The organism is Streptomyces sp. NPDC055140, assembly GCF_053607285.1.
The window spans coordinates 164,044-221,714 of the sequence record NZ_JBSGTG010000016.1; the positions used below are offsets into that span (position 1 = coordinate 164,044).

46 protein-coding genes and 1 riboswitch (1 of these 47 running past the window's edge) are annotated in these 57,671 nt (G+C 70.8%); of the genes, 17 read left to right on the forward strand and 29 right to left on the reverse strand.

What is annotated here, in order from left to right:
* The first annotated feature begins 116 nt into the window (after positions 1-116).
* Positions 117-1,718 carry a M23 family metallopeptidase gene (locus ACWFR4_RS28000; RefSeq protein ID WP_453655108.1) on the forward strand — a complete coding sequence of 534 codons (1,602 nt, stop codon included), beginning with the start codon at positions 117-119 and terminating at the stop codon, positions 1,716-1,718.
* Between the two features lie 27 nt (positions 1,719-1,745).
* Here the strand turns inward: ACWFR4_RS28000 and pcrA are convergent, their stop codons facing one another.
* Complete coding sequence (gene pcrA, locus ACWFR4_RS28005) at positions 1,746-4,256, reverse strand: DNA helicase PcrA (RefSeq protein ID WP_453655110.1); 2,511 nt, start codon at positions 4,254-4,256, stop codon at positions 1,746-1,748.
* 268 nt (positions 4,257-4,524) lie between these two features.
* A riboswitch (cyclic di-AMP (ydaO/yuaA leader) is annotated at positions 4,525-4,674 on the forward strand.
* Positions 4,675-4,682: 8 nt separating this feature from the next.
* On the opposite strand from pcrA, the gene ACWFR4_RS28010 reads away from it, so the two are divergent.
* Both ACWFR4_RS28010 and ACWFR4_RS28015 read left to right on the forward strand, forming a co-directional pair.
* Positions 4,683-5,846, forward strand: coding sequence for an NlpC/P60 family protein (locus tag ACWFR4_RS28010; RefSeq protein ID WP_453463391.1), 1,164 nt, complete (start codon positions 4,683-4,685; stop codon positions 5,844-5,846).
* Positions 5,847-5,873: 27 nt separating this feature from the next.
* A complete protein-coding gene (locus tag ACWFR4_RS28015; RefSeq protein WP_453463388.1) occupies positions 5,874-6,821 on the forward strand; it encodes a tellurite resistance/C4-dicarboxylate transporter family protein in 948 nt (315 codons plus the stop codon).
* Between the two features lies 1 nt (position 6,822).
* Here ACWFR4_RS28015 and ACWFR4_RS28020 read toward each other — a convergent pair whose 3' ends face one another.
* Positions 6,823-7,176 carry a hypothetical protein gene (locus ACWFR4_RS28020; RefSeq protein ID WP_116510905.1) on the reverse strand — a complete coding sequence of 118 codons (354 nt, stop codon included), beginning with the start codon at positions 7,174-7,176 and terminating at the stop codon, positions 6,823-6,825.
* A gap of 293 nt (positions 7,177-7,469) precedes the next feature.
* On the opposite strand from ACWFR4_RS28020, the gene ACWFR4_RS28025 reads away from it, so the two are divergent.
* Entirely contained in the window at positions 7,470-8,540 is a 1,071-nt protein-coding gene (locus ACWFR4_RS28025) for an NlpC/P60 family protein (RefSeq protein ID WP_453468339.1), read from the forward strand.
* On the opposite strand, the gene ACWFR4_RS28030 is transcribed toward ACWFR4_RS28025, so the two are convergent.
* The 3 genes from ACWFR4_RS28030 to ACWFR4_RS28040 are packed head-to-tail and all read right to left on the reverse strand — an operon-like array spanning position 8,524 to position 11,207.
* Positions 8,524-9,189, reverse strand: coding sequence for a hypothetical protein (locus ACWFR4_RS28030; RefSeq protein ID WP_453655112.1), 666 nt, complete (start codon positions 9,187-9,189; stop codon positions 8,524-8,526). The genes ACWFR4_RS28025 and ACWFR4_RS28030 overlap by 17 nt on opposite strands.
* 6 nt (positions 9,190-9,195) lie before the next feature.
* The gene (locus ACWFR4_RS28035) at positions 9,196-9,921 is read right to left on the reverse strand and encodes a LuxR C-terminal-related transcriptional regulator (protein WP_266561056.1); all 726 of its coding nucleotides are present in this window, start codon (positions 9,919-9,921) and stop codon (positions 9,196-9,198) included.
* Entirely contained in the window at positions 9,918-11,207 is a 1,290-nt protein-coding gene (locus tag ACWFR4_RS28040) for an ATP-binding protein (RefSeq protein WP_453468336.1), read from the reverse strand. The genes ACWFR4_RS28035 and ACWFR4_RS28040 overlap by 4 nt, the downstream gene beginning before the upstream one ends.
* A 162-nt stretch (positions 11,208-11,369) precedes the next feature.
* On the opposite strand from ACWFR4_RS28040, the gene ACWFR4_RS28045 reads away from it, so the two are divergent.
* Positions 11,370-12,761 (forward strand): PspC domain-containing protein, encoded by a 1,392-nt coding sequence (locus tag ACWFR4_RS28045; protein ID WP_453655114.1) that lies wholly within the window; start codon positions 11,370-11,372, stop codon positions 12,759-12,761.
* The gene (locus tag ACWFR4_RS28050; protein WP_453468334.1) at positions 12,748-12,972 is read left to right on the forward strand and encodes a hypothetical protein; all 225 of its coding nucleotides are present in this window, start codon (positions 12,748-12,750) and stop codon (positions 12,970-12,972) included. The genes ACWFR4_RS28045 and ACWFR4_RS28050 overlap by 14 nt, the downstream gene beginning before the upstream one ends.
* A 121-nt stretch (positions 12,973-13,093) precedes the next feature.
* Here ACWFR4_RS28050 and ACWFR4_RS28055 read toward each other — a convergent pair whose 3' ends face one another.
* The 3 genes from ACWFR4_RS28055 to ACWFR4_RS28065 all read right to left on the reverse strand — a co-directional run bounded on the left by ACWFR4_RS28055 (position 13,094) and on the right by ACWFR4_RS28065 (position 15,977).
* A complete protein-coding gene (locus ACWFR4_RS28055; RefSeq protein ID WP_453468333.1) occupies positions 13,094-13,621 on the reverse strand; it encodes a DoxX family protein in 528 nt (175 codons plus the stop codon).
* 125 nt (positions 13,622-13,746) lie between these two features.
* Entirely contained in the window at positions 13,747-15,012 is a 1,266-nt protein-coding gene (locus ACWFR4_RS28060; protein WP_453468332.1) for a hypothetical protein, read from the reverse strand.
* A gap of 173 nt (positions 15,013-15,185) precedes the next feature.
* Complete coding sequence (locus ACWFR4_RS28065; RefSeq protein WP_453468331.1) at positions 15,186-15,977, reverse strand: class II aldolase/adducin family protein; 792 nt, start codon at positions 15,975-15,977, stop codon at positions 15,186-15,188.
* 117 nt (positions 15,978-16,094) lie between these two features.
* On the opposite strand from ACWFR4_RS28065, the gene ACWFR4_RS28070 reads away from it, so the two are divergent.
* The gene (locus ACWFR4_RS28070; protein ID WP_453468330.1) at positions 16,095-16,574 is read left to right on the forward strand and encodes a pyridoxamine 5'-phosphate oxidase family protein; all 480 of its coding nucleotides are present in this window, start codon (positions 16,095-16,097) and stop codon (positions 16,572-16,574) included.
* Positions 16,575-16,663: 89 nt separating this feature from the next.
* Here the strand turns inward: ACWFR4_RS28070 and guaA are convergent, their stop codons facing one another.
* Positions 16,664-18,250 (reverse strand): glutamine-hydrolyzing GMP synthase, encoded by a 1,587-nt coding sequence (gene guaA / locus ACWFR4_RS28075; RefSeq protein WP_453469665.1) that lies wholly within the window; start codon positions 18,248-18,250, stop codon positions 16,664-16,666.
* Between the two features lie 321 nt (positions 18,251-18,571).
* Here guaA and ACWFR4_RS28080 point away from each other — a divergent pair, with 321 nt between their 5' ends.
* Positions 18,572-18,865 carry a chorismate mutase gene (locus ACWFR4_RS28080; protein WP_453655115.1) on the forward strand — a complete coding sequence of 98 codons (294 nt, stop codon included), beginning with the start codon at positions 18,572-18,574 and terminating at the stop codon, positions 18,863-18,865.
* A 600-nt stretch (positions 18,866-19,465) separates the two neighbouring features.
* Here ACWFR4_RS28080 and ACWFR4_RS28085 read toward each other — a convergent pair.
* Positions 19,466-20,194: a hypothetical protein gene (locus ACWFR4_RS28085; protein WP_453460542.1), complete on the reverse strand. Its 729-nt coding sequence runs from the start codon at positions 20,192-20,194 to the stop codon at positions 19,466-19,468.
* A 296-nt stretch (positions 20,195-20,490) separates the two neighbouring features.
* Between ACWFR4_RS28085 and ACWFR4_RS28090 the strand changes: the two genes are divergently transcribed.
* On the forward strand, positions 20,491-21,519 hold the full coding sequence (locus tag ACWFR4_RS28090) for an LAETG motif-containing sortase-dependent surface protein (RefSeq protein WP_453460544.1): 1,029 nt from the start codon (positions 20,491-20,493) through the stop codon (positions 21,517-21,519).
* 82 nt (positions 21,520-21,601) lie between these two features.
* Here ACWFR4_RS28090 and ACWFR4_RS28095 read toward each other — a convergent pair whose 3' ends face one another.
* The 7 genes from ACWFR4_RS28095 to ACWFR4_RS28125 form a co-directional block, all read right to left on the reverse strand.
* Entirely contained in the window at positions 21,602-23,419 is a 1,818-nt protein-coding gene (locus tag ACWFR4_RS28095) for a GMC oxidoreductase (RefSeq protein ID WP_453460547.1), read from the reverse strand.
* Positions 23,420-23,449: 30 nt separating this feature from the next.
* Positions 23,450-25,078: a succinic semialdehyde dehydrogenase gene (locus tag ACWFR4_RS28100; RefSeq protein ID WP_453460550.1), complete on the reverse strand. Its 1,629-nt coding sequence runs from the start codon at positions 25,076-25,078 to the stop codon at positions 23,450-23,452.
* Positions 25,079-25,239: 161 nt separating this feature from the next.
* Positions 25,240-26,946 carry a serine/threonine-protein kinase gene (locus tag ACWFR4_RS28105; protein WP_453655117.1) on the reverse strand — a complete coding sequence of 569 codons (1,707 nt, stop codon included), beginning with the start codon at positions 26,944-26,946 and terminating at the stop codon, positions 25,240-25,242.
* A 70-nt stretch (positions 26,947-27,016) separates the two neighbouring features.
* The gene (locus tag ACWFR4_RS28110; protein ID WP_453460555.1) at positions 27,017-28,609 is read right to left on the reverse strand and encodes a protein kinase domain-containing protein; all 1,593 of its coding nucleotides are present in this window, start codon (positions 28,607-28,609) and stop codon (positions 27,017-27,019) included.
* A gap of 100 nt (positions 28,610-28,709) precedes the next feature.
* On the reverse strand, positions 28,710-30,284 hold the full coding sequence (locus tag ACWFR4_RS28115; RefSeq protein ID WP_453655174.1) for a protein kinase domain-containing protein: 1,575 nt from the start codon (positions 30,282-30,284) through the stop codon (positions 28,710-28,712).
* Positions 30,285-30,522: 238 nt separating this feature from the next.
* On the reverse strand, positions 30,523-33,030 hold the full coding sequence (locus tag ACWFR4_RS28120; RefSeq protein WP_453655119.1) for a protein kinase: 2,508 nt from the start codon (positions 33,028-33,030) through the stop codon (positions 30,523-30,525).
* A gap of 129 nt (positions 33,031-33,159) precedes the next feature.
* On the reverse strand, positions 33,160-35,244 hold the full coding sequence (locus ACWFR4_RS28125; RefSeq protein ID WP_453655121.1) for a serine/threonine-protein kinase: 2,085 nt from the start codon (positions 35,242-35,244) through the stop codon (positions 33,160-33,162).
* Positions 35,245-35,358: 114 nt separating this feature from the next.
* Here ACWFR4_RS28125 and ACWFR4_RS28130 point away from each other — a divergent pair, with 114 nt between their 5' ends.
* Complete coding sequence (locus ACWFR4_RS28130) at positions 35,359-36,408, forward strand: serine hydrolase domain-containing protein (RefSeq protein ID WP_453655123.1); 1,050 nt, start codon at positions 35,359-35,361, stop codon at positions 36,406-36,408.
* 138 nt (positions 36,409-36,546) lie between these two features.
* Here the strand turns inward: ACWFR4_RS28130 and ACWFR4_RS28135 are convergent, their stop codons facing one another.
* Positions 36,547-38,253: a glycerol-3-phosphate dehydrogenase/oxidase gene (locus ACWFR4_RS28135; RefSeq protein WP_453460567.1), complete on the reverse strand. Its 1,707-nt coding sequence runs from the start codon at positions 38,251-38,253 to the stop codon at positions 36,547-36,549.
* Between the two features lie 284 nt (positions 38,254-38,537).
* Between ACWFR4_RS28135 and ACWFR4_RS28140 the strand changes: the two genes are divergently transcribed.
* Positions 38,538-39,791: a nucleotide sugar dehydrogenase gene (locus ACWFR4_RS28140; RefSeq protein WP_453655125.1), complete on the forward strand. Its 1,254-nt coding sequence runs from the start codon at positions 38,538-38,540 to the stop codon at positions 39,789-39,791.
* Positions 39,792-39,887: 96 nt separating this feature from the next.
* Here ACWFR4_RS28140 and ACWFR4_RS28145 read toward each other — a convergent pair whose 3' ends face one another.
* The 4 genes from ACWFR4_RS28145 to ACWFR4_RS28160 form a co-directional block, all read right to left on the reverse strand.
* Positions 39,888-41,012, reverse strand: coding sequence for a GuaB3 family IMP dehydrogenase-related protein (locus ACWFR4_RS28145; protein WP_453655127.1), 1,125 nt, complete (start codon positions 41,010-41,012; stop codon positions 39,888-39,890).
* Between the two features lie 114 nt (positions 41,013-41,126).
* A complete protein-coding gene (gene guaB / locus ACWFR4_RS28150; RefSeq protein ID WP_453460576.1) occupies positions 41,127-42,632 on the reverse strand; it encodes an IMP dehydrogenase in 1,506 nt (501 codons plus the stop codon).
* Positions 42,633-42,977: 345 nt separating this feature from the next.
* Complete coding sequence (locus tag ACWFR4_RS28155; RefSeq protein ID WP_384678322.1) at positions 42,978-43,562, reverse strand: sigma-70 family RNA polymerase sigma factor; 585 nt, start codon at positions 43,560-43,562, stop codon at positions 42,978-42,980.
* Between the two features lie 253 nt (positions 43,563-43,815).
* Positions 43,816-44,427 (reverse strand): response regulator transcription factor, encoded by a 612-nt coding sequence (locus ACWFR4_RS28160; RefSeq protein WP_003948568.1) that lies wholly within the window; start codon positions 44,425-44,427, stop codon positions 43,816-43,818.
* A gap of 381 nt (positions 44,428-44,808) precedes the next feature.
* On the opposite strand from ACWFR4_RS28160, the gene ACWFR4_RS28165 reads away from it, so the two are divergent.
* On the forward strand, positions 44,809-45,147 hold the full coding sequence (locus ACWFR4_RS28165) for a WhiB family transcriptional regulator (protein WP_266561100.1): 339 nt from the start codon (positions 44,809-44,811) through the stop codon (positions 45,145-45,147).
* A gap of 59 nt (positions 45,148-45,206) precedes the next feature.
* Here the strand turns inward: ACWFR4_RS28165 and ACWFR4_RS28170 are convergent, their stop codons facing one another.
* Positions 45,207-46,103, reverse strand: a complete 897-nt coding sequence (locus tag ACWFR4_RS28170) for a LysR family transcriptional regulator (RefSeq protein WP_453655131.1) — start codon at positions 46,101-46,103, stop codon at positions 45,207-45,209.
* An 80-nt stretch (positions 46,104-46,183) separates the two neighbouring features.
* Here ACWFR4_RS28170 and ACWFR4_RS28175 point away from each other — a divergent pair, with 80 nt between their 5' ends.
* From ACWFR4_RS28175 to ACWFR4_RS28190, 4 genes are all read left to right on the forward strand, one after another.
* Complete coding sequence (locus tag ACWFR4_RS28175) at positions 46,184-46,876, forward strand: MOSC domain-containing protein (RefSeq protein WP_453460582.1); 693 nt, start codon at positions 46,184-46,186, stop codon at positions 46,874-46,876.
* A 268-nt stretch (positions 46,877-47,144) separates the two neighbouring features.
* On the forward strand, positions 47,145-47,291 hold the full coding sequence (locus tag ACWFR4_RS28180; RefSeq protein ID WP_453655133.1) for a hypothetical protein: 147 nt from the start codon (positions 47,145-47,147) through the stop codon (positions 47,289-47,291).
* A 9-nt stretch (positions 47,292-47,300) separates the two neighbouring features.
* The gene (locus tag ACWFR4_RS28185; protein ID WP_266561105.1) at positions 47,301-48,074 is read left to right on the forward strand and encodes an SDR family NAD(P)-dependent oxidoreductase; all 774 of its coding nucleotides are present in this window, start codon (positions 47,301-47,303) and stop codon (positions 48,072-48,074) included.
* Between the two features lie 153 nt (positions 48,075-48,227).
* Positions 48,228-48,935 carry an ester cyclase gene (locus ACWFR4_RS28190; protein ID WP_453460584.1) on the forward strand — a complete coding sequence of 236 codons (708 nt, stop codon included), beginning with the start codon at positions 48,228-48,230 and terminating at the stop codon, positions 48,933-48,935.
* A 119-nt stretch (positions 48,936-49,054) separates the two neighbouring features.
* Here the strand turns inward: ACWFR4_RS28190 and groL are convergent, their stop codons facing one another.
* The 4 genes from groL to ACWFR4_RS28210 form a co-directional block, all read right to left on the reverse strand.
* Positions 49,055-50,680 (reverse strand): chaperonin GroEL, encoded by a 1,626-nt coding sequence (gene groL / locus ACWFR4_RS28195; protein ID WP_453655135.1) that lies wholly within the window; start codon positions 50,678-50,680, stop codon positions 49,055-49,057.
* A 110-nt stretch (positions 50,681-50,790) separates the two neighbouring features.
* Positions 50,791-51,099, reverse strand: coding sequence for a co-chaperone GroES (gene groES / locus ACWFR4_RS28200; RefSeq protein WP_073810087.1), 309 nt, complete (start codon positions 51,097-51,099; stop codon positions 50,791-50,793).
* Positions 51,100-51,312: 213 nt separating this feature from the next.
* On the reverse strand, positions 51,313-52,314 hold the full coding sequence (locus ACWFR4_RS28205; protein WP_453655137.1) for a polysaccharide deacetylase family protein: 1,002 nt from the start codon (positions 52,312-52,314) through the stop codon (positions 51,313-51,315).
* Positions 52,314-53,261, reverse strand: a complete 948-nt coding sequence (locus ACWFR4_RS28210) for a polysaccharide deacetylase family protein (protein WP_453655139.1) — start codon at positions 53,259-53,261, stop codon at positions 52,314-52,316. The genes ACWFR4_RS28205 and ACWFR4_RS28210 overlap by 1 nt, the downstream gene beginning before the upstream one ends.
* A gap of 91 nt (positions 53,262-53,352) precedes the next feature.
* Here ACWFR4_RS28210 and ACWFR4_RS28215 point away from each other — a divergent pair, with 91 nt between their 5' ends.
* Positions 53,353-54,564: a class I SAM-dependent methyltransferase gene (locus ACWFR4_RS28215; RefSeq protein ID WP_453655141.1), complete on the forward strand. Its 1,212-nt coding sequence runs from the start codon at positions 53,353-53,355 to the stop codon at positions 54,562-54,564.
* Here the strand turns inward: ACWFR4_RS28215 and ACWFR4_RS28220 are convergent.
* Both ACWFR4_RS28220 and ACWFR4_RS28225 read right to left on the reverse strand, forming a co-directional pair.
* Complete coding sequence (locus ACWFR4_RS28220; RefSeq protein WP_453655143.1) at positions 54,542-56,590, reverse strand: cell wall-binding repeat-containing protein; 2,049 nt, start codon at positions 56,588-56,590, stop codon at positions 54,542-54,544. The two genes, ACWFR4_RS28215 and ACWFR4_RS28220, sit on opposite strands and share 23 nt — an antisense overlap.
* A gap of 99 nt (positions 56,591-56,689) precedes the next feature.
* A protein-coding gene (locus tag ACWFR4_RS28225; RefSeq protein WP_453655145.1) for an RNA polymerase sigma factor crosses the window boundary here: on the reverse strand, positions 56,690-57,671 show its 3' portion. Its footprint extends 332 nt past the window's final position; only the last 982 of its 1,314 coding nucleotides appear in the window; its start codon lies off the right edge, out of view — the gene reads right to left on this strand; the stop codon is at positions 56,690-56,692.

Consider the following 57,671-nt stretch of genomic DNA (forward strand, 5'->3'; position numbering starts at 1 on the left):
GAATGCCCGTTTCCTGCGAGCGGGAAACCTGCTGAAGATTGTCGTGCCCGCATACCGCCGGGTACAGTCACCGCACTGCTCTGGCAGCCCCTGTTGTCGAGGCGAAAGAGAAGTTGGTGAACGACCGTCACCCGTCGGGGACTCAGACCACCCCGGCCCCTGCTCAGGACGCCGACTACGCGCCCTACGCTGCATATGACCAGCAGAGCGCCCAGTACGGCGGCCACACCGGCTACGACGGCTACGCCACCGGCGGTTTCGCGACCGACCCCCTCTTCGGCGACCTGCCCGGCGCGCAGAACACCGGCGCGTACGACAACAGTCAGTGGTCGACCGGCGCGCACCAGACGCTGACGACGCAGGAACCCCAGCAGCACGACCCGTACACGGCGCAGCAGCACGCCGCCGCGTACGGCACCGGCAGCTACGACACCACCGCTGTCTGGGGGACCGCCGCTCACGAGCAACTCGGCGGTATTCCGGCCCAGTCCGGACCGGAGCATTCCGGCCAGTGGGACAACAGCGCGTGGGCGGACCAGACCGGGCAGTGGGACGCGAACACCTTCGGGGCGCAGGCGCAGGGATTCACCACGCAGGACGCGTTCGCCACGCAGACCTTCCAGGCACCGGCGGCCTTCGAGACCCAGGCGTTCGACGCGCAGGCCTATGAGACACAGGCCTTTGAGACACAGGCCTTTGAGACACAGGCCTTTGAGGCCCAGTCCTTCGCGACGCAGACCTTCGAAGCGCCGGTCTTCGACACCGGCGCGTACGACGCCACCGCGTGGAACTCCGCGGGCGCCGAAGGTGACGACAGCGCCCCCGACGCCCGGCACGACTACGGCCAACACGATGTCCCCGAGCCGGAGTTGAGCCACGACGACAGTCGCCACGACAGCTACAGCGACGGGCTCGACGACGTCGAGGAAATCGTCGCCCGCGACGAGCGGCCCGCCCCGGTCACGCCGGCCCAGCGCGCACGCTCCCGCCGCCGCTCCCCCGCCAAGCGCTCCGCGCTGCTCACGGTCGCGGTGCCCTCGGTGTGCGTGATGGGCGTCGCGGGAGTCGCCGCGGCCTCCGTCGGCGGGCTCGGCGGCGACGACAGCAAGGACACGACGGTGGCCTCCGCGCCCGACGCGACCGCCGTGAAGCCCTCCGTCGCCAACAACAAGCTCGACACCCAGCTCGCGGACCTGTCCGCGGACGCGGGCGACTTCGCCGACCGGGCGAGCCGCACCCAGGAACGTATCGACCTCAGGACCAAGCAGCAGGCCGAGCGGAAGCAGGCGGCGGAGGAAGCGGCGCGCAAGGAGCGCCTGCGGCCCAAGTTCGTCCTCCCGGTCACGCAGCGCGGACTGAGCGCGTACTACGGGCAGGCCGGCATTAACTGGATGTCCGTGCACACCGGCATCGACTTCCCCGTCTCGTACGGCACCCCGGTGATGGCCGCGACCGACGGCACCGTCCGTACGCAGTGGAACAGCGCGTACGGGAACATGACGATCCTGACGGCGAAGGACGGCACGGAGACCTGGTACTGCCACCTCTCCAGCCACACCGTGATGAGCGGACCGGTCAAGGCCGGTGACCTCATCGCGCACTCCGGGAACTCCGGCAACTCCACCGGTCCGCACCTGCACTTCGAGGTGCGTCCCGGCGGCGGCTCGGCCGTCGACCCGCTCCCGTGGCTCCGCAGCCACGGACTCGACCCGACGTAGGGCCGAGCCTCCCGGCAGCGGCCTTCCCTACAGCTTCTCCACCGGCGCGTACCGCAGCAGCAGGCGCTTCGGCTTGGGCTCGCCGAAGTCGACCGTCGCCTCCGCGTTCGACCCCGTGCCCTGGACGCCGACGACCGTGCCGAGGCCGAACTGGTCGTGCGTGACCCGGTCTCCCACCGAGAGCGCGACGACGGGCTTCTCCGTCGCCCGGCGTGTGGCGAACGCCGGTGTCGAGCGCGAGCGCGACGACGAGAGGGACGCGGCGATGCCGCTCGTCGGTCCCGCCGACTTGACGGGCGCCATGGCCCCGGTCCGCTTCCACTCCAGATGCGCGTCCGGGATCTCCTCCAGGAAGCGCGACGGCGGGTTGTACGAGGGCTGACCCCAGGCGCTGCGCAGCGTGGAGCGCGTCAGATACAGGCGCTCACGCGCGCGCGTGATGCCGACGTAGGCGAGCCGGCGCTCCTCCTCCAGCTCCTTGACCTGACCGAGGGAGCGCATGTGCGGGAAGACGCCGTCCTCCATGCCGGTCAGGAAGACGACCGGGAACTCAAGGCCCTTGGCGGTGTGCAGCGTCATCAGCGTGATGACGCCGGAGCCGTCGTCCTCCTCGTCCGGGATCTGGTCGGAGTCGGCGACGAGCGCGACCCGCTCCAGGAACCCGGAGAGCGTACCGACGCTCGCCTCGCCCTCACCCTCGGTCGCGCCGTCCGCCGTCGCGCTCTCCTGCTCGAACTCCAGTGCCACGGCCGCGAGTTCCTGAAGGTTCTCGATGCGGGTCTCGTCCTGCGGGTCCGTCGACGACTGCAACTCGGCGAGATAGCCGGTCCGTTCGAGCACGGCCTCCAGGACCGTCGCCGGGCCCGCGCCCGACTCGACGATCGTGCGGAGGTCCTCCATCAGCGTGTTGAACCGCTTCACCGCGTTCGTCGAGCGGGCCGCCATGCCGTACGCCTCGTCGACGCGGCGCAGCGCCTGCGGGAAGGAGATCTTCTCGCGCTGGGAGAGCGCGTCGATCATCGCCTCGGCTCGGTCGCCGATACCTCGCTTCGGCACGTTGAGAATGCGGCGCAGGGGGACGGAGTCCTCGGGGTTGGCGAGCACTCGCAGATAGGCCAGGACGTCCCTGACCTCCTTGCGCTCGTAGAAGCGGACTCCGCCGACGACCTTGTAGGGCAGGCCGACGCGGATGAAGATCTCTTCGAAGACACGGGACTGCGCGTTCGTCCGGTAGAAGACGGCGACGTCGCCGGCCTTCGCGTCGCGCGCGTCCGTGAGCCGGTCGATCTCGTCGGCGACGAACTGCGCCTCGTCGTGCTCGGTGTCCGCGACGTAGCCGGCGATCTGCGCGCCCGCGCCCGCGTTCGTCCACAGATTCTTGGGGCGGCGGGATTCGTTGCGCTCGATGACCGCGTTGGCCGCGGAGAGGATGGTCTGCGTCGAGCGGTAGTTCTGCTCGAGCAGGATCGTGGTCGCGTCGGTGTAGTCCTCCTCGAACTGGAGGATGTTGCGGATGGTGGCTCCGCGGAACGCGTAGATCGACTGGTCGGCGTCACCCACGACGCACAGCTCGGCCGGCGGCAGGTCGCCTTCACGCGGCGGCTCGTCCTCCGCGCGGCCACTGTCGGTCGACCCCACCAGCTCCCTGACCAGCGCGTACTGCGCGTGGTTCGTGTCCTGGTACTCGTCGACCAGGACGTGGCGGAAGCGGCGGTGGTAGTGCTCGGCGACGTCCGGGAAGGCGCGCAGGAGGTTTACCGTCGTCATGATCAGGTCGTCGAAGTCCAGCGCGTTCGCCTCGCGGAGGCGGGACTGGTACATCGCGTAGGCCTGGGCGAGGGTCTTCTCGAAGCCGTCGGCGGCCTGAGCTGCGAAGTCCTCCTCGTCGATGAGCTCGTTCTTCAGGTTCGAGATCTTGGCGCTGAAGGACTTCGGCGGGAACTTCTTCGGGTCCAGGTCGAGGTCGCGGCAGACCAGGGCCATGAGGCGCTTGGAGTCGGCGGCGTCGTAGATCGAGAACGACGACGTGAAGCCGAGCCTCTTCGACTCCCGGCGCAGGATACGGACGCAGGCGCTGTGGAACGTCGACACCCACATCGCGTTCGCCCGCGGGCCCACGAGGGACTCGACGCGCTCCTTCATCTCGCCCGCGGCCTTGTTCGTGAACGTGATCGCGAGGATCTGGCCGGGGTGCACACCGCGCTCGGCGAGGAGGTACGCGATGCGGTGCGTGAGCACGCGGGTCTTGCCGGAACCCGCGCCCGCCACGATGAGCAGCGGGGAGCCGCCGTGGACGACGGCCGCCTTCTGGTTCTCGTTCAGCCCGTCGAGGAGCGCCGCCGGGTCGAGCGCCGGGCGTGGGGCGCCGTCCCGGTAGTACGCGTCCCTGGCCGGGGGCGCGTCGAACTTCCCGTCGAACAGGTCGTCCGGAACGTGCTCCGGAGCCGTGTCGTCCTCGGGCGGCGGCGGGGCATGCTCCTCACTGGCCTTCGAAGCCGTGAGGTCCGCCAGGAAGCTGTCGTCAAAGAGGCTGCTCATCGCTATACGAGTCTAGGCCGCCCCACTGACACCCACGGCCGCCCCGGAAACTTCCCCCCGACTTCGCGGGCCCGGCCACCTCTCGTAGTGCGGTAATCACCCTCCGTGCTGATTACCGGAGGTCGCGAACAAGATTGCCGAAGGTCACGAAAATGTATCGGGCATATCGAACATCAACCTTCACAGCAGCCACACGAGTTGGCTAGCGTGCTCCGCGGGCCGCCCGTCCCCCCGCCGGCAACCGCGCCGCGAACGGGTCGCCCCCGCTGAGTTCAGTACGCCGAGAGGCATGGAACCGGGGACCCACGACCTTTGGGGTGAATCGGCCGACGACCCGTCAGGGCGCGGCCGTAGGGCAGCCTTCCGCATCTCCGCCCGAACCCGACAGCTAACCCGGTAGGCGGTCATGGGAAGGAGACGCGCCCCTTGGCGTCGCACCGCAAGCCGCGCAGCAGGACAGCCGGTCCCCGCACGGCCCCCGTCGTCGGAATCACCACGGCGGCCCTCACCTCCATAGCCCTGCTCTCGCAGAGCGCGACCGCCGCCCCCTCCGCGCCGCCGAAGCCGAGCATGGAAGAGGTCCAGAAGAAGGTCGACACCCTCTACCACCAGGCGGGCGTCGCCACGGAGAAGTACAACGCGGCCAAGGAGCGCACCACCAAGCAGCAGAAGCGCGTCGGGGACCTGCTCGACGACGTCGCGCAGCGCACCGAAAAGCTCAACAAGGCCCGCCAGGAGCTCGGCACTTTCGCCGCCGCCCAGTACCGCACGGGCGCCGTCTCCGACACCGCGACGCTGCTCCTCGCCGACGACGCGCAGGACTACTTCGACCAGGACCAGCTGATGAGCCGGCTCACGAGCCGCCAGAAGAAGGCCGTCGACGACTACCAGACCGAGCAGGCCACCACCACGAAGAAGCGCACCGAGGCGGCCAAGAGCCTGGAGACGCTGACCACTTCGCAGGCCACGCTCAGGAGCACGAAGAGGGACGTCCAGCAGAAGCTCGGCGACGCCCGCGAACTCCTGTCGAAGCTGACCGCCGAGGAGAAGGCGCGCCTCGCGGCGATCGAGAAGAAGAAGCAGGAGACCGCCAGGAAGAAGGCGGAGGAGCTGGCGCGTCAGCAGGCCGAGGCGGAGGCCAAGCGCAAGGCGGCGGAGGAGGCACGCCAGAAGGAGAACCCGGGCACGGGCAGCGGTTCCGGCACGGGTACGGGCTCCGGCAGCACCGGCAGTGGCTACGCCGCCAAGGCCGCGAAGGTCATCGCCTTCGCCGAGTCCCAGATGGGCAAGCCGTACGTGTGGGGCGCCACCGGCCCGGACTCGTACGACTGCTCGGGCCTCACGCAGGCCGCGTGGAAGGCGGCCGGCATCTCGCTGCCGCGCACGACCTGGGACCAGGTCAAGGTCGGCACGACCGTCACCACGGCCAACGCCCAGCCCGGTGACCTGGTCTTCTTCTACGACGACATCAGCCACGTCGGCATCTACATCGGCGACGGCAAGATGATCCACGCCCCGAAGCCGGGTGCGAACGTCCGCGTCGAGTCGATCTACTACATGCCGATCCACAGCGTGGTGCGCCCGGCCTGACCGCCGTCGTGGGGTTACGTTCGGGCGGTGCGCGGCCCGAACACAACCCCAGGTACCGGACCCACGTGGTCCCAGCTCCCGCCGGCCGCCGGCGCCGCCGTCATGGCCACCGGCATCATCTCGGTCGGCCTGAACCTGACCGGTCACTCGGTGCTGTCCGGCATCATGCTGGTGCTCGCCGCCGCCCTCTGGCTGGTCCTCGCGGCGGACTTCGCGAACCGGCTGGTGCGGGAGCGCGACCGCTGGCAGTCCGAGGCCGACACCCCGCCCGCGCTCACCGCGGTCGCGGCGACGACCGTCCTCGGCACCCGGATCTCCATGTTCGGCTGGCAGACCCTGGCCGAGGCGCTCCTCGCCCTGGCCGCGCTCGTCTGGCCGGTGCTCCTCATCAACGTCGTACGGCGCTGGAAGCCGCGGATGCCGGGGGGCGTGTTCCTCGGCTGTGTCGCGACGCAGGGCCTCGTCGTCCTGGCGGCGACGCTCGCGCCCGCGGTCGGCGCGCACTGGCTCGCGTACACCGGGATGGTGCTCTTCTGGGGCGGGGTCGTCCTGTACTGCCTCGCGCTGCTCCACTTCGACCTGCGCGAGGTGGCCTCCGGCGCCGGGGACCAGTGGGTCGCGGGCGGCGCGCTCGCCATCTCCGCCCTCGCCGCGTCGAAGCTCGTCGCGACGGGCCTGTGGAACCAGGACGACACGGACGTCCTGCGCACCATGAGCTTCCTGCTGCTCGCGCTCGATGGGGCCTGGTACGTGGTGCTGGCGCTGGCGGAGGTGCGGTGGCCTCGGCCGCGCTACGACGTGCGGCGCTGGTCGACGGTCTTCCCGATGGGAATGACAGCGGCGGCGGCACTGTCCGTGGGCGCCGCCGCCGATGTGCCCTGGCTCAGGGGGCCGGGGCAGGTACTGGTGTGGATCGCGGTGGCCGCGTGGCTCGCCGCCCTGTTCGGGACGTTCAGGTCCCGAACACCCGCCTGACTCAGGTCCAGAGGACCGCAATGAAGATGTTCGCGGTGGTCAGCAGGCCGACGAGGCCGAACAGGCCCTTGTCCACCTTCTCGTCGTCCCGCTTCACGTACACGAGGCCGAGGATCACGATCAGCAGCGCGAGCTTCACGCCGATCTTGATGTTGTTGACGGTGTTGTCGTCCGCCTGATTCAGGCCCACCAGGACGACACCCGTGACCAGCATGGTCAGCGCACCGTGCAGCATCGCCGGGACGAACCGGGCCGTTCCCTTGCCCATCGCCTTCATCTGGGTGAGGAACCCGCCGAGGAGCGAGGCGATGCCGATGATGTGCAGGCCGACGAAGAGGTGGATGAGTACGTCCATGACCGGCGAGCCTAGCCGGGGCCTCACTGCCTCCATGAACCGGCCCGCACCGATCCCCCGCCGGTCACATACGGTCACACGCGGAACACAAGGGCCAGTTGCGGACAATCCGTCACCAACCCGTGACGGTCAGGTTTAGCGTCCTTCCTCAGGTGACCGGCTCCCCACCGCCGCCCCGCTCAGGGGCGGTAGTCGGGCACCTACCGCCGAGAAAGGTCCGGCGGCGGCCCGCTCCCCCCGTGCGGGCCGCCGCCGGACGCGTAAGCAGTACGTACCGGAAGGACGTGCCCCTCGTGTCGGCAGCGCACCGCAAGCCCCGACAGCGCTCGCTCACCGGCCCCACGGCCCGCACCGCGGCGACCCTCGCTCTCGCCTCCGCGGCGACCGCCACCGCCCTGGACGGCGCGGCGCACGCGGACCCCCGGCTCACCCCGAGTCAGGTGAAGGCGAAGGTCGACCAGCTCTACCAGGAGGCCGAGAAGGCCACCGAGAAGTACAACGGCGCCAAGGAGAAGGCGGACAAGGCCGAGAAGAAGCTCGGCTCCCTGCGTGACGAGGCGGCCCGCAGGACGGACCGGCTCAACACCCAGCGTGAGGCGCTCGGGTCGGCCGCCGCCGCGCAGTACCGCACCGGCGCCCTCGACCCGGCGGTCCAGCTCGTCCTGTCCTCCGACCCCGCCCGGTACCTCGACAACGCGGCGCTCGCCGACCGGCTCGGCACCCGGCAGGCCTCCGCGGTGGGGCGCGTGCAGCGGGAGCTGCGACAGATCGACCAGCTGCGCGCCGAGGCGGACGGCCGGCTCACCGAGCTGCGGAAGCGGCAGGGAGAACTGAAGAAGCAGAAGAAGGCGGTCACCGGGAAGCTGGCCGAGGCGAAGCGTCTGCTCGACCAGCTTCCGGCGGCCGAGCGCACCGGCGTCGGAGCGGGCGCCGGCGACACCGGCGCGGCCGACCGCGCCTCCCGCTCGGACTCCTCCCGGGACATGCCGTCCGGCGCCCTGCCCAAGGCCCCGGACTCCCGCACGGCGGCGGCCATCGCCTACGCCTACAACGCCCTCGGCAGCCCTTATGTGTGGGGCGCCACGGGCCCGAACGCCTTCGACTGCTCCGGCCTCACCCAGGCCGCGTACCGCTCCGCGGGTATCTCCCTGCCGCGCACCACGTACTCCCAGATCAACGCGGGCCCGCACATCCCGCGCTCCCAACTGCAGCCGGGGGACCTGGTGTTCTTCTACTCGGGCATCAGCCACGTGGGCCTCTATATCGGCAACGGCAAAATGATCCACGCCCCGAACCCGAGCGCCCCGGTCCGCATCGCCCCGATCGACCAGATGCCCTTTGCGGGGGCTACGCGGGTGGCGTGAGGAGCGGGCCGTTCCGGTGCTCGTGCGCCATGTGGGCGTATGCGCGGTCCGCCACTTCGGCCAGTACCTCGGGGCCCGCGGAGCCGCAGTGCGCGCGCAATTGCCCGGCGAACGCCTCCGAGTCCCGGCAGAGGGCGAGTGCCTGTGTCACCTGGGCGATCAGTTCCGGCACATGCTCGGCGCAGTAGGGGTGTTCGCTCTCTGTCGCCGACAGAATCGGGTCCTCGTCGTCGGTGAAGGCCGCGTCGAGGCCGAGCAGCCGCGGAAATCTCACCTCCAGCTCCCAGCGGGCGAGCGGGATCTCCTCGTACGTCGCCTCGGGTTCGCGGCACGCCATCCGCAGGAGCATCGCCAGGTCGTTCATGAACTCGGGCACGGTCCGATGCCCCGCCACCCGACTCCACAGGGTGCGGGCGGACGGCGGGCAGGTCGAGAAGAACTCCTCGGTGAACGTGTGGGCCAGATAGTCGAGTTGAGCCGCGGCCGGCTGCAGCGGCCAGCTCCAGGGCGAGCGGGTGTACTCCACTCCCTGCATGCGCCGGTAGCGCAGCACCTGCCACTCCAGCGGATCCGCGGAGTCCGCCGCCAGACCGACGAGGTGGAAAATGACTCCGCTGGTCAGCGCGGACTGCGGAAGACGCGTCGTCATCGCCCGTCACACCAGGCGCCGCGCCGTAGCCCACCGGGTCAGCTCATGGCGGTTCGACAGCTGGAGCTTCCTCAGGACCGCCGAGACATGGGACTCGACCGTCTTGACGGAGATGAACAGCTGCTTGGCGATCTCCTTGTACGCGTAGCCGCGGGCGATGAGGCGCAGGACCTCGCGCTCGCGCTGCGTCAGACGGTCGAGGTCCTCGTCGACCGGCGGAGCGTCCGTCGAAGCGAACGCGTCGAGGACGAAGCCCGCGAGGCGCGGCGAGAAGACGGCGTCGCCGTCCTGGACACGGAAGATCGAGTCGACCAGGTCCGTACCGGTGATCGTCTTGGTGACGTACCCGCGGGCCCCGCCGCGGATGACGCCGATGACATCCTCCGCCGCGTCCGAGACGGAAAGGGCCAGGAAGCGGACCGGATTGTCGGCGGCCGCCATCAACGGGGCGCAACGGCGCAGGACTTCGACGCCGCCGCCACCGGGAAGGTGCACGTCGAGGAGGACGACCTCGGGGCGCGTGGCCGTGATGACCGTGACCGCCTGGTCCACGTCCGCGGCTTCGCCGACCACCTCGACGCCCGTCGTCTCCGTGCGGCCGATCTCCGCCTGGACGCCGGTGCGGAACATCCGGTGGTCGTCGACAAGGACCACGCGTGCGTGACGGCCGACCGGCTCCGTCTCCGGCGCGCTCGCCGCGGTCGCGTCAGGCTTGACCTGCTCGTCACTCATGGGGTCTTCTCCGCCCTCTTCATGGTCAGTTCGACCTCCGTGCCACCGTCCGGCACCGCGCGCAGCCGCGCCGTGCCGCCGTTGCGCTCCATCCGGCCGATGATCGATTCTCGTACGCCCATCCGGTCCGCGGGAATCGAGTCGAGGTCGAAGCCGGGGCCCCGGTCGCGTACGGACACGAACACCGTCTCCTCCTCGACCTCGGCATAGACCTGGACCGCACCGCCCTCGCCACCGTACTTGGCGGCATTCACCATCGCTTCCCGCGCGGCCTGCATCTGTGCCGAGAGACCGTCGTCGAGCGGGCAGTCGCCGACCACCACTACCTCGAGGGGCACTCCGTGCTTGTCCTCGACCTCGGCCGCGCTGCGTTTGACCGCCTCCGCGACCGTGCCGGGCTCCTCCGCCTCGTCCTTCCCGTTCCCCTCCGGTCTGTAGAGCCAGGCCCGCAGGTCGCGCTCCTGGGCACGGGCCAGGCGCCGCACCTCGCTCGCACTCTCCGCGTTCCGCTGGATCAGCGTGAGCGTGTGCAGCACCGAGTCGTGGACATGGGCCGCGACCTCGGCGCGCTCCTGCGCGCGGATCCGCATGAGGCGCTCCTCGGACAGATCCTGCGTCATACGCACGAGATAGGGGCCGGCGAGGAGTGCGATTCCGACGAGGACGGCGAGGGCGGCCTGAAGGATGGAGCCGAGGTGCTCGGCCGACCCCTGGAGCACGAAGATCCCGGTGACACCGGCCCCGACGAGTACGACACCGGCCGCGGCCCGCGCCAGATTCAGGGTGCGCTTGCGGCGCCCGACCGCCATCCAGCGGGCGCGGCGCGCATTGTCCGCCTGGCGCCAGACGAGGGCCACGCCCGCACCGACGAGGAGCGTCGGCCACAGATACGCCTTCGCGTTCCCCGCCAGATTCACGTTGCCGACGAACACCATCGACACGACGACCATGAGGAGCAGGGCGACGATCTGCCCCTTGTCCGGCTTACGGGCGACGAGTCGGCGCCGCCCGTCCTGCGCCGTCTCCGTGGTGAAGGCCGGGGGCCGCTCGCTGCCCACGCCGCCGACGCCGAGCGGGACGAAGAACCAGAACGCCGCGTACAGGAGCGCGCCGAGGCCGTCCGCCATGAACAGGCCCACGAAGACCAGCCGCACCCAGATCACGGGCAGGCCGAGATGCCCGGCGAGCCCCCGCGCCACTCCGCCGAGCCAGCGTCCGTCGCTGGAGCGGTAGAGCTTGCGCGGCGGCCGCGGGACGTCGACGGGTGGTGCTGCGGCTTCCGGCATGCCATTGATGGTCACACGTGGGGCGGACCCCGGGCATCAGGGTTGAGCCCGGAGACTCCCCTGATCTCCGGCCCGGCCCCGAGCGCCGTCAGGGGCGATTTCAGGGTTCGTCCAGGGTCGTCCCGACTGCCGCGGCGGACCTGAGCCCGTCACCATGGACGCATGACAGATCACCAGCACGCCTCGACGGGAGCGCAGGCCGGGCAGCCGCAGGACGCGGTGTCCGGGCGCGGCTCCGGCGGTGCGTCCGCGCCGCCCGCACCGGGACAGGAGCCCGGCGTCCCCGCGCCGCCGGGCAAGTTCCGGCGCGACCGGCGGCACGGGACGCTGGGCGGGGTGTGCGCGGGCCTCGGCCGGCACTGCGACATGGATCCGGTGATCTTCCGGATCGGTCTCGCCGTGCTCGCCGCGACCGGCGGGCTCGGCCTGATCTTCTACGGCTTCGCCTGGCTCTTCGTCCCGTACGACGACGAGGAGGAGAACGAGGCGCGCAAGCTCCTCTCCGGCCGCGTGGACGGCCCGGCGCTGACGGCCGTGCTCTTCGCGCTCGTCGGCTGCGGGCTCTTCCTCTCCATGCTGAACAACGGCGGGGTGCTCACATTCGCCGCCGTCCTCGCCCTGCTCCTCGCGGGCGCGGGGTACTGGTCCCAGCAGCGCAGAGCGGCCGACCCCGACCCTCTGGCCGCGCAGACCGTGGCCGACGCGCCGCCCGAGGCCCAGGCGCCGCCCGTCACCGGGGCGCCTTCCTGGTGGCGGGACCCGATAGTCAAGGACGGCACGCACGTCGGCGGGACCGGGTACTTCTGGGGGCCCGACAGCGGCGTCGACATCCGTTACGAGCCCACGGCGCACGCGCACCGTACGGTCTGGGGCCCTGACGTCCCCTCCCGTGGTCCGGAAAGCCGAGCGCCCAAGCAGCGCGGGCCGCGCTGGATCGGTGGCTGGACGTTCCTCCTCGCACTGGCCGCGGGCTGCGCGGGCACCGCCGCGACGTGGCACGGCCACCCGCTCGGCACGGCTCTCCAGGCCGGCCTCGCGTGCGCGCTAGTCGTCTTCGGCCTGGGCATCGCGCTCAGCGCCTTCGTGGGGCGGACCGGCGCCGGTTCGATCGTCCTCGCGGTCATCACGGCCGGGCTCCTCGCCGCGTCGGCCGTGCTCCCCTCCAACATCACCACCCACTGGGTGCGCACCAACTGGACCCCGGCCTCCGTCGCCCAGGTCGCGCCGAGATACGAACTCGGGACGGGCGTCGGCACGCTGGACCTGAGCGGGATCGACGTCGGCAAGGGCAAGACACTGACGACGCGGGCGGAGGTCGGGGCGGGGCAGCTCAAGGTCGTCGTGCCGAGGGACGCGACGGTCGTGCTGCGGGCCGAGGTGGGCGTCGGTGACATCCGGCTGCCGGACGAAAAGACACAGGACGTGGACATCCGTCCGGGACAGGAGCAAAGAGTGACCCTCGCACCGCCGGCGGGCAGCAAGGACGGCGGCACGGTCGAGCTGCGGCTCGAAGTCGCTGTCGGACAGGCGGAGGTGGCCCGTGCCACGTCATGAGTTCCAGCCGGGAAAGCTGATCGCGGGCCTGTTCCTGACCGCGGCCGGAGCCCTCTACCTGGGCGACGCGCTGGGAAGCTGGGAACTGCCGTGGTTCACGGTGATCCCTGTAGTCACCGCCGGCCTGTTCCTGGCCGGAGCAGCAGGCACGGCAACCTACGCAATCCGACGCCGCCAAAGACCCCACGTAACGGATTCCGGCTCCCGGTGAAGGGCACGAGAGGCGCCCGGTAAGGGGCGAGGGGAACTGCGCGCCCAGCCCCACCCGCCCCGCGTCCGAACCACGACACGCGCCCCAGGAAAAGGACGCGCCGTCGCATACAAGGATCCCGTCAGCTCAACCCACCCCGGGCCCGGCGCCGAGCCGCAAGCATCGCGTCCACCGAGAACACCGACGCCCCCGCAAGCACCAGCGGCAGCCACGCCATCAGGTAAGCGAGATCGTTGCCCAGGTAATAGGGCTCGGTCGCCCAGCTCACCGTCAGCCACAGGCTCAGCGAGATCAGCATCCCGCCGACCGCGGCGAGCCGGGCCAGCAGACCGATCAACGTGCCGATGCCGACGGCCAGTTCACCGAAGGCGATCGCGTAGCCGAAGCCGGCCGGGTTCTTGAGCGCCAGGTCGACCATGGCGGGGATGGCGGAGATGTCACGCACGCCGCGCATCTGCTCACCGATCGACCCCGATCCGGTGGCGTGAAAGAACGCGCTGTTGGTCAGTTTGTCGAGCCCCGCGTAGATGAAGGTGACGCCGAGGAAGATCCGCAAGGGAAGGAGTGCGAACCGTTGAGCGTTGTCCCGCCAGCTGCCCCCGCCGTTGACATAACTGGTATGGGTGTCCGTCCGCATGCCATGAGCCATCGCCCGTCCGCCGCCTTTCGCGCCCGCATCGGTGCCCGCAAAATTGCCCGTCCCCAGACCATACGTACGAGCGGACGCGACTGCTCAGTAACGTTTGGTCATTGCCGCAGGCCGGACGCGGGCACTCAGTCCGAAACGTCGATCGCGCACCGGTTCGTCTCCACGCCCGCCGCGGTGACGACCTGGACGTCGACCCGCCCCGGCTCGACGTCCACGGGGACCGGGACCGTCAGGGCCGAGTCGGTGGGGTTGGTGAAGCCGCCCCGCACCGGGACGAGAGGCACATGGACGTGCACGGGTCCGATGCGGACGACCATGCGGGCGAGCCGGTCCGCGGTGGCCGCGCCGGGCGGCACGAAGCCGGCCCCGCGGATCTCGATGTCGTCCCCGGTGCGGATGGGCGCGTCCAGGTCCCCGGCCTCACGGGACCGCACGACCGAAAGGATCACGGGCCGGCCGCCCTCCGCGTACTTGGCCGCGAGATACGTGGCCGCCGAGACCAGGACCAGCAGGGCAAGCCCCCAGGGCAGATCCGGCAGTTGTCCGGGGCGGCGGGCGAGGCGCACCGCGACGAACACCAAGGCGACGGCCGAGATCAGCACGTACTGGATGTCGGCGAAGGTGCCGCGTCCTGAGTCGTCGGTGAGCAGGTCGGCGGCGCGCGGCCGGTCCGCGCGCACCTTCTGCAGGCGCTGGCCGAGCACGCGCAGCCCCACGACCCGGCGCACCAGGACTGCGACCCCGCAGACGACGGCGAGGACGGTCACCACCCCGGCTCCCCGGGCGAGTTCAAGACCCGAGATCAAGGCGTCCCGTTCACGGTGGCCGGAGGCGCCGGCCAGTTCGCCCGCCAGGACAAGGACCGCGTAGACCACGACGAGGACCCAGCAGGCGGCGACGGCGCGGGAGGTGGACAGGCGGTTGTCCTCACCGACGACCGGGGCGAGTACCCCGCCGGCCGCCCGGTGGACGTAGGCCGCGCCCGTCAGGATGCCGCCCACGACGACCGCCGCCAGCAGCCCGGCCGTGCGCGCCGTCGTCCAGCCCGCGCCGATCGCCGTGAGCGCCTGCACGATCAGGAGCAGCGCGCACCCGCCCCACACCACGCCGACGGTGCGCGGCCACAGCCCGGCGAGCCACGCGTCGCCCTCGGCGCGCCCACGATCGGCCATGTCCCGCGCGGACTGCGTCAGTTCGTCCGAGACCCACTGGCGGGACGCGCCCGCCGAGTGCGCGACGGCGGCGGGCAGTCCCTGTCCGGCCGCCAGTTCGTCCCGCTTCGCGAGGAACGCGGCCACGGCCCTGCGGTGCCCTTCGCGCGCCCCGTGCGGGCAGTCGCCGCAGGTGCAGCCCCCGCTGTGCGTTCCCTCTCGCGCCTCCTGGACCGCCACCCGGTACGCCCGCCTTCCCATCCGGAGCCCGCCCGACCCGAACGGCCGCGCGTCAACTTCCGTTTAATGACTGGGAATTGTGCCGTACGCAAGGCCTTCCAGGGCCGCCAGGTCCGGTCAGAGGGGGTGAACGGTGAACACCCGCGTTGACCCCCGAGGCCACAGCCCCGCACTCAGGACAGCAGATCCGGCTCCGCGCTGCTGATGTCCTGCCACAGGGGCTGATGGTTGATCCACGCGACCACGTCGCCGCCCAGCTGTTCCCGCGAGGCCACGGCCTGGCGGTGGTCGATCAGGATCGGGCGGCCCGCGGCCCGCGCGGCGAGCTGCACCTGGCAGGAGCGCTCCATCGTCAGGAACCACCACGCGGCCGAGTCGACGGAGTCGCCCACGGTGAGCAGCCCGTGGTTGCGCAGGATGAGTGCCTTGTACGAGCCGAGCGCGGCCGCGATGCGCCGCCCCTCGTCCGGGTCCACGGCCACGCCGGTGTACTCGTCGAGCAGCGCGTGGTCCTCATAGAAGGCGCACGCCTCCTGGGTGATCGGGTCGATCAGCTCGCCCAGCGTGGACAGGGCCCGCCCGTACAGCGAGTGGCAGTGCGCGACGGCGACCACGTCGGGCCGCGCCCGGTGGACCTGGGCGTGGACGGTGAACGCTGCCTGGTTCACATGGCGGCGGCCCTCGACGACCTGTCCGTCCCCGTTGGCGAGGACCAGGTCGGACACGGTGACGTGCTTGAACGGCATCCCGAACGGGTTCACCCAGTAGCAGTCGTCGTACTCCGGGTCCCGCACCGTGATGTGCCCCGACACCCCGTCCTCGTAGCCGAGGCGCCCGAAGATGCGCAGCGCGCCCGCGAGCCGCTCCTTGCGGTGCCGACGCTCGTCGGCCGGGGAGTCATGGATGGGGGGCATCGCGAACTGGAGGTGTTCGGTGGGTACCGGCGGGGGCGTCTGCGTGGACATGGAGCGGAAGTTACCTCCGGGGAGCGCAGGAGGACAGAGGCGGGCGGTGAAGAGAGTGCGCCGAACTGCCGCTCATACCGGACAGCAGGTGTCGGGTATCCGCGCCAGACTCGACGTATGACGTCGAACTGGGCCACATTCACCGCGGCCGAACCGGACCTCGCCAAGACGGTCGAGGAGCGCTTCGGTCAGTTCCAGCACCACATCCTGGCGACCCTCCGCAGGGACGGTTCGCCGCGCACGAGCGGACTGGAGGTGCGGTTCCTGCACGGGGAGTTCTGGCTCGGCATGATGCCGGGCTCGCTCAAGGCCCGCGATCTGCTCCGGGACCCGCGCTTCGCCATCCAGGCGAACCCGGGCGGCGGCACCGGCATGGGCGGCGGGGACGTACGGATCTCGGGCCGCGCGCTGCTCGTCGAGGACCCCGAAGTCATCGCCTCGTACACGGACTCGGTCCAGGTGCCCGACCCGGACGACTTCCACCTCTTCCGCACCGAGCTGACCGAGGTCACCCGCACGTTCATCGAGGAAGACAAATACCTGGTCGTACAGGTGTGGAAGCCGGGCGAGCCGGTACGCACCGCCAAGCGCACCTGAGCCCCGCGGCGCGCGAAGGGCACACGTGAAGGCGCCGCCCCCTGCATGCAGCAGTGGGCGGCGCCTTCACACACGGTGTCGGGGAGCGACTACTCCCACTCGATGGTGCCCGGCGGCTTGCTCGTCACGTCGAGCACGACGCGGTTGACGTCCGCGACCTCGTTCGTGATGCGGGTCGAGATCTTCGCCAGGACGTCGTACGGCATGCGCGTCCAGTCCGCCGTCATGGCGTCCTCGGAAGAGACGGGGCGCAGGACGATCGGGTGGCCGTAGGTGCGGCCGTCGCCCTGGACACCGACGCTGCGCACGTCCGCGAGCAGGACGACCGGGCACTGCCAGATGTCACGGTCGAGACCGGCCGCCGTCAGCTCCTCGCGGGCGATGGCGTCGGCCTCGCGCAGCAGGTCGAGCCGGTCCTTGGTGACCTCGCCGACGATGCGGATACCGAGGCCGGGGCCCGGGAACGGCTGGCGCTGGACGATATCGTCCGGCAGGCCGAGCTCGGCGCCGACCATGCGCACCTCGTCCTTGAAGAGCTGGCGCAGCGGCTCGACGAGCGCGAACTCCAGGTCCTCGGGGAGGCCGCCCACGTTGTGGTGGGACTTGATGTTCGCCGTGCCGGTGCCGCCGCCGGACTCGACGACGTCCGGGTAGAGCGTGCCCTGGACGAGGAACGCGACGTCCTCGCCGTCGGCCGCGCCCTCGGCGACGATCTCCGCCTGCGCCTGCTCGAAGACACGGATGAACTCGCGGCCGATGATCTTCCGCTTGGCCTCGGGGTCGGAGACGCCGGCCAGCGCGTCGAGGAAGCGCTGGCTCGCGTCGACGACCTTCAGGTTCGCGCCGGTCGAGGCGACGAACTCCTTCTCGACCTGCTCGGTCTCGCCCTTACGCATCAGGCCGTGGTCGACGTACACGCAGGTCAGCTGGGATCCGATGGCCTTCTGCACGAGGGCCGCGGCCACCGCGGAGTCGACGCCGCCGGACAGGCCGCAGATCGCGCGCTTGGTGCCGACCTGCTCGCGGATCGCGGCGACCTGCTCGTCGATCACGTTGCCCGTGGTCCAGGTCGGCTCGATGCCGGCGCCCCGGTAGAGGAAGTGCTCGAGGACCTGCTGGCCGTACGTGGAGTGCATGACCTCGGGGTGGTGCTGCACGCCGTACAGCTTCTTCGCGTCGTTCTCGAAGGCAGCGACCGGCACGACGTCCGTGGACGCGGTGACGGTGAATCCCTCGGGCGCGGCCGAGCAGGCGTCGCCGTGCGACATCCACACGGGCTGCTCGGCCGGGGTGCCCTCGAAGAGGGTGGAGCCGGGACGGGAGACGGTCAGCGGCGTGCGACCGTACTCGCGGGCGCCGTTGTCGTCGACGGTGCCACCGAGGGTCGTGGCCATCAGCTGGAAGCCGTAGCACATGCCGAAGACGGGGACGCCGGCCTCGAAGATGGCGCGGTCCAGGCGCGGGGCGCCCTCCGCGTACACGGACGAGGGGCCGCCGGAGAGGATGATCGCCTTCGGGTTCTTGGCGAGCATCTCCTCGACCGGCATCGTGCTCGGCACGATCTCGCTGTAGACGCGGGCCTCGCGGACGCGGCGGGCGATGAGCTGGGCGTACTGCGCACCAAAGTCGACGACCAGAACGGTGTCAGGGGCGGCAGCGGGGGACGCTGATGGCACGGCGGCGGCCTTCCGGCGGTGGAACACGAGCAGGGGTCTGTTTTGTCGATTCTAACGGGCCCGCGAGGAGACTCTTCGTCTCATCCCACGGACGCGGTGGCCGGGGCCACCGGGCCGGGGCATACTGGTCCTGTGACCAAGCTCCGCATCGACTTCCTCTTTACCTATGGCAACCGGCCCGCCGGCTGCCATGGTCGAGCTGCTTGATCACCTGACAAGCGACCTACCGGGCGCCCCGGGCCGACAAGGCCCGGGGCGCTCTGTCGTATCCGGTCCTTGCCGCTCCGGGACACCCGTCCCCATACGACGAGGAGCCCCAAGATGACCACCACCGCGACCCCCAGCGAAAAGACCGGCGCCCAGACCTCCGAGGCCGCCGACGTGATCACCGGCGCCCGCGAGCGCATCGACTCGCTCGACGACCGGATCATCGGCCTGATCCAGGAACGGATGGCCGTCTCGGCCGTCATCCAGGAGGCGCGGATCACCTCGGGCGGCCGCCGCGTGAACCTGGCCCGCGAGCTGGAGATCCTCGGCCACTACAGGGACGCCCTCGGCAAGCCCGGCACCGGGCTCGCGATGACGCTCCTGGAGCTGTGCCGCGGCCGGGTCTGAGGCCTACGCGACGCACCCACGTTCGGATCCGCTCTCACCCGTACGGCGCGTGACCGGTGCGCGGCACCCTTCGTTGGTCCCGATGTCCGTGCCAGCCAGGGGCGGGCCCGCTCAATCCACGCGTGGCTCCGCTGGAGCGATGAGACGTAGGGATCCATGCCGTACGTCGTGGGACCTCGCTCCAGCGTTTGTGACCGGACGGCAGGGGACAGCAGCCCGGTCACCCAAGAGAACGGCCGGTCCCGGGGACGCCCGGGGCCGGTCGGCCTCCCCAGAACCCCTTCGCCCCTGTGGTCGAAACGGTAGGTCGAAACGGTTGCGCGCACGACAGACCCGCGAGCACGATGCGTAGGAACCCCCACACCCCACAAAGCCCCATGTCCCGGGCTGCACAAGTGAATTGCCGCAGGTCCGCCCCATCCGCGCGCCACCGCGCGCCGGGGTGGCGACCCCCGGCAGACCCGCACCAGCGGCGCAACCCCCCGGCGCCGCTCCCCCGGCACCGACGCCGCCCTGACGTCGGTGCTGAAGGCCAAGGGCCCCGTGGACGCGTCCGCGGGGCCCTTCGCTGTGCTCGCAAGCCGATCCGGACCGTGCGGATCAGACGGTCTTCTCCAGCTTCGCGAGCTGCGCGTCGACGATCACCTGCGGCACGTCGGTCTTGCTCGAGTCCAGCATGTTCATGGTGTAGAAGGCCACGACCGTCGAGCCGCTGCGCACCACGGTGAAGGTCATCGGGACCTTGTCGCCGTCGATGACGCCCTTCACGTCGTACGAGACCGCCTCGTCACCCGCGTCGGGCGCGGGCCGCTCCTTGACGCCGCTGTACTTGTAGTCGACGTGCTCGTACGCGGTGCAGTTCTTCGAGGCCGTGCGCAGGCCCTTCATGACCTCCGCGGCGTCGGCGCCGTCGTGCGCGAGCAGCGCGAGCGAGGTCACCTTGGGGTCGAGCTCGTCCGTCGCCATGAGCGTGCGCACGACCCGGTCCTTCGCCGTCGGCCGGGTCGAGAACATGAACATGTCGGCGAGCGGCTGGCACGCGGCCGGCTTCGCGGCGACGCTCTCTGTCGGCGGCAGGTCGCTCTTGCCCACCTTCTCGACCTTGTAGCCCTTGACGTCGCTCGTGGTGACGACGGCCTCCTCCAGCTCGGCCGCGGTGAGCGCCTTCGCACCCTCCTCGGCGGGCTTCGCCGGGGCCGAGGTCTTCTCCGAAGCGGCCGGCTTCTTGGCGTCGTCGGTGGTCTCGGAGGACCCCCCGCACGCCGTCGTCACACCCAGCGCCGCGACCACGGCGGCGGCCGCCACGGCACGCCTCACACCTGAGTTCACATTCCCACCTTCGGTATCCACGGCACGGCGCCACGCGTCGGGCCGCGCCGAGCCGTATCCAAGCCCGTCACCGCCCTGCTTTGCCAGCGCTTTGCGTAACGATCGAAAGTCACCACAAAGGTTGTACGCGCCCGTCAGTGACCCACCTCACATAAGAGTGGCGTTAGTTCAAGGGCAACCTTTTCGGCCAGTGGCCGGTCACATCTGCGGAACCAACGGCCACACCCGCGACCCCACAACGCGGAGGCCTCTCAGCTCGTACTGCGCCGCAGTACACCGGACTTTCCGAGGTCTTCATGAAGCTTCGCCGTGCCCTGGCCGCAGCGGCCGCGACGGCTGCCATAGCCCCGATCGCGCTCCTGTCGGCCCCGGCCGCGTTCGCGGACGGGGAGTCGCCCGCGACCCCCGCCGCGGTTTCCGACGAGACGAGCACCCCGGCCCCCGAGACCACCACGCCGGCCCCCGAGACCACGACTCCCTCGGAGACCGCGAGCACCACCCCGGCGGAGGGCACCAGCACCACGCCCGCCGCGGGCGACACCACTCCCGCCGCCGGCGAGTCCCAGGGCGTCAAGCCGACCGGCTCGACCACGCCGTCGCCGTCCGCGTCCGAGACGCCGAGCGACGACCCGTCCGAGCCGACCGGCATCTGCGAGGAGGACAACGAGGGCTACCAGTCCAAGCTGGCCGTCTCCATGAGCGGCCTGCCCGGCAAGATCGCGGTCGGCAGCGGCTGGCACTCCTTCACCCTCAACGTGAAGAACCCGACGAAGACCGACCTCGACGAGGCCATCTTCTACGCGGGTGTCGGCCCGAACGACGAGAACGCCGAGAACGCGTACAAGGCGAGCCAGGTCCACCTCCAGGCGAAGGTCGACGGCACCTGGGTCGACATCGACGACGGCGACGGCTACTCGTTCGGCTTCCTCGACCTGTCGGGCATCAAGGCCGGCAAGTCCGTCAACTACCAGCTTCGCCTGAACGTGAAGGCCAACGCCCCCATCGGCGCCGGCCTGACCATCGGCGGCGGCTTCTACAGCGACGACGAGCTGGAGTGCATCAGCGACAGCTCCGCCAGCTACCTCATCCAGATCGTGAAGCCGGGCACGGACACCGACGGGACCAAGCCGCAGGAAGGCGGCAAGGTTCCGATGCCGACCGAGAAGCCGAACGACAACAACACCCAGGAGGTGACCGGCAGCCTCGCTGAGACCGGTTCGTCCTCCATGGTCCCGACCATCGGCCTGATCGGCGGCGTCGCCGTCGTCGCCGGTGCCGGTGCCGTGTTCGCCGTGCGTCGCCGCAAGGCCGGCGCCACCGCGTAACACCCCGTGGACACACGAAAGGACCTGCGCTCGGAGGGGGGTGCAGGTCCTTTCGTGTGTCCGCCCCGGGAGGCGTGCCGGGCTACTTCTTCGGCGGGACCGCCGGCATCCCCAGGAACGGCAGCTTCAGCGCGCCGAACGCGTCCTCCGGGACCGCCGGGTTCTTCGGCACGACCGCGGACAGCCGCGCGTACGCCACGCCCTGCGCCGGACGCGGGTCCTCCTCGCCCTTGTTGGGCCAGTACGACATCGCGCGCTCGGCCTGCGCCGTGATGGTCAGGGACGGGTTCACGCCCAGGTTCGCCGTCACCGCGGCGCCGTCGACGACCGAGATGCCCGGGTGGCCGTATACGCGGTGGTACGGGTCGATGACGCCCGTCTCCGGGGAGTCGCCGATCGGGCAGCCGCCCAGGAAGTGCGCGGTCAGCGGGGTGCCCATCAGCTCGCCGATGTTCGAGCCGGCGAAGCCGTTGATCTCGGCGGCGATCGTGGACGCGGCGTCCACGGCGGCCTTGATCTGCTTGGGGTTGGGCGCGCCATGGCCCTGCTCGGCCGTGAGCAGGCCCTTGCCGACGCCGTCCGGCTTCAGATACGTCGTCAGCGAGTTGTCGAGGGACTGCATGACCAGACCGATGATGGTCCGCTCGGACCAGCGGTGGTTGGAGAGCGAACGCGCCAGCAGCGTCGGGTGCTTGGCCACGTTGGCGAGCCACCCGACCACACGGGACGAGCCCTGCGCGTACGGGACCTGGAGGATCGTCATGCCGCCCATCGCGTTCGAGCCCTTGCCGTAGCGGACCGGCTCGATGTGCGTGTTCTCGTCCGGGTGGATCGAGGACGTGATCGCGACGCCCTGAGTGAAGTCGACCTTGGGCTTGCCGTGACGCTTCTTGTATCGGCGGTTGTTGGTCTGGGCGCCGACGAGCGCCTCGGAGTTCGTGCGCGTCAGCTCGCCCAACCTGGCGGACAGATACGGGAGTTGGCCGCCCGCCTTCATGCGGTGCAACAGGGTCTGCGTGCCGTACGTGCCGGCCGCGACGATGACGCGCCGGGCCTTGAACGTACGGCCCGCGCCCTTCTTCCTGTCGTCCGTCGGGAGCGTCGCGACCGCGTAGCCGCCCTGCGAGTCGTCGGTGACGGAGACGACCGTCGTCATCGGGTGCACGATCGCGCCGGCCTTCTCGGCGAGGTACAGGTAGTTCTCGTTGAGGGTGTTCTTCGCGCCGTGGCGACAGCCCGTCATGCACTCGCCGCACTCGGTGCACGCCTTGCGGGCCGGGCCCGCGCCCCCGAAGTACGGGTCGTCGACCTGCGTGCCGGGCGCGGCCTTCGCCGAGCCGTCGGCATCCTTGCCGTCGCCGAAGAACACACCCACCGGCGCCATGTGGAACGTGTCGCCGATGCCCATGTCCTGGGCCGCCGCCTTGAGGTGGACGTCGGCCGGCGTCATGGTCGGGTTGAGCCGCACGCCCAGCATGCGCTGCGCCTGGTCGTAGTACGGCTTCAGCTCTGACTGCCAGTCGGTGATGTCCTTCCACTGCGGGTCCTCGAAGAAGGGCTTCGGGGGCACGTAGAGGGTGTTGGCGTAGTTCAGCGAGCCGCCGCCGACGCCCGCCCCGGCGAGGACCATCACGTTGCCGAGGAGGTGGATGCGCTGGATGCCGTACATGCCGAACTTGGGCGCCCACAGGTAGTTCTTGAGGTCCCAGGAGTTCTTGGGCAGCGTGCCGGGCTCGAAGCGGCGACCCGCTTCGAGCACGCCGACGCGGTAGCCCTTCTCGGTCAGGCGCAGGGCGGACACGGAGCCGCCGAAGCCGGAGCCGACGACGAGGACGTCGTAGTCGTACGCGGCGTCGTCGGCGCTCCCGGCTTCACTCCGGGCAGAGTTCTCCTGTGACACTGGCTCTCCTCGTTGAGAACGGGTGGTGCTCTAACGAAGACGGAAGGTCTTCATCGCCTTCAGGCTGCGGCTCATGAATGCGGCGTACTTCTCGTCGGTCATCCCGAACGACGGCGCCATCGGCATGATCCGCTGGTGTGCGACGGTCTGCGCCTCGGTGTACTTGAGGATGCCCTCGGAGCCGTGGCGGCGGCCGAGACCCGAGTCCTTCATGCCGCCCATCGGCGACTGAACGCTGCCGTACGCGGGCGCGTAGCCCTCGTTGATGTTCACCGTGCCGGTGCGCAGCCGGGAGGCGACGTCGTGGCCGCGCTTCGCGTCCTTTGTCCAGACCGAGGAATTCAGGCCGTACGGCGTCCCGTTGGCGAGGCCGATGACCTCGTCCTCGTCCGTGAAGCGATAGATGGAGACGACCGGGCCGAAGGTCTCCTCGTTGCAGACGGCCATCGGCGCCTCGACGCCGTCGAGGATGGTCGGCTCGAAGAAGTACGGGCCGATGTCGGGGCGCGCGACGCCACCGGCAACGAGCTTCGCGCCCTTGGCGACTGCCTCGTCGACGTGCCGCGTCACCGTCTCCAACTGCCGCTCGCCGACCAGGGATCCCATGTCCGCGCCGTATGCGAGGGACTTGCCCAGGCGCATCGCCCTGGTGCGTGTGGCGAACCGCTCGACGAACGCGTCCGCGATCGACTCGTGGACGTAGAGCCGCTCGATGGAGATGCAGAGCTGGCCCGCGGAGGAGAAGCAGGCGCGGACCGCGCCGGCCGCCGCCTTGTCGATGTCGGCGTCCTCGAGGACCAGCATCGCGTTCTTGCCGCCGAGTTCGAGCGAGACACCGACGAGGCGCGCGGCGGCGCCCTGGGCGACCTCGCGGCCCGTGCGGGTGGAGCCGGTGAACGAGACGTAGTCCGCGTGCTTGACCAACTCGGGCCCCACGACCGGGCCTTCACCGATGACGACCTGGAAGACCTCGGCGGGCAGCCCCGCCTCGATGAGCAGGTCGCGCGCCCACAGTGCCGTCAGGCAGGTCTCCGTGTCGGGCTTCATGACGACGGCGTTGCCGGACACGAACGCGGGAAGAGCGTCGCCGACCGACAGCTCGAACGGGTAGTTCCAGGGCGCGATCTGGCCCACGACACCGCGCGGCTGGCGCAGCTCGGTGACCTTGGTGAGGGTCGGAACGGCGCCCGTGTGCCGCTTCGGCTTCAGATAGGCGGGGGCCTTGCGGCCGTAGTGGCGGGCCGCGACGGCGACGGCCTGGACCTCTTCGTGCGCGTGCAGGCGCGCCTTGCCGGTCTCCAGCTGGATCAGGTCGAGGACCTCGGCCTGGCGGGCGAGCACCAGGTCGTGGAAGCGGAGCAGCACGGCGGCGCGCTGCCGCGCGGGCACCTTCGCCCAGACCGCCTGCGCGGCGCGGGCCCGCTCGAAGGCCTTCGTGACGTCCTCGGGCGTGGACTCGGGCAGGTCCGCCAGCTTCTCGCCGGTGAACGGCGTGTGGTTGGCGGTGCGGCCCGAGCCGGCCACACCCTTGGTGAGCTGGGCGACCAGCTCGGGCGTCACCACGTCGGCCGCGGTGCGCGCGCCCTGCGGGGCGGGGGCGACCGGGTTCGTGCCGGTCTTGTCCGTACGGTCCTTGGAGATGGCCTGCGAGTCCGTCATGGCGCGAGCGTAAGGGCCCGTCAACGTTTTGGGTACCCACGGGTAACGAGGTTTCACCAAGCACTCACACGCCGCCAGCGATCGCTGGCAACAAAGCCCCTGATCAGCGCGTTGTCAGGGCCTTCACCCATAGTTCGTCGATGTTCGCCGATGCCCGCCGATCAGACTTTGTCGATGGCGAGGTTGGCGATCGCCGCCTTCGCCACCTCGCGCCCGCGCTCGGTGAAGTCGCCCTTGCCCGGGTAGTCGATCCACAGCTGGTACATGTCGCCCGACCGGGTCTTGTAGTAGAAGACCTTCGCCTCGCGCGGCTTGGGCGCGTCGGAATCGCTGTCATCCAGGTAGGTGATGGTGTTCTCGGCGGACTCACGGTCGTTGTACGTGGTCTTGGCGGTCCGGCTGTGCGGAACGGGCTTGTCCGCCATCTTCGGGTTGTCACCCTTGTTGATCTCGTCGGACTCCTTGTAGGCCTGCGCGGACGCGGAGCTCGCGATCCCGTTCGCGCTGTCCTCGGACTTCTTCCTGAGCGAGAGAGTGATGGAGACCGCGTAGCTCGGATCCCGGTAGGAGACCCAGTGATCGGTCTTGATGATGCTGTTGTCCGCCACGAATCTGACGTACTCCGGCGGCGCCGCGAACGTCGCCGCGACCGTCTTCTCCTGATGGTCCTGCCACCCGTCCGGCAGCGGCCCCGCGAACGGGTTCGCGATCACCAGGTACGCCACCACCGCCGCCGCGACGACCGCCGCGCCGACGCCGAGCAGCGCCTTGCGGCTGAGGCTGACGCCCTTGCCGCCGGGGCCCGCGACCTGGACGACCTGGGTGGGCGGCTGCTCCGGCGGATTGGCCGCGCGCTCCAGGAGGTCCCGCACGCGCGCCGCGTTCGGGCGCCGGGCCGGGTCCTTGGCGAGCAGGCCGTTGATGGCCTCGGCGAGCGGGCCCTGGGCCGCGGCGGGCGCCGCCGGGGTCGCGTTGATCACGGACTGGAGCGTCGCCGGCGTGTTGCTGCGGCGGAACGGCGAGACGCCCTCCGTCGCCGCGTACAGCACGACGCCGAGGGACCACAGATCGGAGGCGGGGCCCGGGCGCTGCCCTAGGACGCGCTCCGGGGCGATGAACTCGGGCGAACCGACGAAGCCGCCGGTGTCCGTCAGATTGGTCTCGCCCTCGATCTGGGCGATGCCGAAGTCGGTGAGGACCACACGGTCGTGGCGGCCCAGCATCACGTTGTCGGGCTTCACATCGCGGTGCAGGACGCCCGCGGCGTGCGCGGCCTCAAGGGCGCCGAGCACTTCGAGGCCGATCCGGGCAGCCTCGCGGGCGCCGAGCGTGCCCTCCTGGAGCGCGGCGCCGAGCGTGCGCCCCTGCACGAACTCCATGACGATCCACGGCTGTCCGTCCTCGACGGCGACATCGTGGACGTTGACCACGGCCGGATGGTCGAGCCGGGCCGCCGCACGCGCCTCTCGCCGCATCCGCTCGAAGACGGTGGTCCGCTCACGCTCCGGCAGATGGTCGGGGACGCGCGGCTCCTTGACCGCCACCTCACGGTCCACCGTCTCGTCCTTGGCCCGCCACACGGTGCCCATGCCGCCGTGCCCGAGCTTGCTCAGGAGCCGGTAGCGCCCGCCGATGAGGCGCCCCGCGCCCGGCTCGGGCTCCGCACTCTGCCGCGGCGGCACGACCTGGGTGGGCGGCGGCCGGTGCGGGGACTGCGGCTGGGGATACGCGGTGGGGGGCTGCTGCGGCGCCGGGGGCTCCTGCGCGTACGGGTTCCCCTGCCGGGGCGTGTGCGGCTGCTGCGGCGGCTGGAGTCCGAAGCTCGTCGGATCGTTCGGGCCGTAGGCGGGTCCCCCGTTGTCACTCATGCCCCCATGCCTACCGTGCGGGACGCCTCCGGATCCACTCCGGTCACGCAGTTGTGACCGCCCCGATGCCTCAGCCGCCCCCGGAGGGCACGAAGGTGGCGACCGCCGTGTCGAAGTACCGCTTGGCCTCCGTGATCCGCCCGACCGGCGCCGACACCCACACGTCGTACATCCGGCCACCCTGCTCCCAGCACAGGTCGTACGTGTGCCTCGCGCCCTCCGCCGTGCTGAAGCCGTTCCACGTGAACCGCCAGAGCGCGGCGGGCCGGCCCCCGTGGGTGGTGTCGGTGACGGAACCGTCCCGGTAGCCCGGGTTGTTGGCGGGCCCCTTCGCGTCGGAGCGCCGCTGCACCGCGCCGGGCCCGCCCGGGTCGGGGGCGGCCGCCTTGATGCCGATCCTGAACGTGTCGCCCGGCGACATGTAGAAGATCCGGGGTCCGTCGGGCTTGCGGCTGAAGTCGTCCGGCACGGCCAGGGAGAACCCCTCCGGGTCGACGGCCGTGCGGTAACCGGCGGGGGACGCGGGACGCGTCCCGGTCTGCTGCTCCGTGACCGTGACCGTCGGGCGGGGCTCCGGGGCCGAATCCGAGGGGGACGCCGCGTCGCCCGTGGGGCCTGGCGCGGACGCCGTGGGGCGGTGGGTGCCGCCGCCGTCGCCGCCGTTCACGAGGAGCGCGGCCGCGGAGACGCCGGCCCCGGCCATCGCGGCGACGAGCGCGGCGGCCGCGAGAACGGCGCGGGGGGAACGCTTCTGCGGGGGAGTCGGAGCGTGCGCCGTGGGGGTGTTCCGGGCAGTGGGCGTGTAGCCGGCCACGGGGCGCGGCGTCGTGCCCGTGGCGACGTACGCGCGAAGGAGCCGGTCGGCCTCGTCCAGGCCGAGCCTGAGCGCCGGATCGCGCTCAAGCAGTCCCCGTACGACGGGCAGCAGCGGCTCGGCCTCGGCGGGCGGATTGATCTCGCCGACGACCACGGCGTGCATGATCCCGCCCAACGAGTCGCGCCGGAACGGTGATTCGCCTGTCAGGGCGGCGCACAGCATCGCGCCGAGCGACCACAGGTCCGACTCGGGCCCGGTCCGCTCCCCCGCCATCCGCTCGGGCGCCGTGTACTCGGGCGAGCCGACGAAGGAACCCGTCTCGGTGAGCGTCGTCGCGCCGCTGACCTGCGCGATCCCGAAGTCCGTGAGCACGACGCGCTCGCTGCCCGCCTCGACGAGCACGTTCGCCGGCTTCAGATCGCGGTGCAGGACCCCCGCCGCGTGCGCGACCCGCAGCGCGCCGAGCAGCGCGATCCCGATCCGGGCCGCCTCCCGCGCGTCGACGGGGCCGGTCCGCGAGAGCCGCTCGGCGAGCGAGCCTCCTTCGATCAACTCCATGACGATGTAAGGGCGTTCGCCGTGCTCCACGACGTCGTGGACGACGATGACGTTCGGGTGTCGGAGCTGGGCGACCGCGCGGGCCTCGCGCAGGGTGCGGTCCTTCTGGCGGCGGGCCTCGTCGGCGGAGAGCGTCTCGTCGAGCACGAGCTCCTTGACGGCGACGCGCCGCCCGAGGAGCTGGTCGGAGGCGCGCCACACGACGCCCATTCCGCCCCGGCCGATGCGCGCCTCGAGCCGGTAACGCCCGGCGATCACACGGACGTTGTCCTCCCCCTCGGTCCCCATGCGTTCCATCATGCCGCACGGAACGGGCCTCGGAGGGGCTCGCTCCGGGCCGTCAAGGGATCAACGAAACCGCAGGCCGCCGCCCGCACACCAGGGATGCCTACGGCGTCCAGCTCCGCAGGATCGCGTCGAACTGCTGCCGCGCCTCGTCCCAGTCGGCCGACGGCACGGACAGATAGATGGCGTACTCGGTGCCGTCGTTCTCAACGTACGTCTGCTCGATGGCGTGCCGTGGGCCCGACGTCGTGTCCTTGTTGCCCGCGGTCCAGGTGAACTCCCACAGGGATCCCGACCGGTCGCGGTAGGTGTTGGGCTGCAGGTTGACCTGCTGGTAGTCGGGCAGCCCGGGCGGCTTCGTGACCTGCCGTTCCAGGTCCAGCTGGTGGTGGTACGAGTCGGGCCAGTCGGGAGACTTGTCGACCGCGATCCGCACGAAGTGGGCCCCGCCGTCCGGCGTGTAGTCGATCTGAGAGCCGTCCGCCTGCCGCTTCCAGCCCTTCGGCAGCTTGAGGCTGAACCCCTCGACGTCGTGGATCTCGACCCAGTTGTCCGGGATGCTCCCGGCCTTGTGCTGACCGCTGCCGGAACCCGACGAGGCACTCGCGGCCTTGTCCTTGCCGGAGTTCGTGTTCGTCGAGGTCCGGTGACTCAGGTAGTGGTTCGCGGCGAACACTCCGCCGCCGCCGACGAGCGCCGCCGCCAGCGCCACGGCGACGACCCGTGGCCACTTGCGGCGACCGGCCGCGGGGACCGCCGGCATGGCGGCGTGATGCACGCCTATCGCAGTCGAATTCTCCGGGGGCGTCGGCGGCGCCGCGACATGCACCTGCGTGGGCACGTAGGCCTGCGCCGCGCTGGACCGACGCCCCTCCGCCGCCTCGGCGAGCATCACCTCGGCCTCGTCGGCGGACGGACGCGCGGCCGGGTCCTTGCGCAGCAGCGCCTGAATGACGGGCGCGAGGGCGTCCGCGTGCATGAGTTCGCCCGGCTCGTCCTCGACGACGGCCTGCATCGTGCTGATCGGCGACGTGCGCCGGAACGGGGACTTCCCCTCCACGGCCGTGAACAGTGTGGCGCCCAGCGCCCACAGGTCGGACGCGGGTCCTGGCGCCGCGCCGCTGACCCGCTCGGGCGCCAGATAGTCGACCGAGCCGACTATCTCGCCGGTCCGCGTGATCGTCGAGTCACCCTCGACCTGCGCGATGCCGAAGTCCGTGAGCAGCACGCGTCCGTCGCGGGCGAGCAGGACATTGCCCGGCTTGACGTCGCGGTGCAGCACGCCGGCCGCGTGCGCGGCGCGCAGCGCCCGCAGCGTCCACAGGCCGATGCGGGCGGCCTCGCCCGGCAGGATGCGGCCCGACTCCTTCACGGCGTCCGCGAGCGAGGGACCGTCGACGAGTTCCATCACGATCCACGGCCGGTCGTCGTGCTCCAGCACGTCGTGGACGGTGACGACCGCCGGGTGGTTGATCCGCGCGGCGGCCCGCGCCTCCGTCTGTGTCCGCGCGAGCAGTACGGCGCGATCGGCCTCCTGCACGTACTGGGCCGCCGTCAGTTCCTTTACGGCCACGGCACGGTGCAGCACTTCGTCGTGCGCGCGCCACACCCGGCCCATGCCGCCGCGCCCGATCGAGTCACCGAGTCGATAGCGGCCCGCGAGGAGCAGGCCCTGCATCTGATTCACGTTCCCCCGCAGGCGCATTGGTCGTGCCACGGCCGCTCATGGCCTTGACAGAGCCACATTAGGGAGCGGCCCAGGCACAGGGAACCGGCGGGGGTGCACGGAGACCGCACTGTGACGCTTGTCGCCTGCCGGGACGAAGGCCGAACTGGGGCTGAACGGGGGCAGACTGGGGGTCGGCGGGGACATTTCAGACGGGGGGTCAGCGGGGGCATTCAGCGCGGCAGCGCCGTCAGCCCGTGCTCTGATACGTCGCCGAGGCCTGCTCGTACAGGCGCGTCACCTCGTCGCGCTCGGCCTCGGGGCCCCGCAGCTGCACCACGTGGTAGCGGCCGCCCACGATCATCGCGAGGTTGCGTACGTATGTCTCGCGGCCCGCCGAGTTCTGCCAGGTGAACTGACCCTCGGCCATGGCCCGCCCGCCCACGTCGATCCGGCGCATCCCGCTGGATGTCGCCCACGTCGAGTCGCGGAACGGCTGCAACTCGCGTTCCTTCTCCCGCTGGTACGTCATCGGGTCACTGCCGTACGCGGACGTGCTGTCGCGGCCCGGGACGACGACGAGCTCGAAGTCGCCGTGCGTGTAGAGGACCTGCCCCTGTCCGTTCCTGCCCTGCCGGTTCCAGCCCTTGGCGACGGCGACGCGGAACCCTTCGGGGTCCTTGCGCAGGGTGAAGCCCTGCGCGACCTCTGGTTCGGACGAGTCGGTCTGCGGATCTGTGGCGGACGGGGTCGACGAGCTCTTGCCGCCGTCCTTCCCCTGACCCTCCGCTGATTCGCCCGCCGAAGGCGCCGGCGTGGACCTGCCGCCCTCGGGCGCGGGCCGGCCTCCGCCGGTGGCGCCCGCGTGATCCTTCGCGCCGTCGCCCGGCGTGCCGCCGCTCGGCTCGGCCTTCGGCATGAAGACCACCGCGTACGCGACCGCGGCGGCCAGGCCGAGCAGCACGAGAACGAGCAGGGTGCGGCCGAGCGAACGGGGCTTCCTGGGCTGCCGATCCGACTGGGTGCGACGCTCCGGCGATCCCCGCTCCGGCCGCGTGCGGCGCTCCGCCTGCATGCGGCGCTCGGCCTGCTGCGGATGCGCCTTGGCCCGCTTGTGCCGCGCGTGCCCGGCCCCGGTCCCGGCCTGGGCGGCGAAACGTCGGCGGCGCCTGCGCACGAGCTCGCCCCGGCGCCGTACGACCGGCAGTCGTGTGGCGTCGAAGGGGGGCGCGGCCACGAGGTTCGTGCCCGCCTCCGGCTCCGGCGCGGACCGCACCAGCGACCTGAGCCACCCCCGAAGCTCCTCGAAGTCGAGCCGCTCCGTGGGGTCCTGACGCAGCAACGACTCGACGACGGGCCGCAGGGGCCCGCACTCCTCGGCGAACGCGGGCGGCTCGGCGCACACCATCTGCACCAGCTCACCGGTGTTCTCCTCCGGGTACGGGGCATGCCCCTGGACCGCGCGGAACAGGAGGGCGCCGAGGGCCCACAGGTCGGTGGCCGGGCCGATCGGGGCGGCCAGCTGCCAGTTCTCGTGGACGGGCCCCGCCTGCTCGGGCGCCCAGCGCTCGGTGACGGGCCCGACGACGGTCATCCTCGCCTGCCGCGCGCGGTCGGCGGCGAGAGCGGTGGTGGGCCCGCGACCGGCCGCCGGGGCCGCCTGCTGCTGCGCGGGGATGAGCTGGTCCCAACGCGTGGCTCCGGGCGCTCCGGGCGCAGGGTCGGAACTCTCAGGGGTGGGAGCGCTCGGCTCGGGCTGCTCCATGCCGGGCCGCGGGGTGGCCCCGTGCCAGGGGCGCTCGGCGGAGCCGCGTACGCCGTAGGGGTCGTCGATCCGGCCGGGCTCCGCGCCGCCGCCATGCGCACCGGCGCCGGACTCGCCTCCGTGCTCCGCACCCGGTCCGCGCCGCGGCGGCCCCGGCGTCCCGTCCGTGTCCACACCCCCGCGCGCGGCCGCCCGCGCACCCGCCCGGTACGCGGCTATCGCTCCCGCGCGCGCGGCCCGCGGGTCACTCCCGGCCTCAAGAGCGGCGGGCCGGGACTGCGCGGGAGCGAAAGCAGCGGGATGCGTGTGCGGGGGCACGGGCGCCGAAGGCCGCGGCTCCTGGGGTGCCGGAGGCGCCGCGGCAGCGGGAGGCGCCGGGGTCGGGTCGTAGCCGCACAGCGCCTCCTCCGCCGCACCGGCGGCGAGTCCGGTCAGCACGATCCGGCCGTCGTCGCAGACGAGGACCGTGCGGGCGGTGATGTTCCGGTGGACCCAGCCGTGGGCGTGCAGCGCGCGCAGTGCGGTGAGGACGTCGGACGCGACCTCGGCCGCCCGGTACGGGGACAGCGGTTCCTCGGCGAGCAGCGCGGCGAGCGGCCGTGCGGAGACGACCTCGCTGACGATCCACAGCGAACCGCCCTCGGCGAACACGTCGAAGACCTGGTCGAGCCTTGGGTGGTCGGGTATCTGGGCGGCGGCCTGCGCGGCCTCGATGGCGCGGCGCACCGCGGGATCCGCCGACCTCCGCGTGGTCCGCGCCGCGTCACCCCGCTCGCGCCGGCCACGCGACTCACGCGGTACGAACCCGTCCGGGAGTCCTTCGGCGTCGAGCACCTCGGCCTCGACGACTTCGGGTAACGGCACCTGCCTGACCAGGACTTCCTGGCCGCTGTAGGTGTCGAACGCCCGCGTCTGGGCGAACTCGTACGCGTCGGCCGGCGACAGCGGCAGGCGGTAGCGGTCGGCGAGCACTCGCCCGGCATACTCCTCCACGACGCGTCCCCCTGTCCGCCCGGTGGTCAATTCCGTTCGCTTTGCGCCCTGTTGTGCACAGTGATGCGTCCCGATACGGCTGCGCACGGTCCGCAAGCACTCACGATACGTGCCGGACTGCCTTCAGGCTCAGGACTTCGGCTTGAACGTCTTGGTGAACGTCTGCCAGGCGGCCTTGCGCTGCGCACCGTCCCAGTCGGCGGCCTTGGCCGTGTACATCAGGCCGTACCCGAGACCGCTGTTGACCACGAACCCGCGGTCTGTCGAGCGGTACTTGGTGCCCCCGTCGACGTACGTGAACTCCCAGTCGGCCGTGTTCCAGCCGCGGTATTCGACCGCCGCTATGCGTATCCGGTCGTACTGGGAGCGGACCATGTACCGCTCCTGGTTGCGCCAGTCCTGGACCGGGTTCGACTTGGGCGTCGCCGTCCAGCCGACGAGCAGCTTCTGCCCGTCGGGACCCGTGAAGCGAGCCCCCGCCGCGCTCGTCGAGATGTACTTCCAGCCCTTCGGGAGGCCGATGGAGAAGCCCTGGTCGTGCTTGTACGTCGAGGCTGCGCCACTGCCGCCCGGGACCCCGCTGCCGCCGCTGGTGCTGCCGGGCGACGCACCCTGGCCGGCGTCGCTGTCCTTGTCACCGCCCTTGTCGGTGTCCGAGCCGGAGCCCTGGCCCTTGTCGGAGCCCTTGTCGGAGCCCTTGCCGCCGCCCTGAGCCGCGCCGTTGCCGGACCCGCTGCCCTTGTCCTTGCTACCGCTGCCGCTGCCTCCTCCGCCGCCTCCGGTTGCTCCCGCGGAGGCGGACTTGTCGCCGCCCTTGGCGGAGCTGCCGTCGTCGCCACCGCTGAACGCGATGCCGATGACGGTGCCGATCACGGCGAGCGCGACGAGCACCGCGACGATCACGAGGGTGCGCCGCGGGACCACGTCCGTGAGCGAGGCCCTGGTCGCCGGCGTACGCGGCGGCCCGGCGGGCTGCGCCGGAACACCCGAACCGCCCTGCCCGACTGCGGGATGCGCGGAGGCATCCGTACTGCCGGACTCGGCCCCGCCACTCTTGCCGGCCACACCGGCCGCCGTCGCAGCGGTGGCCGCAGCAGCGGCTTTCCGCACCGACCGCAGCGCACCGCGCAGCTTCTCGGCGGCTTCTTCGCCCCTCTTGCCCGCGCCGGTGCCGTCACCGGCGTCAGCGGGACTCACGGAAGCAGCTGAGGACCCGGACACCGCAGCAGCCACCGCCGCCGAACTTCCCTTACCGAAGCGCACCTTGGATGTCTTGGGCACCTTGGGCGTCTGCTCGGGAATAGGCGGCAGGGGCACGACCTTGGTCGCGTCGACCGGCTCGGGTTCCTCGTCCTTGGGCTCGGGAGCGTGCAGGACGTCGTTGAGGAGGGCCCGCGTCCCGGCGTCGTCGAGCCGCTGCTCCGGGTCCTTGGCGAGCAGCCCGTAGATGACCTTCTCCAGCGGCCCCGCGTTCTTGGGCGGGTCGACCGGCTCGGTCATGACGGCCGTCAGGGTCGCGATGGCGGACCCCTTGTCGTACGGAGGAACTCCCTCCACCGACGCGTACAGCAGTCCGCCGAGCGACCACAGGTCGGCGGCAGGGCCGGGCTTGTGCCCGCGCGCCCGCTCCGGCGAGATGTACGAGGGCGCGCCGACGAGCATGCCGGTGGACGTGATCGAGGGGTCGCCCTCGACCTGGGCGATGCCGAAGTCCGTGAGGACGACGCGCCCGTCCTCGGCGATCAGCACGTTCGACGGCTTCACGTCGCGGTGCAGGATGCCCTCGCGGTGCGCCGCGCGCAGCACGTCGAGGATCGCGAGCCCGACCTCGGCGGCGCGTCGCGGCTCCAGCAGGCCGTCCTCGCGGATCTGCTCCGCGAGGGACTTGCCCTCGACGAGTTCCATCACGATCCACGGCCGGTCGTCCTCGTCGACCACGTCGTAGACAGTCACCGCGCTGTTGTTCCGGATCCGCGCGATCGCCTTCGCCTCACGCAACGTTCGCGTGATCAGGCGCCGCTTCTCCTCGTCGTCGATGCTCGACGGGAACCGCAGTTCCTTGACGGCGACCGTCCGGCCGAGTGTCTCGTCCTTCGCGCGCCACACGGTGCCCATGCCGCCGCGGCCGAGGACTTCTCCCAGCCGGTAGCGCCCGGCGAGGAGACGTGCACTCTTGTCCTGACGAGCTGTGCCCGCCTGCTCCGCCTCCGACATGCGTCCCCTCTGCAACCCGCCCTGACAGAGCCTTCATTGTCCCCTACCCGGGGACCACTCCACGCCCAGGGTCGGCCGTCCCGCATGATGGACCGCATACACGGAGGGACCGTCATGCCCGTACTTCGGACACTGCTGGCGATACCCCTGGCAGCGAGCCTCTTCTGTATGTTTCCGGGCAGTTCCACGACGCTCGCGGCCCCGGCCACGGACGCCACTCTTCCGCTGCTGGTCACAGAGGGCAAGGCCCCCGCCGCGGCGCTGCTCGCCCGCGAGGGCATGACGACGCGCTTCGTACGCACCGGCGCCACGATCCGCCGCACCGACCACTTCCGGGCCGGGAGCATCACGAAGTCGTTCATCGCGACGGTCGTGCTGCAACTCGCCGCCGAACACCGCCTGGGCCTCTCGGACACGGTGGACGACCACCTCCCCGGTCTGCTGCGTGACCACTCCGTCTCCCTCCACTCGCTTCTCACCCACACCAGTGGCCTGCCCGACTTCACGGCGCGCACGCACGGCACGATCCCGGTATCCCCCGAAACGGCCGTACAACTGGCCGAGGCCGGCCCGCCGAGCCCTCGCAACCACTGGTCGTACTCGAACACCAACTACGTCGTGCTGGGCATGGTGATCGGCCAGGTCACGGGCCACTCGTACGCGACCGAGGCCCGCCACCGCATCATCGAGCCGCTCCACCTCGCCGGCACGTCGTTCCCCGGTACCCGCACCACACTGCCCACGCCACACGGCCGCGCGTACGACGCGACAGGCGACGACGTAACCGCTCTGAACCCCCGCGTGGCCGGCGCCGCAGGCGAACTGGTCTCCACCCTCACCGACCTGAACCGCTTCTACACGGCCCTCCTGAAGGGCCGCCTCCTTCCCCCGAGCCAACTCCGCACGATGCTCAACACCCGCACCACACAAGGCCGCTACGGCATGGGCCTCTACCCCACGGAACTCCCCTGCGGAACGACGATATGGGGCCACAACGGCCGAATAGAGGGCAGCTATGTCCGCACAGCGGCAACAAGAACGGCGTCAAGAGTCATCACGTTCCGCACCAACACGGACACCGCGAAGAACACCCCCGAACTGGAACGCCGCCTCCTGACTGCAGAGTTCTGCCCACCCACACCCACCAGCGGGTCGGACGATTGACGCCGAGCGCACCACTCATCGCGCCCGGCGCCTGAGGACGAGCGCACCCTTTCAGCCCGTCCGGCGTCTGAGGACGAGCCCGCAGGGCGAAAGGGGGGCCTGGCGGCACAGCCCCCGGCGCAACCCCGGTGCACCCCATCACAGCGGCACAATATCCGGCGCCCCCAGTCGCGCCGCATCGGCCGAGAGGTCATCGGGCTGACGCTGAGACTCCCGCTCGGCCTGCACCCGCTTCTCGTAGTGCTCCACCTCCCGCTCGATCTGGCCCTTGTCCCAGCCGAGCACCGGAGCCATCAGCTCGGCCGCCTCACGCGCACACCGCGTCCCCCGGTCGAACGTCTCGATCGAGATCCGCGTGCGCCGCGTCAGCACATCGTCGAGATGCCGCGCCCCCTCGTGCGAGGCGGCGTACACGACCTCGGCCCGCAGATAGTCGTCGGCGCCGGTGAGGGGCGCGCCGAGCCCGGGGTCGGCGGCCACCAGGTCGAGCACCTCCTCCGCCAACGACCCGTACCGGTTGAGCAGATGCTCCACCCGCACCACATGGAGCCCGGTCCGCGCGGCGATCCTCGCCCGCGCGTTCCACAGCGCGTGGTAGCCCTCGGCCCCGATCAGCGGGATGTCCTCGGTGACGCAGTCGGCGACGCGCTGGTCGAGCCCGTGCACCGCCTCGTCGACGGCGTCCTTGGCCATGACCCGGTACGTCGTGTACTTGCCGCCCGCCACGACGACGAGCCCCGGCACGGGGTGCGCCACCGTGTGCTCGCGCGAGAGCTTGCTGGTGGCGTCGGACTCGCCGGCGAGCAGGGGCCGCAGGCCCGCGTAGACCCCCTGGACGTCGTCGCGCGTGAGGGGCACCGCGAGCACCGAGTTCACATGCTCGAGCAGATAGTCGATGTCGGCGCTGGAGGCCGCGGGGTGCGCCTTGTCGAGGTCCCATTCCGTGTCCGTGGTGCCCACGATCCAGTGGCGCCCCCACGGGATCACGAACAGGACGCTCTTCTCGGTGCGCAGGATGAGCCCGGTCGTCGAGTTGATCCGGTCCTTGGGCACGACGAGGTGGATGCCCTTGGACGCGCGCACGTGGAACTGGCCCCGCTCGCCCACCATCGCCTGGGTGTCGTCCGTCCACACGCCTGTCGCGTTCACGACCTGGCGGGCGCGGATCTCGTACTCCCCGCCGCCCTCCACGTCCTCGACGCGGGCGCCGACGACGCGCTCGCCCTCCCGCAGAAACCCTGTCACACGCGCCCTGTTGGCGACTTTCGCCCCGTACATCGCGGCCGTCCGCACCAGCGTCGCCACATACCGCGCGTCGTCCATCTGCGCGTCGTAGTACTGCAGGGCGCCGACGAGCGCGTCCTTCTTGAGCGCGGGCGCGACCCGAAGCGCGCGACTTCGGCTCAGATGACGGTGCATGGGCAGCCCGCGCCCATGCCCGCGCGCCATCGACATCGCGTCGTACAGGGCGACGCCCGAGCCCGCGTACAGCCGCTCCCAGCCCTTGTGCTGGAGGGGATACAGGAACGGGACGGGCTTCACGAGGTGCGGGGCGAGCCGCTCCAGGAGCAGCCCGCGCTCCTTCAGCGCCTCGCGCACGAGTGCGAAGTCGAGCATCTCGAGATACCGGAGCCCGCCGTGGATCAGCTTGCTCGACCGGCTCGATGTGCCGGAGGCCCAGTCCCGCGCCTCGACCAGGCCGGTGGACAGACCGCGGGTGGCGGCGTCGAGCGCGGTGCCCGCGCCGACCACCCCCGCGCCCACGACCAGGATGTCCAGCTCCCGCTCGGCCATTCCCGCGAGCGCCTCGGCACGCTCCGCCGGTCCCAGTGTCGCTGTCCTCACTGCTACCTCCCGCTGTCGGTCAGTCGGCGTCGGTCCAGTCGGTCCCACCGGTGTCACCTGTGTGATGCGCCCCGGCTCTCATCACCCATGCACCGATTCTGACCTCCGTGCCCGACTTCAGCCACCACTCACCCGCAGCCTGTGGACAACACTCCCGGATTCCCGGCCAGGCAATACCGCATAACGGTCATATTTACTCCTAGTCTGACATTGCGCTCGCCCATCTTGTCCACAGGGCTTGCGCTCTCCTCCCGCTCCGCTATTGGGAAGGACGGCCCACCGCCATGCCCGCAGATCTCGCCGTCATCGGACTCGGTCACCTCGGCCTGCCTCTCGCCCAGGCCGCCGTCGCCACCGGCATCGCGACCATCGGCTACGACCCCGTACGCGCCACCGACCTCGCGGCCGGCCGGCTCCCCGGCGACGGCGCCGAGGGAACCCTGACCGCTGCCGACATCCGCCGGATGCTCTCGGGGGGCTTCCGGCCGACCGGCGACCCCGTCGAACTCGGCCGCGTCCGCACCGCCGTCATCTGCGCCCCCGCGCCACTCGGCGCGGACCGCTCCCTCGACCTCATGCAGCTCACCGACGCCACGCGCGCCCTGGCCACCCGACTGCGCCCCCACACCACGGTGATCATCGAGACCCCGGTCGCCCCCGGCACCACCGAAGGCGTCCTACGCCCCCTCCTGGAGGACGGCTCGGGGCTGCGGGCCGGCCGCGACTTCCACCTCGCCTACTCCCCCGGCCGCCTCGACCCCGGCAGCCGCACGCACGCGTACGCCACGACCCCCAAGGTCATCGGCGGGCTCACCCCCGCCTGTACCGAGTCCGCCGCCGCCTTCTACGGCCGCCTGTCCGACAAGGTGGTTCGCGCGCGTGGACCACGCGAGGCCGAGACCGTCCAGCTCCTGGAGACCAACTACCGCCACGTCAACATCGCTCTGGTCAACGAGATGGCCGTCCTCTGCCACGACCTGGGCGTCGACCTGTGGGACGTCATCCGCTGCGCCGAGACCAAGCCGTTCGGCTTCCAGGCGTTCCGTCCCGGCCCCGGCGTCGGCGGCCACGGAGTCCCCCAGGACCTCTCACGCCCGCCCCTCCCGGTCCGCCCCCTGCGCATGGTGGAACTGGCCCAGCAGGTCAACCACCACATGCCCCAGTACGTGATCCAGCGCGCCGCCACCCTCCTCAACGAACACGGCAAGTCGGCCCGCGGCGCCCGCGTCCTGCTCCTCGGCATCACGTACAAGCCCGACGTCGCCGACCTGGAGGGCACCCCCGCCCAGGAGATCGCCACCCGGCTGATGCAGCTGGGCGCGGCGGTCAGCTACCACGACCCGCACATCCCGTCGTGGAACGTCCTCGGCCACCCGGTCCCCCGCGCGGACTCCCTCTACGAGGCCGCCGCGGACGCCGACCTGACGATCCTGCTCCAGCAGCACCGCACGTACGACCTCCAGGGCCTGTCCGTGAAGGCCCAGCTCCTCCTGGACACCAGGGGCGCCACCCCGACAGGCGCGGCCCACCGCCTGTAAAGCACCTCTCCGTAGACCTGTGATGGCCCTCTACGCGGAAGGGGCCCGCACCGAAACGGTGCGGGCCCCTTCCACGTAGAGCTGCGTAGTACTGCGTCAGCGGCGGTGCTGCGAGTCCGCCACCGTGACCTCGACCCGCTGGAACTCCTTGAGCTCGCTGTAGCCGGTCGTCGCCATGGCGCGCTTGAGGGCGCCGAAGAAGTTCATCGAACCGTCCGGGGTGTGCGAAGGCCCGGTGAGGACCTCCTCCGTCGTACCGACGGTCCCGAGGTCGACCTTCTTGCCGCGCGGTACGTCCTCGTGGACGGCCTCCATGCCCCAGTGGTGGCCGCGGCCGGGCGCGTCCGTGGCGCGCGCCAGCGGGGAACCCATCATCACGGCGTCGGCGCCGCAGGCGATGGCCTTCGGCAGGTCGCCGGACCAGCCCACGCCACCGTCGGCGATCACGTGCACGTACCGGCCGCCGGACTCGTCCATGTAGTCGCGGCGGGCGGCGGCCACATCGGCCACGGCGGTCGCCATCGGCACCTGGATGCCCAGCACGTTGCGCGTGGTGTGCGCGGCGCCGCCACCGAAGCCGACGAGCACACCGGCCGCGCCGGTGCGCATCAGGTGCAGCGCGGCGGTGTACGTGGCACAGCCGCCCACGATGACCGGCACGTCCAGCTCGTAGATGAACTGCTTCAGGTTCAGCGGCTCGGCGGCACCGGAGACGTGCTCGGCGGACACAGTGGTCCCCCGGATCACGAAGATGTCGACGCCCGCGTCCACGACGGCCTTGGAGAACTGGGCGGTGCGCTGCGGCGACAACGCGGCGGCGGTGACGACACCGGAGTCGCGCACCTCCTTGATGCGCTGCCCGATCAGCTCCTCCTTGATGGGAGCCTCGTAGATCTCCTGGAGGCGGCGCGTGGCGCTCTGCGTGTCCAGCTCGCCGATCTCGTCGAGCAGCGGCTGCGGGTCCTCGTAGCGGGTCCACAGGCCCTCGAGGTTCAGCACGCCGAGGCCACCGAGCTCCCCGATCCGGATGGCGGTGGCCGGCGAGACGACCGAGTCCATGGGAGCCGCCAGGAACGGCAGCTCAAAACGGTAGGCATCGATCTGCCAGGCGATCGAGACCTCCTTCGGGTCGCGCGTACGACGGCTCGGTACGACGGCGATGTCGTCGAAGGCGTACGCCCGGCGGCCGCGCTTGCCGCGCCCGATCTCGATCTCAGTCACGTGTGTGGCCTTTCCCTCTGCGTTTCAGCGCCTTCCAGTATCCCCGACATACGCGCCAGGGGCGGCCCCGGGAACCCCGGGGCCGCCCCTGGCCCTGTCTTCGACTGTCTGCGGCTACTTGCTACGGCTGTAGTTCGGTGCTTCGACCGTCATCTGGATGTCGTGCGGGTGGCTCTCCTTGAGGCCCGCGGACGTGATCCTCACGAAGCGGCCCTTGGTCTCCATCTCGTCGATGGAGGCGGCGCCCACATAGCCCATCGTCTGGCGCAGACCGCCGACGAGCTGGTGCAGCACGTTGGCCAGCGGGCCGCGGTAGGGCACCTGGCCCTCGATGCCTTCGGGCACGAGCTTGTCGTCGGAGGCGACCTCGGCCTGGAAGTAGCGGTCCTTGGAGTACGACCGGCCCTGCCCACGGGACTGCATCGCCCCGAGGGAGCCCATGCCGCGGTACGACTTGAACTGCTTGCCGTTGATGAACTGCAGCTCGCCCGGGGACTCCTCACAGCCCGCGAGGAGGCTGCCCAGCATGACCGTGTCGGCACCGGCGGCGAGCGCCTTGCCGATGTCGCCGGAGTACTGCAGACCGCCGTCACCGATGACCGGGACGCCGGCGGCACGGGCGGCGAGAGCCGCCTCGTAGATGGCGGTGACCTGCGGGACACCGATACCGGCGACCACGCGCGTGGTGCAGATGGAGCCGGGGCCCACACCGACCTTCACGCCGTCGACACCGGCGTCGATCAGGGCCTGCGCGCCGTCACGCGTCGCGACGTTGCCGCCGATGACGTCGACGCCGACGCTGGACTTGATCTTCGCCATCCAGTTCAGCGCGTTGCTGTTGTGTCCGTGCGACGTGTCGACGATGAGGAAGTCCGCGCCCGCCTCGGCCAGCGCCTGAGCGCGCTCCAGGGCCTCGGGGCTGGCGCCCACCGCGGCACCGACGAGGAGGCGCCCCTCGGCGTCCTTCGCCGCGTTCGGGTACTGCTCGGCCTTCACGAAGTCCTTGACCGTGATAAGGCCCTTGAGGACGCCCGCGTCGTCGACCAGCGGAAGCTTCTCGATCTTGTGGCGGCGCAGCAGCTCCATGGCGTCGACGCCGGAGATGCCGACCTTGCCGGTCACGAGAGGCATCGGCGTCATGACCTCGCGCACCTGCCGGCTGCGGTCGGACTCGAACGCCATGTCGCGGTTGGTGACGATGCCGAGCAGCTTGCCCGCCGGGTCGGTCACCGGGACGCCGCTGATGCGGAACTTCGCACACAGCGCGTCGGCCTCGCCCAGGGTCGCGTCCGGGTGCACGGTGATCGGGTCGGTCACCATGCCGGACTCGGAACGCTTCACGAGGTCGACCTGGTTGACCTGGTCCTCTATCGACAGGTTGCGGTGCAACACGCCGACGCCACCCTGCCGCGCCATGGCGATGGCCATGCGGGACTCGGTGACCTTGTCCATCGCCGCCGACAGCAGCGGAATGTTCACGCGCACGTTGCGGGAGATGCGGGACGAGGTGTCGACCGCGTTCGGGAGGACCTCGGACGCGCCCGGCAACAGCAGCACGTCGTCGTAGGTCAGCCCGAGTGTCGCGAATTTCTCGGGCACTCCGTCGACGTTTGCAGTCATGACACCTTCCCCAAATGGCCTTGATCGGTGCGGATGTCCATGCTAACGGGATCCGGAGGTGTCTCATTCCACGATCAAGATCACCGAGCAGATTTGTACGTTCACACGTGCGCAGACCGCGGCCCGCCCTTGGTGCGCCGCGGCACGCGCGCGTGGCGCGTCTCACTCAACGACTCGGCGCTCGGCTCGACGCTCGGCTCAGTATTCGGCTTGCTCGGCGCTCGGCTCGACGCTCGACAACTGCTCGCCTCGGTGTTCGGCTTGCTCGGCTCGGCCGCTCGGCTCGGCGCTCGACACACTGCTCGCCTCGGTACTCGGCCCGCCCCGGTACTCGGCTTGCTCGGCTCACTGTTCGGCGAGCGCCCGCAGCCGGCTGAGCGCGCGGTGCTGGGCGACGCGGACGGCGCCCGGAGACATGCCGAGCATCTGTCCGGTCTCCTCGGCGGTGAGGCCGACGGCGATACGGAGCAGCAGCAGCTCGCGCTGGTTCTCCGGAAGGTTGGCCAGGAGCTTCTTCGCCCACTCCGCATCGCTGCTGAGCAGGGCCCGCTCCTCCGGTCCGAGCGAGTCGTCGGGCCGCTCCGGCATCTCGTCGGAGGGCACGGCGGTGGAACCGGGATGCCGCATGGCGGCGCGCTGGAGATCCGCGACCTTGTGCGCGGCGATGGCGAAGACGAACGCCTCGAAGGGGCGTCCGGTGTCCTTGTAGCGCGGCAGCGCGAGAAGCACCGCCACACAGACTTCCTGCGCGAGATCCTCCACGAAGTGCCGTGCGTCACCCGGCAGTCGGGTCAGACGGCTGCGGCAGTAGCGGATCGCGAGGGGGTGGACGTGCGCGAGAAGGTCGTGCGTGGCCTGCTCGTCGCCCTCGACGGCGCTGCGGACCAGTGCACCGATGGCTCCTCGGCCGGCTGCCTCGTCGTCGCGCATCGGTCCATGGTGCCTTGGCGGCGTCCGGTCCGTGGCACCGCGTCCGTAGTTGTGCACTGAAGCGTTATGAGCAGGTGCGCCGGAACTCATCTCGTGCGCCCTCCCCTTCCGCTCGGCCGACTCGTCCCTGAGGAACTCCACAACTCAAGGATGCGGCATGTCCGGCGAAACGAGGACCGGCGGCCGTCCGCAGCCCCGTCCGCCCTGGGGCGGACGGGGATCGCTGTGCCCCCGCGGCGGCGCACCGTGCGCCTTAGCGGACCAGGCCCCAGCGGAAGCCGAGCGCCACGGCGTGCGCGCGGTCCGAGGCGCCGAGCTTCTTGAAGAGGCGGCGTGCGTGCGTCTTGACCGTGTCCTCGGAGAGGAAGAGCTCGCGCCCGATCTCCGCGTTGGACCGGCCGTGGCTCATGCCCTCGAGCACCTGGATCTCACGCGCCGTGAGCGTCGGTGCCGCACCCATCTCGGCCGACCGCAGTCTGCGCGGCGCGAGCCGCCAGGTCGGGTCGGCGAGCGCCTGCGTGACCGTGGCACGCAGTTCTGCACGCGAGGCGTCCTTGTGCAGATAGCCGCGGGCACCGGCGGCGACGGCGAGCGCGACACCGTCCAGGTCCTCGGCCACGGTGAGCATGATGATGCGCGCACCGGGATCGGCGGACAGCAGCCGCCGGACCGTCTCGACGCCGCCCAGACCGGGCATGCGTACGTCCATCAGAATCAGGTCCGAGCGGTCGGCGCCCCAGCGGCGCAGGACTTCCTCGCCGTTGGCCGCGGTCGTCACGCGCTCTACGCCGGGGACGGTCGCGACCGCGCGGCGGAGCGCTTCTCGGGCAAGCGGGGAGTCGTCGCAGACGAGGACGGATGTCATGACCGTCCTCCGCAGCTGATGCGCGTCACCTTGGGCCTCCAGGCTGGTACGAATCGTCACCTGTGCGGTCGACGCTCTCGGACAGATGCCCGAGCGCTTGTTCTCTCAACCGCCTCCGCAGTCTCAACGACGGTCACCCGAAAGAGTTACGGGTTCGACGGTCTGCTTCGGCACTCTACGTGAGGGACCGGACACAGAGCAGACGGCGCAAGCGACCCACAAGGTTTCGCCACAAGGCATGCCCCATTTAGCTCTTTTTCTTCACTTTCAGTGGTGTCTGAGGCTAGATTCGCAATGAGTCATATTTTCATCTCCTTAGACAGTAGATGTACGGTTCTTGGGCACCTTCCCGCGTCAGAACGGCTACAAGGGGACACAGCAATGGCAGATTTCTCCCGCCTTCCCGGACCGAACGCAGATCTGTGGGACTGGCAGCTCCTCGCGGCCTGCCGCGGGGTGGACAGCTCGCTCTTCTTCCATCCGGAGGGGGAGCGGGGAGCGGCGCGCAGCGCACGCGAGAACTCGGCCAAAGAGGTCTGCATGAGGTGTCCGGTGCGCGCGGAGTGCGCTGCTCATGCGCTCCAGGTACGCGAGCCGTACGGCGTGTGGGGCGGGCTGACCGAGGACGAGCGCGAGGAGCTCATGGGCCGCGCCCGCAACAGACTCGTCGCCGCCGCACCGGCACCGGCGGGCGGCGCCCCACCCGGGGTGAACAACTGAAGGAACGTTTTTCCAAGGTGGGCACGCAGTGACGTGCCCGTGGGCCCCTATGGGCCCGATCAGCGTGCCGCGGCCCGCGCCAGGTGGTCGAGCGTGGCTGCCACGGCCGGCACCTGGGCCAGGTCGGGCAGTGTGAGAGCGACGATCTCGCGCTGCACAGCCGGCTCCACCGTCACTGTGCGTGCACCCTTGGGGCGTACGGATTCGATGGCGAGCTCCGGCAGGACGGCCACACCGAGGCCGGCGCCGACCAGGCCGATCACCGCCGGATAGTCGTCGGTCGCGAAGTCGATGCGCGGAGTGAATCCCGCGCCCTCGCAGACCTCCACCAACTGTCGGCGACAGCGCGGGCAACCCGCGATCCAGGGCTCGTCGGCCAGCTCACCGATGGAGACCGCTTCCGACTTGGCCAGCCGGTGCCCCTCAGGGACGAGGCCGACGAGCCGGTCGGCCAGCAGCGGACGTACGACGAGGTCGCCCCAGTCCTCCGCGGCCTGCGCCCCTTCGTAACGGAAGGCCAGGGCCACATCGCAGTCCCCCTCACGCAGCATCTCGACCGAGCGCGGCGGCTCCGCCTCCACCAGGGAGACGCGGGTGCCGGGGTGCGCGGCGCGCAGGGCGGCCAGCGCCGTGGGAACGAGCGTGGAGCTGCCGCTGGGGAACGAGACGAGCCGGACACGGCCTGCGCGCAGGCCCGCGATGGCGGCGACCTCTTCCTCCGCCGCGGTCAGTCCGGCCAGGATTCCCGCCGCGTGCCGCACCAGAGCTTCACCCGCCTGGGTGAGTCGCATCTCGCGGCCCGTGCGGATGAGGAGCGGGGTGCCCGCAGAGGATTCGAGGGCCTTCATCTGCTGGCTGACCGCGGGCTGGGTGCAGCCGAGTTCGCGGGCGGCCGCCGAGAAGGAGCCGGTGGCGGCCACGGCGCGCAGGACACGGAGATGACGAGCCTCGATCATTTCTCAAGCATAAGGGAGCCTTGGATGCAACGGGAAAAAATGCGTCGACGCTTTGGCGCCGCGTCGCTTAGCGTGCCGTCATGAAGCTTCTGTCTCTGAATGTGGGTCGCCCCGAGGCCAGTGAGCACACCGACCAGGCCGAAGGCGTGACCGGTATCGACAAGCGGCCGGTTCCGGGCCCTGTCCGGGTGGCGGCGCCCGGGCCCAAGGGGGTCGGCGCCAGCGGTCTCGAAGGGGACGCCGTGTGCGACATGCGCCATCACGGCGGCGACGACCAGGCGGTCTACGCCTTCGCCCGCGAGGACCTCGACGAGTGGCAGGGCACGCTCGGCCACGATCTGCGCAACGGCTCGTTCGGAGAGAACCTCACCACCGAGGGTGTCGACGTGACGGGCGCGAAGATCGGCGAGCGCTGGCGCGTCGGCCCCGACCTGGTCCTCGAGGTCACCTCGGGCCGGATCCCCTGCCGCACGTTCCAGGGTCACCTCGGCGAGAAGGGGTGGGTCAAGCGCTTCACTGCGCGAGCCGCACCTGGCGCGTATCTGCGAGTGATCGAGCCGGGCGCGATCCGGGCGGGCGACACGATCGAGATCGTTCACCGGCCCGACCACGAGGTGACCGTCGCCTTCCAGTTCCGGGCCGTCACCACCGACCGGGACCTGCTCCCGCGGCTGCTCGCCGCGGCGGACGCACTCGCCCCGGAGGCAGTCGAGGCGGCTCGTACGTACGTGGCGAAGTACGGCGGCGGGGACGTGGCGGGCGACGCGGCGTAGGGGTGGAGCGGGCCTGGGCCGCGCGGCGGTGGCGGGCTTGGGCGCGCGGCGCCAGCGGCCTTGGTCCGCGCGCCGGTTGCGCAACTGGTCGCGAGCGCCACGACGGTGGCGACCGAACCGGCCACGAGGAGAACGTGCTTGAAGCGGGACATGCGTCGAGCTTCCCGCCCGACCCAACCTCCACCACATCGGGGACGACTCCCGCAGCGACCCGAACTGACCGCGTATATAGGCGAGTTGGAGATATCGGAAAGCAAAGGGGCGGTGCATGGATGCTCCTTCCCGACACTCCGCACATGTCCGCTTCCGTCCGCTCTCCCACGAGGACAGCGGTGTGATGGGGCAGTTCGTGGTCGTGGACAAGGAACAACGCGCGGGGACTCCCGAGCGTGGTCATGCCCACGGCGGTCACTAGCCTTGCCCCATGACTACCGCTCTGATTACGGGATCCACCTCGGGGATCGGTGCCGCGTTCGCGCGCCGGCTCGCCGCGGACGGCCACGACCTCGTCCTGGTGGCGCGTGACACCAAGCGGCTGCGGGAGCAGGCCACCGAGCTCCACGACCGGCACGGCATCGAGGCCGAGGTGCTCACGGCGGACCTCGCCACCGACGAGGGCATCGGCGCGGTCGAGGCACGGCTGACCGACCGCAAGCGTCCGGTGGACCTGCTGATCAACAACGCGGGCTTCGGCAACAAGGGCCAGTACCTGGAGGTCCCGCTCGCCGACGAGTTGACCATGCTGAAGGTCCACTGCGAGGCGGTCCTGCGGCTCACGTCCGCCGCGGTGGCGCCGATGCGTGAGCGCGGCAGGGGCGGCGTGGTGAACGTGGCGTCGGTAGCGGCGTTCGTGCCGCGCGGGACGTACGGCGCGTCGAAGGCGTGGGTCGTGCAGTTCACGCAGGGCGCGGCGCGGGACCTGGCCGGCAGCGGCGTGCGGCTGATGGCGCTCTGCCCGGGCTTCGTCCGTACGGAGTTCCACGAGCGGGCCGACATGGGCACCGACAACATCCCCAAGTGGATGTGGCTCGACGCCGACAAGCTGGTGGCGGCGGCGCTCGCCGATCTGGCGCGCGGCAAGTCGCTGTCGATCCCGGATCCGCGGTACAAGACGCTGATGGGCGTCGTGAAGCTGGCGCCTCGCGGGCTGCTCGGCGGCGTCACGGCGAAGACGGGGCGCAAGTACGGGCCGCAGTAAGGCGCGGCGAGTCCGGGGCCGAGGCCGGGTCCTGCGGGGCCCCGGTCCCGCCGGAGCCCGGTTCCACCCGGTCCCGGTCCCGCCGGGTCGTTACACGGCGGTGGGAAGATGGAGCTGTCCGGACCTTACGCAGGGGGGCCGGAAGGTGGCGTCATGACGTTCGTGCAACTGATCGACTGCAAGACCAGCCGATTCGACGAGATGAACCAGCTCATGGACACATGGGCGGAGCGGACCAAGGGGAAGCGGACCGCGACGCACAGCGTCGTCGGCAAGGACCGGTCCGACGCGTCGCACTTCATCGAGATCGTGGAGTTCCCGTCGTACGAGGAGGCGATGCGGAACTCGAACCTTCCGGAGACCGACACGATCTTCCGGGAGATGGTCGCCCTCTGCGACGAGATGCCCACCTTCACCGACCTCGAGGTGGTGCGGGACGAGCAGTTGTACGCGGGCAACGCGCGCCGGTTCTTCGAGACGGTCGCCACCGAGGGTGAACTGCCGCCGCTCAACGACCTGCTCGCGGAGGACTACCACGACCACGACCCCGGCAACGTGACGGACACCATCGGTCTCGACGCGATGCGGCGCGAGATCGAGATGTACCGCGGCGGGTTCGACATCGACTTCACCATCGACGACCAGATCACCGAAGGCGACCGCGTGTGCACGCGGTGGACCTTCAAGGGCGACCACAACGGCGACTTCATGGGAATTCCGGCGACGGGCAAGCAGGTCACGATGACCGGCGCGACCATCTTCCGGTTCCAGGAGGACGGGAAGATCGTCGAGGGCTGGTGGCACGAGGACCGACTGGGGCTGATGGCCCAGCTCGGCGCGCTCGATCAGCTCGAGTCCTGACCGCTCGGGCCCGGACCCGGCGCCGCACACGCCGAGGCCCGGCCCCGCGAAGAACGCGGAACCGGGCCTCGTACGAACAGACGCCAGTTGGACTGGCCCTGCATCAGTGGCTCAGTGCACTAGTGGGAGTGGCCGTGCCCGTGGCCGCCGGCCTCGGACTCCTCCTCCGCCGGCTTCTCGACGACCAGGGTCTCGGTCGTGAGCAGCAGCGAAGCGATGGACGCGGCGTTCTCCAGGGCGGAGCGGGTGACCTTGACCGGGTCGATGACGCCGGCCTTGACCAGGTCGCCGTACTCGCCGGTCGCGGCGTTGAAGCCCTGGCCCTTGTCGAGCTCGGCGACCTTCGAGGTGATGACGTAGCCCTCGAGGCCGGCGTTCTCGGCGATCCAGCGCAGCGGCTCGACGGCGGCGCGGCGCACGACCGCGACACCGGTGGCCTCGTCGCCGGTCTTGTCGAGGTTGCCCTCGAGGATCTTGACGGCGTGCACCAGAGCGGAGCCACCACCGGAGACGATGCCCTCCTCGACCGCGGCGCGGGTCGCGGAGATGGCGTCCTCCAGACGGTGCTTCTTCTCCTTGAGCTCCACCTCGGTGGCGGCGCCGACCTTGATCACGCACACGCCGCCGGCGAGCTTCGCGAGGCGCTCCTGGAGCTTCTCGCGGTCCCAGTCGGAGTCCGTGTTCTCGATCTCGGCCTTGATCTGGTTGATGCGGCCCTCGACGTCGGCCTTGACGCCGCCACCGTCGACGATCGTGGTGTCGTCCTTGGTGATGGTCACGCGGCGGGCGGTGCCGAGCACGTCCAGACCGGCCTGGTCGAGCTTGAGGCCGACCTCCTCGGCGATGACGGTGGCACCGGTGAGGGTGGCCATGTCGCCGAGCATCGCCTTGCGGCGGTCACCGAAGCCGGGCGCCTTGACGGCGACGGCGTTGAACGTGCCGCGGATCTTGTTCACGACCAGGGTCGACAGGGCCTCGCCCTCGACGTCCTCGGCGATGATCAGGAGCGGCTTGGAGCCACCGGCCTGGATGACCTTCTCGAGCAGCGGCAGCATGTCCTGGATGGAGGAGATCTTGCCCTGGTTGATCAGGATGTACGGGTCCTCGAGCACGGCCTCCATGCGCTCCTGGTCCGTCACGAAGTACGGAGACAGGTAGCCCTTGTCGAACGCCATGCCCTCGGTGAAGTCCAGCTCCAGACCGAAGGTGTTGGACTCCTCGACGGTGATGACACCGTCCTTGCCGACCTTGTCCATCGCCTCGGCGATGAGCTCGCCGACCTGCGAGTCCTGGGCGGACAGACCGGCGACGGCGGCGATGTCGGCCTTGTCCTCGATCGGACGGGCAGTCGCGAGGAGCTCCTCGGACACGGCCTTGACCGCGGCGTCGATGCCCTTCTTCAGGGCGGCCGGGGAGGCGCCGGCGGCGACGTTGCGCAGGCCTTCCTTGACCAGGGCCTGGGCGAGCACGGTGGCGGTGGTGGTGCCGTCACCCGCGATGTCGTTGGTCTTGGTCGCCACCTCCTTCACCAGCTGCGCGCCGAGGTTCTCGTACGGGTCGTCGAGCTCGACCTCGCGGGCGATCGTGACACCGTCGTTGGTGATGGTGGGAGCGCCGAACTTCTTGTCGATGACGACGTTGCGGCCCTTGGGGCCGATCGTCACCTTGACCGTGTCGGCAAGCTTGTTGACGCCGCGCTCGAGGGCGCGACGGGCGTCCTCGTCGAACTTCAGGATCTTCGCCATGGAGCTGTTAGTCCTCTCGAACGAACTGCGCCCCCGACGCCCGGCATGCTGAGAAGAGTCGCAGCTGAGTAGCGGGGTGCCAGGGGCGCAGAACTAAAACAGTGGGTGAATTACTTCTCGACGATCGCGAGCACGTCGCGAGCCGAGAGGACGAGGTACTCCTCGCCGTTGTACTTCACCTCGGTGCCGCCGTACTTGCTGTACAGCACGATGTCGCCGGTCTGCACGTCGAGCGGCAGGCGCTCGCCGTTCTCGAAGCGACCCGGGCCCACGGCGAGGACGACGCCCTCCTGGGGCTTCTCCTTCGCAGTGTCCGGGATGACCAGGCCAGAGGCGGTGGTCTGCTCGGCGTCGAGCGGCTGGACCACAATGCGGTCCTCGAGCGGCTTGATGGCAACCTTGGAGCTGGTGGTCGTCACGATCCGACCTCCCCCTTCGGAGATCACGGGGTTAACTGTCTGAGGTGGCGACCAGGTGGATCCGTCGTCGCGGGTGCCGGACCTGCCCGTCGCTATTGGCACTCTCCAGTGGGGAGTGCCAGGGCCGAGACTATGACTGCGATTAGCACTCGGTCAAGCGGAGTGCCAATTCAGTGATGGCGAGTCTTCCGCACGGCCCCTCCGGCCCGTCCGTCACAGGTAGTCCTCGAGCCTCCCCACCGTGAACCCCTGGGCCTCGATACGGCGCAGCAGCCGCGTCGTCGCCCCGCGCGGGTCGTCGCCGTCACGGAACTGGGCCCGGACGATGTCGCCGGGACGCAGCCGGCCCCCGTCCCCGTGACGCAGATCGTCGCTCCCCACCGAGGCGCGCCACAGGACCACGACGTCGACCCCGCAGGTGGCGGCGGCGCGCAGGGTGTTCTGGTCGTACTCGCCGAAGGGCGGGCGGAGGAGGCGGGGGCGGGTGCCGAAGCGGTTCTTCAGCCGGTCCTGCTGGCCGCAGATCTCGGCGCGCTGTTCGGCGTACGGGAGTGAGGGCAGGAAGTGGTGGTTCAGGGTCTGGTTCTGCACGCCCGCGCCGAGGGTCCGCAGCCTGCCGAAGTGGTCGTGGCCGGGGCCCGCGACGCGGTCCGTGAGGAAGACGCTGACGGGCAGCCGCAGGTCGCGGACCATGTCGGGGAAGTGAGGGTCGCGGTCCACGCCGTCGTCGAAGGTCAGGAAGACGACGCGGTCCTTGGTGCGGACGTGGTCCACGACAGGCGGGAGCGCATACGTTCGCGGTCCTGCCCCGGCCGCGTGGCGCGCCGGGGGTCTCGGCGCCGGGGCGAGCGGCGCGGAGAGTCCCCAGCGACGGTAGGCGTCCGGGGCGCGGCCGCCACGCGGAGTTGCGGCGTGACGCGCGGGGGCGTGAAGAGGCGCGACGCGCACCGGCCCGCCTCCCGCCCCCGCCTTCCCGGCCCCGCGCGCACCCCACGACCCGCCACCCCCCAGGCCCACGGCCGGTGTGACCGTGGGTGCCGCGTCGTGCGAGTGGCGGACCTTCTCGGCCGCCTTCCTGCTGAGCCGCTCGATCGGGTCCACGGACTGGGCGCACCCGGTGAGCAGCGCGGGTGCGAGGACACCGGCGGCCAGGGCGGTGGCGAGCAGCCGCCGGGGCCCGGTGCGCGCGTGGGCCCGGCGCGCCCGCACGGACATCACAGGTAGTCCTCCAGCCTGGCCACCGCGTACCCCTTGTCGGTCACGTACTTCATGAGCAGACGGACCATGTCGGGCATGGTGCCCTTCCACTGCTCACGGCCCCGGAAGTGGGTCAGGATGATGTCGCCGGGGTGCAGGTCCTGGTCCCCCTCGCGCCACTCGACGTGGTCGACGTACACCTCTTCGTTCCAGATCGGCGCGTACTTGATGCCGCAGGACTTGGCGGCGCGCAGCGTGTCCCGGTTGTAGTTGCCGTACGGCGGGCGGAAGAGGACGGGCCGCTTGCCGTACTGCGTCTGCATGATGTTCTGCATGCCGCAGATCTCGCGCTTCTGCCCCGCGTAGGACAGGCGGGGCAGATACGGGTGCGTCAGCGTGTGGTTGTTCAGCGTGACGCCGCGGGACTGCATTTTTCCGAAGTAGCCGTAGTCGTCCTTCACCAGGTAGTTGCTGAGGAAGGCGGTGTACGGGATCTTCAGGTCACTCATCATCTTCAGGAACGCCGGGTCCTTCTCGGAGCCGTCGTCGATGGTGAGGAACACGACCTTGTCCTTGGTCGGTACGGTCGTGAAGACGGGCGGCAGATCCTCCTGGCCGTCGACCTCGAAGCCCTTACGGGCCCTGATCACGGGCTTCTCGGCGGGCGCGGGCGGCGCGAGGAGCGGCGGCTTCGACAGGCGCCACTTCTTGGCCATCGCGACCCGGGCGGCCTGGGCGGCACGCGTCTTGCCCTCGTAGGAGTCGAGGGCGCGGGCGGGCGGCCCCTGGAGGGGCTGCGGGCCGGGCGCCGGCTCGACGGCCATCTTGCCGTCGGCCGCGGCGCACCCGGAGGCGACCGCGCAGGCGGCGAGAACCGCGAGACCGGCCCGCGTCCGGGCGTGACGGGTCCCCCGGCCCGACGCCGCCTTCGCGGCTCTTTTGTCGTTTTGTCGTACAAGTCGCATGGCGCCGGATCCTCGCAGCTCACAGCGCTGATGAGGGCCCGACACCGCGGCCGGGCGCACACCGTCCACCGACTGGCCCACAATGGGCCTGGTGAACGACCTCGCCTCCTTCAGCTCGCTGCTCTCCGCGGAGGGCCAGGCGCTCCTCCACGACGTACGGGACATCACCCCCGGCCAGGAGCTCGCCGTCGCCACCCGGCTGCGCCGCGACCACCCGGCGGACCTCGTCTCGGCGGCCATCGCGCAGGCCCGGCTGCGGCAGCGCGCCGCGGCGAAGTTCGGCGAGACGGACGCGCGCCGCATGTACTTCACGGCGAACGGCGTCGAGCAGGCGACTCGCACGAGCGTCGCCACCCATCGCGCGCAGGAGTTCAAGGCGCTCGGGGTGCGCTCCGTCGCCGATCTGTGCTGCGGCATCGGCGGCGACGCGATCGCGCTGGCCCGCGCCGGGATCTCCGTACTTGCCGTCGACCGCGACCCCCTGACCTGCGAGGTCGCCCGCGCGAACGCTCAAGCCCTTGGCCTCGACGGGTTGATCGAGGTCCGCGAGGCCGATGTCACCGAGGTCGACACGGAGCCGTACGACGCGGTGTTCGTCGACCCCGCGCGCCGGGGCGGCGGCAAGGGGGGCGGCCGGATCTTCGACCCGGAGGCGTACTCCCCGCCCCTGTCCTGGGCGATCGGCGCGGCGCTCGGGGCCCGGCACGCGGCCCTGAAGATCGCGCCCGGCATCCCCCACGAAGCGATCCCCGACGCGGCCGACGCCGAGTGGATCTCGGACGGCGGGGACGTGAAGGAGGCCGTGCTCTGGTTCGGCACCGAGCCGGGCCGCATGCGGGCGACGCTGCTCCCCGGGCCGCGCGCACTCACCGGCCGCGGCCTCCCCGACCCCGAAGTGCGGTCCGTGGGACGGTACTTGTACGAGCCGGACGGTGCCGTCATCCGCGCCCACCTGGTCGCCGACGTGGCCGAGGAGGTAGCGGGCGGGCTGATCGACGAGACGATCGCCTACGTCACGTCCGACACGCTACGGGCGACGCCGTACGCCACCGCGTACGAGATCACGGACCGACTCCCCTTCAACGTGAAGAAGTTGAAGGCGCTTCTGCGGGAGCGTGAGGTGGGAATCCTGACGGTGAAGAAACGGGGGTCGGCGGTGGAGCCGGAGGAGCTGCGCCGCAAGGCGCTGCCGAAGCGGCACGGCCCGAACGCGGTGACGGTCTTCCTGACCCGCGTCGCGGGCGCCCCGACGATGCTGCTGGGAGCGCCCGCGCGGCCGGCTACTGGTGGTGCCGGGTCCTGAGCGGCTCCAGGTTCGGCTCGGCACCGATCGGGCCGGTCCGCTCCACCGACGTGGCGTCACCGCCGTTCGTGCGGGCCAGGAAGGTGCTCCGCCGTGTGCTCTGCGGCTCCACCCCGTTGTAGTACGGGTGATAGACGTACTGGCCGCTGCCCGCGCTGATCGCGGCCCCGGAGGCGTCCAGCGTGCCGGCCGCCACGGAACTGCTGCCGCCGAAGCCGACCGCGAACTGGACGCTCGCGGACTCCCGCATCAGATAGCTGCTCGTCGCGCTCGAGAGGGAACCGGGCGTGGTCCAGAGCACGGGACCGAACACGTTCATCGCGGAGCCCGCGGACGCACCGCCGCGCCATGAGTCGACCGAGGCGAGTCCCGCCTGGCTCGGCGCACTCCACCAGAGCTTGGCCAGGGCGACCGCGGTGCCCTCGTGCCCGGTCCCCGTGACCGGGTAGTAGGTGTACGTCGAGGGCCAGCTGGAGAACGTCGTGTGCGTCAGCGCGTACTTCGCGGACGTCCCCACCGGGATGATCATGGTGTCGTCGGGGTCGAGGCTGTTGAGGTACGACTTCACCGACGAGGTCAGCGTGTTGCCGTCGTTGAGCACCACGCCGCCCGCGCTGCTCGTCCCGTCCGCGCCGGCCGCGACCGACGCCGCCAGCGCCGAGTGGTAGTCGGTCCCGGTCGCCAGGAACACGTACTTCGGCGCGCTGGTGACCGACTTGGCCACGGCGACCGAGGTCGAGTAGCGGGAGGTGCCCGCCAGCCGCTTCGGCGTGAAGCCGAGCGCGGTCACCTGCGAGGACACGGTGCTGCTGAGCATGGACGTGCCGCCGACGAGATAGACGTACGCCCCCGGCTTCAGCGTTCGCTTGAGCTCCGCCTTCACCGCGGACGACAGGCCGCCCGACGGCGTCATGAGGACCGGCCCGTGCTTCTTGCCCGCAAGGGCGGGCGCCGTGAGCGAGTACGAAGGGCTGTCGCGGTTGATCAGCACCGCCGCCTTGGCGTCCATCAGGCCCGGCTCGCTCTGCCCGACCGTGTTCCACGTCCAGCGCGAGGAGGCGATGTTGGTGCCGTAGGTGTCTGCGCCCCAGACACGGCCCGTGGTGTTCTTGCGCAGCGGCTGCCAGCTGGGGTTGTAGCCGAAGTTGCCCTCCTGGTGACCCGCCACCGAGGTCAGCGTCCCGCTGGCCAGGTCCACGTACTCCGTGGTGTGCACGTCGGAGCTGTCGCCCGAGGTGTCCGCGTCGAAGATGATGCGCTCGCCGGTGGGTGACCAGGACGGGTTGCCGTAGCTGCGCGGGCCGGTGGTGATCTGCTTGACGTTCGTGCCGTCCGCCTTCGCCGTGAAGATCTGGGCCGTGACGCCGTCGGGGGACTTGACGAAGGCCAGCTCGGTGCCGTCCGGTGAGAAGGCGGGCTGCTCGCCCTCGGCGAGGATCTGCTTCACCGTCCCGGTCTCGGGGTCGTAGGTCCAGATGCCCTTGTTGTCGTAGCAGCCGTAGTTGACGCGCCGCTCGAACGCGATCACACCGGACGTGCTCACGGTCGGGTCGTTGTCGCAGACGGTGGTCGGCTCCTGAGCGCTCGTCAGGAGCGGGCGCGGGGCCCACGAGCCGTCGGAGGGGCCGTAGCCGAGCTGGCCGTTCGACGTGAAGAAGATGTACCGGCCGCCCCACCCGTAGGTGAGGTCACTGGGGATGTAGCTGGCATGGAATCCCTCGCCGTCCGGGAGGGTGACCTTGGAGGCGCCGCTCGGGCGGATGCTCTGGACGTCCTGCCAGGCGCTGACCAGACGGCTGCCGTCCGGGGCCCAGGCGGACCAGTCCCCGTCGTACGTGTTGGGGACCTGGGTGACGGCGCCCGTGGCCGGGTCGTACAGCTGCGGGCCGTCGAAGAGGATCTTGCCCTCGGTGCCGGGCCAGGGGCCGGCGTCCGCCGAGGCGGCGGGCGCGGTCGCCAGACTGCCCGCGGCGAGCGCGACCGCGGTGGCGAGCACCGCGGCACGGCGGCGCGTGAAGAACTTCAAGAGTGACCCCCCACGGATCAGAAATGTCGGAGTGCCGCCCGCTCACGCCACCGCGTCGGGGTCTCCCCCCGCCGACGCGGCCGTGTCACGACAGCCGCGTCACTGTAGTGGCTGGTGAGACCCATGGGAATAGGGATTTCCCCGCTCCTCACGGCACTTGTCCGCGCGCGCCAGCAGCAGCTCCCGCTCCCGTTCATTGCGCGTCAGCGACGCCGCCCGCTCGAACTCGGCCCCCGCCTCCTCGCGCCGCCCGAGCCGCTCCAGCAGGTCTCCGCGCACGCTCGGCAGCAAGTGGTAGTCGCGCAGCGCCGGTTCACCGGCCAGGGCGTCGACCAGGGCGAGGCCGGCCGCGGGGCCCTCGGCCATGGACACCGCCACCGCCCGGTTCAGCTCGACGACGGGGGACGGCGCCCGGACGGCGAGCAGCCCGTACAGGGTCGCGATCCCCTCCCAGTTCGTCTCCGCGTACGTGTGGGCGTGCGCATGGCTGGCGGCGATGGCGGCCTGGAGGGCGTACGGGCCGGGACCGCCGCCGGTGGACACCGCGTCCGCGCGGCCGAGGGCCGCGAACCCGCGCCGGATCAGGAGCTGGTTCCAGCGCATCCGGTCCTGGTCCCGGAGAAGGACGGGCTCGCCCGACGGGCCCGTACGGGCGGCCGAGCGCGAGGCCTGGAGCTCCAACAGGGCGGCCAGGCCATGGACTTCGGGCTCCTTCGGCATCAGACCTGCCAGCAGCCGGGCCAGCCGCAGCGCGTCCTCGCACAGACCGGGGCGCAGATAGTCGTCGCCCGCCGTGGCCGCGTACCCCTCGTTGAAGATGAGGTAGATGACCTCGAGGACCGAGCCGAGGCGGGCTTCCCGCTCGGGTCCGTAGGGCACTTCGAAGGCGACGTTCTTCGTGGCGAGGGTGCGTTTCGCGCGCACGATGCGCTGGGCGACCGTCGCCTCGGGAGCCAGGACCGCGCGGGCGATCTCGGCGGTGGTCAGGCCGCCGAGCAGCCGCAGCGTGAGCGCGACCCGGGCCTCGGCGGACAGCACCGGATGGCAGGCCGTGAAGACGAGGCGGAGCAGGTCGTCGTCG

Bases quoted from the DNA above. Each gene is read 5' to 3' on its own strand.
- pcrA (WP_453655110.1), bottom strand. From the start codon at position 4,256: ATGAGCAGCCTCTTTGACGACAGCTTCCTGGCGGACCTCACGGCTTCG.
- ACWFR4_RS28020 (WP_116510905.1), bottom strand. From the start codon at position 7,176: ATGGACGTACTCATCCACCTCTTCGTCGGCCTGCACATCATCGGCATC.
- ACWFR4_RS28030 (WP_453655112.1), bottom strand. From the start codon at position 9,189: ATGACGACGCGTCTTCCGCAGTCCGCGCTGACCAGCGGAGTCATTTTC.
- ACWFR4_RS28035 (WP_266561056.1), bottom strand. From the start codon at position 9,921: ATGAGTGACGAGCAGGTCAAGCCTGACGCGACCGCGGCGAGCGCGCCG.
- ACWFR4_RS28040 (WP_453468336.1), bottom strand. From the start codon at position 11,207: ATGCCGGAAGCCGCAGCACCACCCGTCGACGTCCCGCGGCCGCCGCGC.
- ACWFR4_RS28045 (WP_453655114.1), top strand. From the start codon at position 11,370: ATGACAGATCACCAGCACGCCTCGACGGGAGCGCAGGCCGGGCAGCCG.
- ACWFR4_RS28055 (WP_453468333.1), bottom strand. From the start codon at position 13,621: ATGGCTCATGGCATGCGGACGGACACCCATACCAGTTATGTCAACGGC.
- ACWFR4_RS28065 (WP_453468331.1), bottom strand. From the start codon at position 15,977: ATGTCCACGCAGACGCCCCCGCCGGTACCCACCGAACACCTCCAGTTC.
- ACWFR4_RS28070 (WP_453468330.1), top strand. From the start codon at position 16,095: ATGACGTCGAACTGGGCCACATTCACCGCGGCCGAACCGGACCTCGCC.
- ACWFR4_RS28080 (WP_453655115.1), top strand. From the start codon at position 18,572: ATGACCACCACCGCGACCCCCAGCGAAAAGACCGGCGCCCAGACCTCC.
- ACWFR4_RS28090 (WP_453460544.1), top strand. From the start codon at position 20,491: ATGAAGCTTCGCCGTGCCCTGGCCGCAGCGGCCGCGACGGCTGCCATA.
- ACWFR4_RS28100 (WP_453460550.1), bottom strand. From the start codon at position 25,078: ATGACGGACTCGCAGGCCATCTCCAAGGACCGTACGGACAAGACCGGC.
- ACWFR4_RS28105 (WP_453655117.1), bottom strand. From the start codon at position 26,946: ATGAGTGACAACGGGGGACCCGCCTACGGCCCGAACGATCCGACGAGC.
- ACWFR4_RS28110 (WP_453460555.1), bottom strand. From the start codon at position 28,609: ATGGGGACCGAGGGGGAGGACAACGTCCGTGTGATCGCCGGGCGTTAC.
- ACWFR4_RS28115 (WP_453655174.1), bottom strand. From the start codon at position 30,284: ATGCAGGGCCTGCTCCTCGCGGGCCGCTATCGACTCGGTGACTCGATC.
- ACWFR4_RS28125 (WP_453655121.1), bottom strand. From the start codon at position 35,244: ATGTCGGAGGCGGAGCAGGCGGGCACAGCTCGTCAGGACAAGAGTGCA.
- ACWFR4_RS28130 (WP_453655123.1), top strand. From the start codon at position 35,359: ATGCCCGTACTTCGGACACTGCTGGCGATACCCCTGGCAGCGAGCCTC.
- ACWFR4_RS28140 (WP_453655125.1), top strand. From the start codon at position 38,538: ATGCCCGCAGATCTCGCCGTCATCGGACTCGGTCACCTCGGCCTGCCT.
- guaB (WP_453460576.1), bottom strand. From the start codon at position 42,632: ATGACTGCAAACGTCGACGGAGTGCCCGAGAAATTCGCGACACTCGGG.
- ACWFR4_RS28155 (WP_384678322.1), bottom strand. From the start codon at position 43,562: ATGCGCGACGACGAGGCAGCCGGCCGAGGAGCCATCGGTGCACTGGTC.
- ACWFR4_RS28160 (WP_003948568.1), bottom strand. From the start codon at position 44,427: ATGACATCCGTCCTCGTCTGCGACGACTCCCCGCTTGCCCGAGAAGCG.
- ACWFR4_RS28165 (WP_266561100.1), top strand. From the start codon at position 44,809: ATGGCAGATTTCTCCCGCCTTCCCGGACCGAACGCAGATCTGTGGGAC.
- ACWFR4_RS28170 (WP_453655131.1), bottom strand. From the start codon at position 46,103: ATGATCGAGGCTCGTCATCTCCGTGTCCTGCGCGCCGTGGCCGCCACC.
- ACWFR4_RS28175 (WP_453460582.1), top strand. From the start codon at position 46,184: ATGAAGCTTCTGTCTCTGAATGTGGGTCGCCCCGAGGCCAGTGAGCAC.
- ACWFR4_RS28180 (WP_453655133.1), top strand. From the start codon at position 47,145: ATGGATGCTCCTTCCCGACACTCCGCACATGTCCGCTTCCGTCCGCTC.
- ACWFR4_RS28185 (WP_266561105.1), top strand. From the start codon at position 47,301: ATGACTACCGCTCTGATTACGGGATCCACCTCGGGGATCGGTGCCGCG.
- ACWFR4_RS28190 (WP_453460584.1), top strand. From the start codon at position 48,228: ATGACGTTCGTGCAACTGATCGACTGCAAGACCAGCCGATTCGACGAG.
- groL (WP_453655135.1), bottom strand. From the start codon at position 50,680: ATGGCGAAGATCCTGAAGTTCGACGAGGACGCCCGTCGCGCCCTCGAG.
- ACWFR4_RS28205 (WP_453655137.1), bottom strand. From the start codon at position 52,314: ATGTCCGTGCGGGCGCGCCGGGCCCACGCGCGCACCGGGCCCCGGCGG.
- ACWFR4_RS28210 (WP_453655139.1), bottom strand. From the start codon at position 53,261: ATGCGACTTGTACGACAAAACGACAAAAGAGCCGCGAAGGCGGCGTCG.